We start from the raw sequence: 56,225 nt of genomic DNA, 5'->3' as shown, positions 1-56,225 counted from the left end.
ACCTGCTTTACGCAGCTTGATATGCCGCTTATTAGTCCGCCGCCGCCAACCGGCACGATGATGGTTTCAAGCTCGGCCAAATCATCAAGCATCTCAAGCCCCACCGTCCCCTGCCCAGCCATCACGTACTCGTCGTCAAATGGATGGATAAAGCTCATACCCTGCTGCTTGGCGTACTCTACGGCGTAGGCGTAGGCCTCGTCGAAGTTATCGCCCTTTAAGATGACCTCGGCGCCTAGATCTTTTGTGCCTAGCACCTTTAAAAGCGGTGTGGACTCAGGCATCACGATGGTGGCGGGCGTCTTAAACTCGCGCGCTGAAATAGCCACGCCCTGGGCATGATTGCCAGCACTTGCCGCGACGACGCCTTTTTTACGCTCCTGCGCGCTTAAATTTGCGATTTTATTGTACGCGCCGCGGATCTTGTATGCGCCAGTGCGCTGGAGATTTTCCTCTTTTAGGTATATGAGCGCGCCGCTTGCGAGGCTTAGCTTTGCGCTGTAGGCAAACGGCGTCTTGTACACAAAGCCGCTTATCGTGCGCTTGGCTTGGATTATTTTATTTAGAGAGATCATTTTAGCCTTTCGTTTTTTGTTTAAATTTTACTTTTCATCGCTTTTGCTTGCGCGTTTATTTACCGTATTTTTGCTTACGTTTTCTTTATTTTTTGTCGCGTGCTACCGCGTTTTAATTTTTTATTTGGTTTTTAGAACGCTTTTAAATTTGATCAAATTCTCAAATTTACGCCTTAAAATCGCGCCTTGCCGTCAAATTTGGCCTAATCAAGCCTTTGTAGCTCGATTTTTATACACTTATCCTGCACGAAATTGATCCCGTTTTCGCGAGCGACCGCTCCTGCTTCGTCATTTGCTATACCAAGCTGTAGCCACAGCGTTTTCACGCCTTTTTTGACGGCGTCTTTTACTAGCTCGCTAGCAAACTCGCCCTTTCTAAACATCACGGCGATGTCGATATTTTCATCTATTTGGGTCAAATTTCTATAAATCTTACGCCCTAAAATTTCATCAAATTTTGGATAGACGGGAAATACGTTAAATCCGCGCTCAATGAGAAATTTTGCTACCTCGTTGCTAGGCTTGCTCTCATCTGGACTAAGGCCCACGACCGCGATATTTTTAGCGGTGGATAAAATTCGCCTTAATTCGCTAGGCATTTTTACTCCTTAAAAGCACGCCGCACTCGATATGAGCGGTGTTTGCAAACTGATCAAACACGGCAAATTTGACCGCCTCGTGCGTTAGGGCAAGCTGCGCTAGATCGCGCTTTAGGCTCTGCGGCGAACAGGAGATATAGATGATATTTTCGTAGTTTTTGATGAAATTTATCACGCTCTCATCGAGTCCCGCGCGCGGCGGATCGACCAAAACGTGCGAGAAATCGTAGCTAAAGATATCAAGCTCTCTTAGGCGGTTAAACTCGCGCTCGCGCCTAAACGCACTCATCAGCTCCTCGGCGCTCATTCGCAAAAATTTGATGTTATTTACGCCGTTAAGTTCGCAGTTTTTAAGGGCATTTGCGATCGAGCTTTTGGATATCTCGGTTGCCAAAACGCGCTTAAATTTTTCAGCTAGCGGGACGGTAAAGTTGCCGTGTCCGCAGTAAAGCTCAAGCATATCCGCGCCGTGCTCTACACAGCTCTTCGCCCATGCGATCATCTTTTCGTTTACGGCGGTGTTTGGCTGGATAAAAGCCCCGTCGCCGAATGTAAATTTGTAAATTTTACCGCCGATATTTAGGCTGTCCTCTAAATTTAGTTCATTACTTAGCAGCTTTTGCCCTTTTGCTCTCGCCGCGATCGTCACGCGGTGACCGGCAAACTCACGCGCTAAGCTTTCTATCTCGCTCTGCTCGGCTTGGCATAGACGCTTATGATAGAGCAGCGTCGCCAGTATCCCGCTCGCACACGAGATAAACTCGGCGCCAAAGAGTCTCTCTTTTAAAATTTGATTTTTAGTAAGCGCTTCAAGCAAACGCGGCATCAAATTTGCGATAGGAGCGGCTACTTTTGGGCATTCGTCTATAAAAATGCGCTTAGCTTTAGTACCGTGCATCGTAAATCTAAGCTCCTCGCCGTCGCGCCAGATCCCAAACTCCGCTCTCGTGCGGTAAGCGGCACTCTGCGAGGCGAAAAACTCAAATTCGCCGCTATAAAACGGCTCAAATTCGCGTCTTATAAAATCGGTTTTAAATTTAACCTGTTCCTCATAAGGCATATCAAGGGTGCAGCTACCGCACTCTCCTAAAAATTTGCAAAACTTATCGGGCAAATTTAAACCCTTTGCCCGACGAATCTAACAACCAAAGCCGTCACCAAAAGCCCTAAAGGAAGCACTATCCAGATGCTTAGGCCAAGCGCAGTAGGGAAATATCCCGCAAAAATACTGATCGCGCAAACGGCAAGCGCATAAGGCATCTGAGTCTGGACGTGATCGATGTGGTTACATCCTGCGCCCATAGACGAAAGTATCGTAGTATCCGAGATCGGCGAGCAGTGATCGCCAAATATCGCGCCAGTTAAAACGGCTGAGATATTTACTATCATATAAGCGTGCAAGGCGTCGCCCTCTAGTCCGCTGTGCATGCCCACCGCGCTAGCTAGCGGTATCGCAAGCGGCATCAAAATGCCCATCGTGCCGTAGCTGGTGCCGGTAGAAAAGCTGATAAACGAACCAAGCATAAAAATCGCCGCCGGAAGGACGATCTTTGGCGTAGACTGAGAAAGCAGATCGACTAGGTAGCGAGACGTGCCAAGCTCCTTGATCACCGAGCTAAGCGACCACGCAAGAAGCAGGATGATGATCGTAGTTATCATGGTTTTCCAGCCCTTGCCCCATGTCTCTATCGCCTCGCGAACGGTCAAAATTTTTCTATAAACAGCCATAAATATCGCCACCACCGTAGCTAGTAAAGCCGACTGAAATAGCGCCACGGACGCATCAGCTGCGCCAAAAGTAGCCTGGAAGGTATGGAACGTAAGCGGATGAGCCTTCGCGCTCTCAAGAGCCTCTCCCTCAAGCGCGCCCAGACCGCTAAAGTAAAAGCTAACGAACGCGCCCAAAATAAGCACCAAAAGCGGAATAACGGCGTTTGAGCTTTGTAGTTTTATATTTTCTTTAGGCTCTAGCGTTTTGTCCTCGACGTCCTCTATCGTCGCTCCGCCCCGTCTTGGGTGCAGTTCGCCCGCCCTGGCTCTGCGCTCGGCTTTTAGCATACCGGCAAATTCGCGCCCCATAAATGCGGTGCAGACGATGAAAAAGAGCATGAAAAGATTGTAAAATCTATAAGGCATCGTCTCGACGAAGATGCTAAAAGCGTTTACGTTCGTTATGCCGATGAGCTCGTAGCCTTGTTTGATCAGTGAGATCTCGAGCCCGACCCAAGTCGAAATGACGGCTAGACCTGCGATCGGAGCAGCAGTTGCGTCAATGATAAAGGCTAGCTTTTCGCGGGAGACTTTAAATTTGTCCGTTATCGGGCGCATGATAGGGCCCACGATGAGGGAGTTTGCGTAGTCGTCGAAAAAGACGAAAAGCCCCATCACCCAGGTTGAAATTTGAGCCGAAACACCTGTTTTAGCCTTTTTGCTTAGCCATATCGCCACAGCCTTGGTTCCGCCCATTTTGGTGATGAGCGCGACCACGCCGCCGATACAAAGCACCTGAAGCACGATGCCCGCGTTCCAGCTATCGGCCAGCGAGCCCACGACCCTTTTTACGATGTCGGTAAAACCCTTTACGAAGGTCATCGGGATGCTTGAGTCGATGATGTTTATGAGAAACGTCCCGCTAAAAACGCCGATAAACAGCGACAAAACGACGTCTTTGGTGATAAACGCCAAAACTATCGCCACCACGGGCGGTATGAGCGTCCAAAAGCCGAAAATTTCGGCATTTTTTTTCGCTACTTCGGGATCTACGGCTAGCGCCAAGATCGGCAAAAGCGACAAAAATAAAATCTTTTTCATCAAAAACTCCTTTTTGTTTTTCGTCGGTTTAATCAAATTTTCCGCCCCGCGTGCCATCGGTCGGTATTTAAGGCATAAATTTAGCTAAATGCGGCTTAAATTTTTGTTTTAAATTCGCTTAAAAGTCAAAAATTTTAGCTCTTTATTAAAATTTTATGTTAAAAATAGGGCTTTTGAGGAAAATTCGATCGAAGCGGTGCTCGGCGACAAATTTTAAATTTGCTCGTAATTTAGTTTTTTTATACGGATTTTACGGGGAATTTTAACTTTGATTTGCTAACCGAATTTGTATTTAATATACAATAATACTATTGATATGCTTTTCAATATCAGCAACTTGTTTAGAATCCAAGCTCATTATCGTAAATGTTTTTAACCGCCGCGCTTGCTTCGCTTTTTTACCGATTGTTATTTTTTTTGGGATAAAAGGGCGATCAAATACCGAGCATGAAAAAATATCAATATTTTTAATCAGCGCATCACCAAGTATAAATCTATTTATAATAATCCTATCTTCATAGATTTCAATATAATTAAACAAAATAATTTCAAACATAGGCACGATAAATAATAAAGAAACTAAAAAGCCAAGCGCTAAAAATATGCCCGTCAAATAAGCTATCGCCGATGAAATTATCATTAGAAACAAAAAACCAAAACCTATCAAATCGATCAATACTAAAATCGATTTTCTTTTATCCAGTTTATAAAGCAATTTTGCATTTTCATCGCAATCTTTTTGCATTCGCTTCTCCAAATTTATTCTCCGCTCGCAGCGGCTTTTCACCGCCAAAAATCACCACAGTGCCGCACGGTTTGCTACCAGACCCGACCCGCATAAATCTCATCTCCGTTATGTGCCCGCGTAAAACGCGCGCTGCAAGCACTCAATCGGCAGCTCGCAACCGGGCGCGAAATGAGCCCGATCTCTTTGCTCGAAAGGCTGTATTTGCTCCTATAGCCCTCGGTTCGTCTCATAAAACAAAAAGCGTCTTTTGCGCGTTCATAGATATTTGAAGCGATATTTTACGCTAAGATAAAAGATTTTTCATCCAAATTCGGCGCGCCCCGCCCAAGGATATAAAACAAAATGAAATTTTGCCGAAATTTCGGCTATTTATGCCCAAAAGCCAAAAATAGCCGTCTTTTATCTAAGTTTTTACGGTTTGAGAAATTTACGGGCTATTTTTTGGCGTTTTTACCTTGCTTGCAAAAACGGCGACGAAATTTTAAGAACATCAAATTTAGCGCTAAATTTGACACAGTCTCGACGCTCGAGCTCAACGTCAAATTTAAATAAATTTCAGCACGTTTTGCCATTTCCAGTCAAGAGCGCAAATTTATAAATTCGACTTCAAATTTACACGGGTCAAATGCCGCAAAAAGTAAAATTTAAACGACGCTCCAAAAATAGATAAAAACCGCGCGCCGAATTTTAAACCCGAATTTAAACGGCCAAACTTCAAATTTAAACTCAAATTTACGCGGCAAAAGCGGCCGAATTTAACTCAAAATCCGGCCGACAAAACCCGTAAATTTAAAAACAAAACGCCTACTTTTTCTCGATAAAAAGCCCAGCCCAAGTCTGTTGCGTCGCCATCGCTTCAACGACGTTGATATTGACGCGGTTAGGCATGTTTAGGCAGTTTAGCAAGATCTGCGCGATATCCTCGGCGGTGATGTACTCCACGCCTTCGTAAACCGCATCGGCTTTGGCCTTATCTCCGCCGAAGCGAACCTCGCTAAACTCCGTCTTGCAGATGCCAGGAGCTATCTCGGTCACGCGGATACCGGTGCCGCGGATGTCGTTACGCAGATTTCTACTAAACTGCTTCACAAAAGCCTTGCTGGCACCGTAAACGTGACTGCCAGGATACGGCCATGCGCCCGCGGTCGAGCCTAGATTAAAGATATAGCCGCTCTTTCGCGCGATCATGAGAGGCAAAACGGCCTTGGTCGAGTACAAAAAACCTTTGATGTTGGTATCTACCATCGTCTCAAAGTCCTCGACGCTAGTCTGCGCCACGCCTTCGAGTCCCAGCGCCAGGCCTGCGTTATTTACGAGCACTTCGATATCGCGAAACTCCTGCGGCAAATTTGCCACGGCGTCAAAAACCGCCTTTTTATCGCGGATGTCGGCGATGATGATATGGGTGTTTCCAAGCTCCTTTGCCAGGGTTTCGAGCCTTTCCTTGCGGCGAGCCAGCGCTACGATCTTGTAGCCTTCGCGGCTGAGCGTCCTAGCTATCGCCTCGCCAAAACCCGACGTAGCCCCCGTGATAAAAGCCGTTCCTTTCATATTTTCTCCTTATTCGGTGATCAAATTTGACTCTAGCCCCATCGCCCTTAGGTACTGTGCGTTGATCTCTTTTTTGCCGATGAGGGCGTAGTCTAGGGCGTTTAGTCCGTTATCATCCACTGCCTGCACGTCCGCGCCGTTATCCACCAAAAGCTGCAAAATTTCCACATCTGCCGCCCCCGCCGCGCTCATCAGCACGCTTTTTGACGCCTCGTCAAAGTCGCAGAGCTTTACGAAGCTTGGTAGCTGAGTGCTCAAATTTGCGCTATATGCAAGCTTGGTGCTCATGTCTATTAGCCTTTTGTTTACTAGCGCTCCGTTTCCTAGTAGAAATTTGACTAAATTTATATCGTTTAGCTGTACGGCATTAAAAAGCGGAGTGACGCCGAGCAAATTTGCGTAGTTTACGTCCGCGCCGCTAGCAACTAGAAGCTTTACATTATTTAGGTTTTTGAGTGCGAAAAACAGCGAACTCTCAAATCCGTAGTTTAAATTTACGCCCGCGCGCAAGAATTCCTTTATGATGTCCTCGCTTTTTTCGTAAAGAAGCGCGGCGTTAAATGCGTTTTGTAGCGAGACTTGTGACACGGCTCCAGAATATATCGCCTCATTTATCCCGTATTTTGTAAATGTCGGGTCGCTAACTTTTCTCGCAAACTCGTCCATATCGCCGTTTTGCAGAGTCGCGGCGGCAAATTTTAAAAACTCGTTTGCGACCTTTGAAGCGTAATAAATCGCGCTGCCTTCGTCTATTTTAAAATTTGATTTGTAGTAGTTTACGAGCGGCTCAAGCGCGGCGTTGTAGTCTTTATTAAAGTCCTTAAAAACGGTGAAGTTACTTAAGCTTTGATGTCCCCAGTATCGAAGTCTGGCTCTATTTTGCGATACGAGTTTTTCGTATTCGCCCGGAGTTTCTAGCTCTTTTGCGTAAATTTCGGGCACATAGGAAGCTTTTAGGATCTTAAATTTAAACTCATTTAAATTTTTGGTTGCTAAATTTCCAACGCAAGCAAGGCTCTCAGCGCGGATCTTTTGAGCAGCCGAGAGTAAAATTTGAACCTCTTTTATCCCCAGAATAGAGTCATTGCAGTTTGGCTCAAATTCTCCCGAAAAGGTTAAATTTTGAGAGAAAAATCGCTGCTTCTCAGTCAAAGCATCATCGCAGTTAAAGCCTGCAAAAACAAAAGAGAACGACAAAAATATCGGCAAAATAAATCTCATCGTATGCCTTAATATCTTTTAATTTTGATAATTCTACCAAAAAATAATTTGGTAAAAATAAATTTACCGCTCATTAAAGCAAACATCGGCAAATGCGGCTTTTAGTTTCTCGTAAAGCGGAGTAAATGGAACGCCGTTTACGCGCACCTCGGCGATGGAAGTGATGAAATTTGTATCACCGCTCCAGCGCGGCACTAGATGATAGTGTACGTGCTCTGCGATACCCGCACCCCCTGCTTTGCCTAGATTCATCCCGATATTTACGCCCGCCGCATTTAGCTCGCGTTTTAAAATTTTCACGCCCTCGCGCACGTAGGCGCTCATCTCCGACCACGTCTGCTCGTCTAGGCTTTCGATATTATCGGTATGCACATAAGGTATCACCATAAAGTGCCCGGGCGTATACGGGTAGAGATTCATGATCCCAAAACACCGCTTTGCGCGAAACAAAACGCCACTCTGCGCGTCTTTTTCTGGGTGATTTACGACGTTGCAAAAGACGCAGCCCTGCTCCTTTTTACCGAAATATTCGCTCCTCCACGGTGCGCAAATGTGCTCCATATCAGCCCTCCTTTACGGTTTTTACGGCTTTTGCCAAGTCCTCTTGCCTCATAAAATGCTCGCCTATCAAAAACGCGTCGGCTCCTTGCGCGTGTAGCTCTTTTAGCTGCGAGTGCTCGTATATACCGCTTTCAGCGACTATGACGCTTGCGTTTTTGATTTTAGAAAATAGCTTCTCGCAAAGGCTCATATCCATCTCAAACGTGCTTAAATTTCGGTGATTTACGCCGACTATCTTTGCGCATGCGAAATTTGACTTCTCTACGTCCTCCTCGTCGTGCGTCTCGACCAAGGCCTCAAGCCCCAAAGAGCGCGCGTAATCAAGTAGCCGCTTTAGCTCATCGGCGCCAAGAGCCTTCGCGATAAGTAGGATAAAATCGGCCCCGTAAACGGGCGCTTCTAAAATTTGATACTCGTCTACGATAAAATCCTTGCGAAGTAGCGGCAGCGAGCTTTCGCGCCTGATCGCCGCCAAGTACTCCAAATTTCCTTTAAAAAAATGCGGCTCGGTTAGAACCGAGATAGCGTTTGCGCCGCCTTTTTCATACTCTTTGGCTATCTCTACGGGCGCAAAATTTGGTCTTATCAGCCCCTTGCTAGGGCTTGCCTTTTTGACCTCGGCGATGATGCGATACGGCTCGTCTGCGCTGCTTTTTAGCGCTTTTACCGCGTCTATTATCTTGCGCGGATTTTTCGCCGCGAGCTCTTGAAGCTTTTCAAAAGGCGTTTGCGATTTTCGCAAAGCCAAGTCCTCTTTCGTTCGTTCAATTATCTGATCTAGTATCATTTTTTACCCTTTTTTAAGCACTCTTTGATAGCTTTTATATGCTCTTTGCCTTCGGGCGAATTTATAAATTCCTCGTCATGCAGGACTTGTTGCATTATTTCATCGGCCTTTTTACACTCGCCTAGCTTATAGTATCCCCAAGCTAGCGAATCTATATAAAACACCGAGCCAGGCTCTAGCTCGAGGGCTCTATTTACTAGCTCTATTCCCTTTTTCGCGTCTATATCGTGGTCGATGAGCAGGTAGCCGTAGTAGTTTAGATATAGCGCGTTATTTAGCTTTACGGCCGATTTTTCAAAGTTAGCGATCACTTGCTTGAGGCTATCTTTATCTATTTTTTTGGTTTGTTTATCCGTATCTCTTTCGTATTTATATATCGCCATTTTGGCTTGATATTCGAGATTAAAGCTCTTATCGAAAGCATCCTGTGCCTTTTTATAAGCCTTAGCAAAATCCCCCGTCGCGGCGTAAAGATCCATCAGAGCATCGTCGTTGTAGGAGTATTTTTGCAAAAATTTGATCGCAGCGTCGTAGTTTTTTTGATAGACATAGACGCCAAGCGCCTTTTCGAGATAGATTTTTTCTTTCGTCGCTTCAAAAAGACTCTCGTAAACATCGATCATATCGGAGTAGCGGCCGTCCTGCGCGTAAATATCTACTAGCGCTGTGCAGGTCTCGACCTCGCAGCCATCTATACGGCGCGAGCTCTCTAGGTACCTGATCGCCTCTTTTTTATCGTTCATTTTATTGTATAAAAGATCGACTATTCGCAGTAGATTTTCCACGCTCCTATCTAGCTCGTACGCGCGCTCAAGCTCGCCTAGAGCGGCTTTGTTATCGTTTTGCATCGAGTAGACGGCAGAGAGCATGACATGGTTTTTAGAGACGTCCTCTTTTTTGACGAGCTCTTGCATTATCTTTGCGGCTTCGTCTAGTTTATTTTCGCTCATCAAATTTGCGCCCTGTATGCGAAGCACGTCCACGTCGTCTTTTAGCACCTTTTGGCTGAGCGCTAAAATGCTTTTAAAATTTACGTTTTTAGAAAAAAACGCGAGTCTGAGAGCTTCTTTTAGATAGTCCGTGTTTTTAGTTTTTTCGTAAAGCTGCTCGTAAAGCTCGGTCGCCTCGTCGTGTCTGGCGTTTTCTACCGCTAAAAGCGCCTTGATAATGTATAAATTCTCGTCAAAATCGTCTTTGGCGGTAGCAAAACAAACAAGCAAAGCCGCCAATATAAATTTTAAAATCGCCTTATTCCCGTGCATTCTTTCTCCAATTCATTGATTTTATCCTTAAAATAGTCCCAAAACGGAAAGGTGCGGCACTGGCTCGGGCGAAAGTCGTAAACCGAGCAGTTTTTTGCCGTTTCGTCAAAAAATACGCACGCAAATCCGCCCTCGTAGGGCTTTTCTTTGAGGCTAAATTTATATCCGAATTTATCTAAAAATCGCGATCTAAACTCGTCCTCGTTCATTTTTAAATATTCCGCCAGCGCCGAGATTTCCGCGGAGCTTATCCATATATAGCCGCTCTCGCCCGTACAGCACTTACCGCCGCATAGCTCGCACTTGCTAGCGTCAAATTCATAACCAAAACCGCTTTGTCTTAGCAAATTCACTCCGCAGCGTCCTTGCTTTGCGTGTTTGCCGTAGCGAAAATTTCGGCCGCTTTTTTGCTATAAACGCCGCCTTCAAAAACAAAAATCGGCGGTAAAATTTGAGTCAAGGATTTTGAGCTTTTTTTAGCCTCGATGAGTGCTAAATTTGCCGCGCCGCCCGCCTTTGGATGTACGAAGCAAAGCCTAGTAAGCGTAAATTTAAATTCGCTCAAACAAAGCAAAATTTCAGGTATACGCTTAGCGTCGTAGCAAAAGCTAAAAACTCCGCGCGGCTTTAGGAGCGAATTTGCGCTACCCACAAGCTCACCAAGCGGTAAATTTTCGCTATATCTAGCGGTGCGCAGATGCTCGTTCTCGCTTTTTTTTACGCCGTCGTGGTAAAAGGGCGGGTTTGAGACAATGAGATCATATCTTTTTTCGCTCTTAAATTTAGCAAAATCAGCTGTTATGAACTCGGCTTCAATGCCGTTTTGGCTAGCGTTTGCGGCAGCTAAATTTACGTTAGTTTCTAAAATATCAAGCAAGCTAAGCGAAATTTTAGGAAAATCACGCTTTAAAAGCAGTCCCAAAATACCGCTACCGCAGCCAACCTCTAGCACCTCGCCGCGCACTCCGCCCTCACGGATAAAGTCATACAAAAACATCGTATCGCTGTTGTAGCGGTAGCCGTTTTTGGGCTGAGCGATTATCATCTATATACCTTGATGATAAATCCTTGCTTATCCTGAGACGTTATAATGTCGTTACTATACGATATGCGCGAAAAGTCGCCGAATTCATCTTTTATCATCTCGCCGGCAACCTTGGCGCGCTCCTTGCCGATACCGAAATTTGCGTATGAGTCGATTTTTTCAAGTTCGTCTTGCGGGATCACTTTTGCCGCTTTTGACGTTGCGATAAAGTTACCGCGGCTAACTATCGGCGTGATTTCAAAATAATAATTTGAATTATAATTCTGCAAAAAATCGCTTACTTTATTTTTGCAAACTTGCGTCGGCCTGTCTGAGCCCGCGCTCATATCCGAGCACTCGACCGAGGCGATGAAAACAACTTTTTTAGGAACTTCGGCTCTAAAATTTAGCTGGATTATCTTTTTTAGATTTTCATTTTCGCTCATCAGCTCTTCATTTTTGGTTAGTATCTGTGCCACTTCGCCCTTTGCGATGTTTTTTTGCGTACTTGTTTTGGCTAAATTTTCCTTCGTGTCGCTTAGATCTTTAGCTCCGTCTTGTATCTGTTTTCTTAGAGTCGCGAGCTCTGCGTCTTTTTGCATCAAAAGCTCATTTAGAGCGTCTAGTTGCTCTTTATTTTCCTTGGCTGTTTTGATGTCGTTTTCAACTAAAGTCGTGATTTTGTTATTTAAAATTTTATAGTTTTGGATGTTTTTTTTACCAGCGGCGATCTCGTCCGCTAGCAGTTCTTTTTGGATATTTAGCGACTCGTTTAGCTCTGCAACCTTAGCTTCCGCATTTTGCAGTGAGCTATCTTTTTGCGAAATTTGATTTTCTAACTCATAAATTTTACTCTTTAGTTCCGCCACGTTTTGCTCTGTTTCTTGGCGCTCGTTTTCAATCTGATTTTTTAGCTTTTCAAGCTCGGTTTTATATATAGCCTCGTTTTGTTCAATCTCTTTTTCAAATCCTTGTTTTTCTTTCTCGAGCTTTGCGACTAACTCTTTATTCGTCGCGTTTAGCTCATCATTTATCGCTTTTAGCTTAGCTTTTGACTCGGCTTTTTTATTTGCGTTTTCAAGGCTCGCTTCAAGCTCGCTTATTTTTTTCTTGTCCACGTCTTGTTCTTTTTCTAGGGCGGCGATCTTGCTTTTAGCTGAATTTTGAGCATTTAACACCTGAGCGTTGTATTCGCTCGCGATCCTTTTTATCTCACTGTCTTTTAGGCCCAGCTCGTTTGCGAGCCTAGCATTTTCGCTCTTTAGTTTTGCAGTCTCTTCGTTTGCCGTTCTTAGTTCGCTTTCAAATTTAGCCTTACTAGATAGCGCTTCGCTTTTTAGCTCGTCGTTTTGAGCTTCGAGCCGTTTTAGAGCATTTTGGCTCTCGTTTTGCGTTTTGGCGCTTGATTTGTCAAATTCGCTCTGCTTTTTTTCAAGCTCGGTTTTTAGAGTTTTGATCTCGCTACGAAGAGAAGTCAAATTTTGCTCTAAATTTTTATTTTTCTCATTTTCCTCCTGCGCTTTTGCTAGCTTTTTGTTTAGCTCGTCGATCGCGCTTAAACGCTGTTTGTCATTAGCGCTGGCGGCTTGTTTTCGCCTGGTTTCCAGCTCGGCTTTTTGATCACTTAAGATATTTGAGATTTCTAGATTTTTACTCACTAGATCGACGTTATCGTCATAGAGTAGCTTATTTTGAGCGCGCAGGACGCGGATTTGCTCTTTTAGCTCGTCCTCATCGCCTAAAATAGGCGCATCCGTATAGTTCGCATCCAAATTTTTAGTATACTTTTCCTGCGGCAAAGCTTGACTTATGATAGCCGAATTTGTCTCATTCGTAGTACTTGCGCCCTCATTTTTAGGCGCTTCTTCGACGTTCATTATTTGCACGGCGAGTGCCGTAGACTTTGCGGACGGTTTTGCAAACTCGAAATACAAATAGTATCCGCCCAGCGTGAGCAAACAACCGCAGATAAAAAATAAGACTAAATTTAACGCTCTCAACTCTATTTTTCCTTGATGTCTTGGACTACCTTGTGCGCGTGATTTAGCGCGAGCACGATCGAGCCGCCGTTTTTTAGCACGATGTCGCCGCCGATATATAGCCCGCCGACGCTGCTTTCATAGTGCTCGTTTACGAGCGGATCTTTGTCTGCGTCAAGCTCCACTCCGCATTTTTGTAAAAAATCCACCGGAGTCGAGCCGCCGATAGCGTAGACGACCCTATCGTAGACTCTGATTTTTCCGTTTGAAAAGTGCACCCTCACGCGCCCCGATTCATTTTCGATCTCGGTGATATCGTGATTTAGTCGCACTTTTAGCTTATTTGCTTTTTCTAGCTCCCATAGCGCCGTTACGTTTACGTCATTTACGCGGCTAAATTTATCCTTACGGTAAGCCAGCGTAGTTTTGTTGTATTGGCATAGCTCGATAGCGTACTCTACGGCAGAGTTTCCGCCGCCCACCACGAGCACTTTTTCGCCGCTAGAACAGGAGTTTAGGTTAAAATTTATAACGTTATTTAGCGAAGGCGGGATCTTATAATCAGGCTTATTCGGACGGCCCATTTTACCGATACTTATCATCACGTTTTTGGCTTGATAGTCGCCCTTTGCGGTGTGCACGAAAAACAAACCGTCCTTTTTCTTTACGCTTTCGACCTCGGAGTTAAACACGGCCTCGATCTTTTCCTCATCTAGCAGCTTATCGAAATAATCAAGCGTGCTCTCCTTCGTGCCGTCCTCAAAGGACACGATACCGTGGATGGTGCTATCTTGGCCTTTATACTCCTTATCCACGCGCTTATTGTCTTTGTAAAATTTTCTTATAGTTTGGCTGTGGTTGTCGCCCTTTTCGAGAAGCAAAACTTTTTTTAATCCATTGGCTCTCGCCTCTACGACGGTCGCGATGCCGCAAGGGCCGCCGCCTATCACGATAATGTCGTAAACATCGCTCATTGATTCTCTCCGATTTGATAATTTTTCATTAATGTAGCGAAAATTGTATTAAATTTTAAGAAATTCGCGAAATTTGGGGTAAATTTAATTTAAAAAAGACAAAAGCGGTCAAATTTGAAAGGAAAAAGGCGAGCAGGAGCAAATTTGGCTTGTTTAAATTCGGTAAATTTGAGAGCCAAATTTGAAGCGCGTCAAATTCAAAGGGGCGCAAATTTCATCAAATTTACGCCCGATAAAGCTAAATTTTCTTTAAAAACTCTGCGATTAAAAATGCGAGTTCTAGCGACTGATCGGCGTTTAGGCGCGGATCGCACTGCGTCTCGTATCTGTGCGCCAGATCATCCTCGTTTAACTTAAACGACCCGCCCGTGCACTCGGTCACGTCCTGACCCGTCATCTCTAGGTGCACGCCGCCCGCATGCGTGCCTTCGGCTCTATGTATTTCAAAAAAGCTCTGCACTTCGGCTAGGATTTTGTCAAATTCGCGCGTTTTGTAGCCGTTTGCGGCTTTTATCGTATTGCCGTGCATCGGGTCAATGCTATAGACGATATTTAGGCCTTCACGTTTTACTTCGCGTAGGATTTTCGGTAACCGCTCGCCGATTTTATCCGCGCCCATTCTGATGATTACGTTTAGTCTGCCCGCTTCGTTTTGCGGATTTAGCGCATTTGCGAGCGCGATGACGTCCTGTGCGGTAGCGTTTGGTCCGATCTTGACTCCAAGAGGATTATGAACGCCGCTTAGAAAATGCACGTGAGCGTCGTTTACGCCGCGCGTACGCTCGCCGATCCAGAGCATATGCGCCGAGCAGTCGTACCAGTCGCCGGTGAGGCTATCCTCTCTAGTGAGCGCCTCCTCGTACGGCAACAAAAGCGCCTCGTGCGAGGTGTAGACCTTAGTTTCGCTAAGCGCGGGAGTATTTGAGGCATTTATACCGCAAGCTCCCATAAACGCTAGAGTTTGGCTCAGCTGCCTAGCTAACTCGCCGTATTTAGCGTCAAGCTCGGGCTTTTTGATAAAGCCCAGATTCCAGCGATTTACCTCGTGAAGATCGGCTAGACCGCCGCGAGAAAAGGCGCGAAGCAGGTTCATCGTGGATGCGCTTTGATAATACGCCTCGATCATGCGGTTTGGATCGGGCACGCGAGCCTCGGCATTAAATTCAAAGCCGTTTATGATGTCGCCGCGGTAGCTCGGTAGCTTTACACCGCCTTGCTCCTCGTAGTCCGAGCTTCTAGGCTTAGCAAACTGACCTGCTACGCGCCCTACTTTTACGACGGGGCAGCGTCCTGCAAAGGTTAAAACGATCGCCATTTGTAGCATTACCTTAAACATATCGCGGATATTTACGGCGTTAAAATTTGAAAAACTCTCTGCACAGTCGCCGCCTTGGAGCAAAAACGCCTCGCCGTTACAAACTTTAGCCAAATCTTGTTTTAGGTTTCTAGCCTCGCCGGCAAAAACTAGCGGCGGCATCGTCTTTAGCTTATCCTCGGCCTTTTTTAGCAAGACCTCGTCGGGGTAGCTTGGCTGCTGCAAGATATTAAATTTTCTCCACGAATCTCTACTCCACATCTTTAAACCTTTTTTAAAAATAACGCCGATTTTAACTAAAAGAACTTTTATTACAGATAAAATTTCAAATTTTATCCCCAAATTTGCCCTTGCTGCACCTTTTTGAGCCACATAAGGTTTGATTAACGACAAATAAATATAATTTCGCCAAAAAAAGCGGAAAAATGCAAGACAAAAATCAAACCAAAATCGGCTTCATCTACGGCCTGTCGGTCTTTATGATCTGGGGCGTTTTTCCTATTTATTTTAAACAACTCAGCGCGCTTTCGGCTACCGAGATCGTCGCTCACCGCATCGTCTGGTCGGTGCTGCTTTTGTTTTTGCTACTCAAATTTGGCCGCAAACTAGGCGCTGCGGAGAAAATTTTAAGCGACAAAAAAACTACGTTTTGGCTATTTGTCACAGGACTTCTCATCGCTGCCAATTGGTGGATCTACGTCTACGCCGTAAATATCGGAAAAATCGTGGAAACTAGCCTGGGATACTTCATAAATCCGCTCGTAAATATGCTCCTTGGCGTGCTGATTTTAAAAGAAAAGCTATCGCGCGCGGGCAAATTTGCCATCGCTATCGTCTTTGTCGCTATCGGCGTTCAAATTTACGATGCAGGCGGCCTACCTATCATATCTATCATTTTACCCATCACGTTTGGATTTTATTCGCTTATTAGAAAGCGCCTTAGCGTGCCTTCTTTAGAGGGGCTTTTCGTCGAGACCACGCTCATCGCTCCTATCGCGCTCGTTGCGTTATTTTTTGTCGCAGCTAGCGGGCAAAATCACTTTAGCTTTTCGTGGTTTGGGCTTTTGATCGCTCTTTGCGGGCCTGCGACCGTCGTGCCGCTTTTGCTTTTTAACTCGGCAGCTACTAGGCTAAATTTGAGCACGATCGGCTATTTGCAGTACATCTCGCCTTCGATGCAACTTTTGCTTGCCGTTTTTTACTACGGCGAGCAGGTTAGCGCACTCAAAGCGCTGTCGTTTTTACTCATCTGGAGCGCGCTAGCGGTGGTTAGCTTTAGCGCGATTTATAGTAAAAAAAGCAAAATTTCAGTATAACCGCAAATTTAAATCAAAAAAGGAAAAAACAATGTCATCTATCGCATTTTACGCCGTCATCTGCGTCATAGCCGCACTCGTGCTATATACGCAAATACAAAAAATAACGAGAAAGATCGACGAGAACGGCACTCTAGCAAACAACTCACCCGAGGCCATGCGTCAAATTTCAGTGCAAAAATACAAAGATTTTTGCGAGATAATAAACGGCGAGCTAAGAGAGCTAAAGATGAAAGCGCTCTACGACGACGCCCTAAAAAACGAGGATCTAAAAGAAAAATTTTTAGAAAGTCTAAGCGAAATGAGCAAGAAGCTCACATTTATCGAGACGATGAACACCGCTAGAAACCCCGACAAATGGGAAAGCGAGCTCTTTGAGGTGCTTAGCCGCCTAGACGATCTCGTCACGGAAAATTTCAAAGACGGCGAGCGCGCGGGCGACGAGATCAGACAGCGTCTGGGCGCGGAGTTTAGCAAGCTGCAAAATTAAACCTTAAGTAAAAACGGGGTAATATCGCTTTTTTGATTTAACTCTATCTTTCTAAGGAAAAAACGGATGAGCTATACCAAAAAAGATCTCGTAACCGCTGCAAATTTAACCAAAGACGAAATTTATCATTTCCTAAATTTAGCCAAGGAGTTTAAAGCATTAAACAACTCCGAGACCAAAAAAGCCAAGTCGCTCTACGGCAAAACGACCGTAAACGCCTTTTTCGAAAACTCGACTAGGACGCGAACGAGCTTTGAGATCGCGGCTAAGCGCCTCGGAGCCGACGCGATAAATTTCACCGCCTCAAACTCCAGCACCAAAAAGGGCGAAACGCTCATCGACACCGTCCATAACATCGTCGCGATGAAAACGGACGTCGTAGTAGTGCGCCACTACAGCTCGGGCGCGGCTAAATTTATAGCCGAGAATACGGGCGCTCACGTCGTAAACGCCGGCGACGGCCTAAACGAACACCCTAGCCAAGCGCTGCTTGATCTTTTTACCATACTGGAAAATCGCGGTAGTCTCGAAAATCTCACGGTCGCTATCATTGGCGATATCTTTCACAGCCGCGTGGCGCGCTCAAACATCTACGTCCTAAAAACGCTCGGAGCCAAGGTTAAGCTATTTGGTCCGCCGATGTTTTTAACTGGCATGGAGGCTTTTGGCTGTCAAATTTGCTCCGATATGCGCGAGGCCGTCGAGGACTCGGACGTCATCATCATGCTGCGTATCCAGCTAGAGCGTCAGGATGATGAGATAGCGTTTCCGTCCGTACGCGAATACTCCAAATTTTTCGGCCTAACCGCTAGTAAAATGAAATACGCCAAAGATGGCGTTATGATCCTGCACCCGGGTCCGATAAACCGCGGCGTCGAGATAAACTCCGACGTAGCCGACGATCCGCGCTACTCGCACGTGCTAAATCAGGTCGAAAACGGCGTCGCCGTCAGGATGGCGATCCTAGATACTCTCATCAAAAACAAAGGCGCAAAATGAAAACTCTCATCAAAAACGGCACGATCGTAAACCACGACGGTTCGCAAAAAGCAAACGTCCTCATAGAAGACGACAAGATCGCTCTCATCACGGCTGACGAACCTTCAGCCGATAATATAATAGACGCTAGCGGCAAGCTCGTGATGCCGGGACTTATCGATATGCATGTGCATTTTCGCGACCCGGGCCTTGAGTATAAAGACGATATAAACACAGGCTCTGAAACCGCGGTCGCGGGCGGCGTAACAACCTGCTGCCCGATGGCCAACACAAACCCCGTAAACGACAACGCCGTCGTCACGCGCGATATGGTAGCTAAGGCAAAAGCTCGCGGCCTCATCGACCTGCTTCCTATCGGCGCGATAACTAGCAAGATGGACGGCAAAAAGTGCGTAGAGATGGGCGATATGACCGAGGCGGGCGCAGTGGCGTTTAGCGACGACGGCCTACCCGTAGCTAGCAGCGACGTGATGAGATACGCGCTTGAATACTCAAAGCACTTCGGTAGCTTCGTCATCAACCACTCTCAGGACTGCTCGCTATGCCGCGGCGGCCATATGAACGAGGGCCGCGTCTCGGCGATACTAGGTATCAAAGGCATGCCGCGCGAACAAGAAGAAATCATGGTCTCGCGCGATCTACTGCTAGCCAAGCTAACGGGCGGCCACATCCACATCGCGCACGTTAGCTCCGAGTGGTCGCTAAAGCTCATCGCACAGGCTCGCGCGGCCGGCATAAACGTGACCTGCGAGGCGACCCCGCACCATTTTACTTACACCGAGGACGAGCTGCTAGGCTATGATACGAACTTTAAAATGTCGCCGCCGCTTCGCACGAAATCAGACGTAGAGGCGATCAGAGACGGCCTAAAAAGCGGCCTCATCGACGTCATCGTGACCGACCACGCCCCGCACCATAACGACGAGAAATTTTTAGAATTCGACAAGGCGCCATTTGGAATACTCGGCCTACAAACACTCGTGCCTATGACGCTAGATTTGGTAAACGACGGCGTGATAAGTATCGAGCAGATGGCGGCTCTGACGTCCTATAACGCGGCTAAAATTTTAAAACTAAAGGATAAAGGCGTGATCGCGGAGGGCTACCTCGCCGACATCGCGATAATCGATCCGGGTTTTGAGTATCTCTACGACAAAAACCTAAATAAATCAAAATCCCAAAACTCCCCGCTGCTAGGCAAGATGCTAAAAGGCGCGGCGGTAATCACGATAAAAAGCGGAAAAACGGTGTTTGAGTTTCCAAACGTCGTGGCGTAATGCGCTCAAATTTGACGTAAATTTGAAATTTGACTTTGCGGCGGTCAAGGCTGCCGTATGGTCAAATTTAGCAACGACTAAAAAACAAAATTTGAAACCATAGGACAAGTATTGCAAAATCAACACGCGACCAAAACCGTCAAAAATACAAAAGAGCAGTTTCTTAAAAACATTTTTATCGCTTATTTTGTTGCCTCTTTCGGGATTTTTATCATCCCCGAGGATATATTATCTAGTTGCAAAATTTGCCGCAGTTTCGTAGAAGTTATGAAGCAAATCTTTCCAAATATCCAAATTTTTAGCGACATAAGTCCGTTTAAGCAAGAGATACAATTTTACGCGATGCAACTCGTATCGAGATAACCTTTGATACAAAATTTGAAATATTTGCCGTCATAACGGTTTTTCAACTTTTTTCTCTTTACTTGGACTGTTTTCATCGGCCATCTTGTTGCGAGACTTATTTCTTAAGATTTTTTACCTGGAAAAAGAGAGCAAATAAATTTAAACCAGTTTAAAATTTGCAGTTTTGATATCGGCGAATTCGAGCAAAATCACACTCCGTACTTGACTATACGCAAAAATAAACCCAAATCTGCCAAAGTCGAATTTAACCGACTTTGCGCACATCTTTTGCTTAATTTTTTTTCCTTGTCGTCGCACGGTTTCGACGACTCTATTCAACCCGCCAAATTTACGACCGACTGCCAAGCAAATTTAACCGCCGAATTTATCAAATTTAAAAAGACAAATCCACGCCGCCGCGCCAGCTCAATCGATGATAAAAAACCGATCAAGCCGAGCGCAAGCGACGCAAATTCGTCAAATTTGGTTCAAATTTAGCCTCACGCGTCCTTGCCATTTATCGCGTACGCCGAGCGCAAAAATACGTCCGTACCCGATAGCAGCGCGCTCTCGTCAAAGTCAAACGCGCCGTTGTGATGCCCTGCGGCGAGCTTGGTGCCGATCATCAGATAGCCACTCTTGCCGCCTGCTTTTTGCACGGCGTGCATAAAATGCGCGAAGTCCTCGCAAGCGCCGAAATTTAGATCCCGCACGATGAGCTCGTCCTTGATAAAAGGCGACTGACGCGCGGCGCGCTCGTAGATATCGGTGATCTCCTCGCTACTGTCGCCTCCGCTCGTGCCGCCGGTTAGCTTCACGTCGTACTGCACGCCGTACATCTGCGCGACGCCCGCTACGATATCCATGCATTTTTTAAACATAAATTCATTTAGCTCAGTCGTTTCGCCGCGCGTTTCGCAGGCGATGTACCCGTTTGGCGCGATGACGTTTCGTCCCTCGCCCGCTCGCAAAACGCCCACGTTTATGCGCGTGACGCCGTCAGCATGACGCGTGATACCGTGCATGGCTAGAGCCGCCTGAGCCGCGGCTAGCAGAGCGTTTGCACCTTCTTGCGGAGCGCCTGCCGCGTGAGCCGACTTGCCCGTGAAATTTACGTCAAATTTCGACGTCGCAAGAAGCTTGTTCGTACCGCAGATGATGCCGCCGCTAGTCTTTGCCTGAAAGCCGATATGACCGCCCAGTAGGTAGTCCACGCCCTCTAGCACGCCTGCTTGCTCCATCGGCACGGCACCTCTGGTGCCCTCCTCGGCGGTTTGAAATATAAATCTAAATTTGCCTTTAAAATCGTCCAAATTTTGCGCGATGAGTTTAGCCATCGCAAGGCCGATCGTGATGTGTCCGTCATGCCCGCAGGCGTGTGTGATGCCGTCTATATCGGCTCTAAAGCCCTCTTTAAACGGTCTATGCGCCTCATCCTTACTCTCGGTCACGTCCACGCCGTCGATGTCGAATCTAAACGCAAGCGTCTTGCCCGGCCTACCCGTATCAAGCTCGGCCACCACGCCCGTTAGCCCATCCTCCATCACAGACAAAAACTCGCACTCATCGGCGCTTAGCAGGCCTTTTGCACGTTCTAGGTATCTCTCTTTATCTTTTTCGCTGCCAAGCCCTGCTCTAGCTTCTGGTTTCATTATCTCGCGTCCCATTTTTAGGCTATAGCCGAGTTTTTTTAGCTCGCTAGCGATCTTTGCCGTCGTAAAAAACGTAAAAAATCCAGTCTCGGGATGCGAGTGAAAAAACCGCCTATTTTTCACCATTTCGTCTTTTAGCGCTTCGACTTTTGCTGCTACATTGTCCATTTTTGCTCCTTAAATTTGGAATTTTTATTATTTTACTTAAAGATATATTATACATCAAGATTAATTTTAAAAGCTTAAATTTGAGCCGAACAATGATAAATTTAATGCTGATTTTTCGCAAACCGACTGTTTGGCGTAAATTTGATTTTTTGCCAGTGAATACTTTGGTCGTTTTTTAAACCGCGATTTGCACCAAAGCGGTGCGGGTACTGCGAGGTAAATTTATATTTTGACTGAGCGATTTTTAAGACAAAATTTGGGCGATAAATTTGAGTTCAAATTTAAAATTCGCGCCAAATTTGAACTCAAATTTAAAAAACGAGACAAAGAGGCAAATTTAACTTCAGTCGCCGCGCACACCGACTAGCCGCTAAACAAACTCCGCGCAAAAGCTCAAATTTGCCATACGGTTAGCCTATTTTATGCTATTTTTTAGCTTCATTATCCGCTCGTAGGATTCCTCGATACGCTCTTTTGGTATCTGCTTGGCGCCAACCGCGTCCACGACTAGCTGCGTGACGAGCTCCGCGGTCCTGCGCCCGTCTATCTTGTAGTCGCTAAAGAGCATCACGTCGCCGCCCGCGTTGATAAAGTTTATCACCTTTTCTTGCAGCGTAAAGTCCTTTAGCCCGCCCATGAGCATGTCGTCGCTGATGACTACGCCGTCAAATTTTAGCTCGCCGCGCAGCAAGCCATCGATGATCGCCGGCGAGAGCGAGGCCGGCAACTCGGCGTCGCGCTGCATGAGGTAGATGTGGCCGACCATTATCATTTTAGCTTCGTTTTTGCGAACCGCGTCAAAATACGGCTTAAGCTCGCCGTAGTCGAAATTTTCTATCACGACCTTTGCCGTGTGGCTGTCGGCCTCGACGTTGCCGTGGCCTGGGAAGTGCTTCATCGCAGCTATCACGCCGCGAGCTTGCGAGGCTCTCATAAACTCGCTCGCATACAGCGAAACCTCGTCTATATCGGCGCTAAACGCCCTGCCGCGCGAGCCGATGATGGTGGATTTTGGATTTAGCACGTCGGCAACTGGGGCGAAATTTACATTCACGCCGACGTCTTTTAGCTGCTGCGCCATCTTAGCGTAAAGCTCACCCGCGGCTGCTAGATCGATGGTTTTCGCTACTTTTTGCGCCGAGATAAAGGTCTCAAACCCGCTTTTGTCCTTAAATCTCGTGATCTGTCCGCCCTCCTCGTCGATAGCGATAAAAATGCCTTTTTGCGCCTCTTTAAATGCGCTTGTTAGTGCCGTAAGATTTTTTTTGTCAGAGATATTTTTACCGAGCAACATCACTCCGCCAAAACGCTGATATTTGGCCTCCGAGACGGCTTCTTTGGCGGTTTTGGGATCAGAGCCGTTGAAGCTTACTATTATCATTTGAGCTATCATTTTGCGAAGCGTCGGTTTTTCTTGCGCCTGTGCATCGGTGGCGTTTAGCACGGTCGGCAAACCCGCCAAAAACAGTGCCGAAAAAAACGCTACGATAAATTTTTTCATATTTTTCCTTTTTTGTTTTTGCGGATTTTACACTATTTTGGATAAATTTAAGGACTTTGAGCGGGATTTGGAGCGAGCCAATGCAGAGCAAGTCGGTACTAATTTCGCGTTTCACGTTGCAAATCTCTATTTTGCAATCCATATCATCGTTTGCGGTATCATATGTCTTTGCAAAATTTTTCGCTACAACGTTTGCGAGTAAATTTGAGATATTTTTGGCGATTGACGCTGGGTACTTTTTTGTTTTGCTTTTTGCTTTGTCGGTTAAAATTTTTGAGCCGTCACAAAAAACAACATAAATCATATCGGCAGATAATGGCATTAAAATTAGCGTTTTAAAATTTGACGGATGCAGAAGTCTGCAAATTTCGCATAAATTTGTAACTATTTAAATTTTTAATCTAGTCTCAAAAGGCAAATCGCAGTCTTTAAAACACAATTCACCTTTAGCGCAAAGTACGCACTTTAGCCAAATTTTATTTTTTACTTAGTAGATCTCTCAGGCTTTCTTGCACGTCTTTGCCGCGCAGCATCGCCGCGACCTCATTTACTATCGGTGTATAGATGCCCTTGCCGGCAGCGATCTTTTCTATCGCATAGGAGGTGTCCACGCCCTCAGCGACCTCGCCTAGATCGTTTAGGATTTTATTAAGGCTCTCGTTTTTAGCAAGTCCCAAGCCTACGCGGTAGTTGCGCGAGAGCACCGATGAAGCCGTGAGAAAGAGATCGCCCGCTCCGCTAAGACCTAAAAACGTCTGCTGCTGCGCGCCGAAATACTCGCCAAATCTCGCCATCTCGACAAGTCCGCGCGAAATGAGGCTGGCACGAGCGCTGTTACCAAGCCCGAGTCCGTCGCAGATACCGCCCGCGATAGCGATGACGTTTTTATAGGCACCTGCGATCTCGGCACCGATAACGTCGATGCTAGCGTAGGCTTTGATATTTTGCGGGAAAAGCCCTGAAATTTCGCGCGCAAGGGCTTCGTTTTTGGAATTTATCACGAGCGCGCACGGGAGGTCGTTTTGTATCTCTTTAGCAAAGCTCGGTCCCGATAAAAAGGCCAAATTTGACGTATCTACGTGCTGTTCGTAAATCTCGTCTAAAAAACGAAGGCTGGAGGTTTCGATACCCTTTGAGGCGACTAAAATTTTCTGTCCGAAGTTTTTAAAATGCTCTTTTAGCCAGCCACTAACGGACTGAGAAGGTATGGCAACGACGAGCAGATCGCGCTTTAGCGCCTCCTCTAGGCCGACAAAATGCGCGCCTTCAAGCTGTCTGCGCGAGCTAATGACGCAGTCGTTTTTTTGCGAAAGCGCATGAAAAAGCGCGCTGCCCCACTTCCCCGCTCCGATGATGGCTATTTTCATTTTTTCTCTTTTTTGTGATTTACGTTTATTTTAGCTAAATTTGACCGGCCCGCTCGCAAGCTCAGGCCTTACTTTTGCGAAAATTAAACAACTTAAATTTGACCGCGCTGGCCATCTCTATAAAACAAAAAAATGGCGCTATAAATTTAATTTCTAGGCCAAATTTGACCCGAAAACACGCGTCGCCAAATAACGCTAAAAGGCGACGCAAGTCAAATTTATCCTAGTTTTTCTTTTAAAAGCTCATTTACTTTTGCGGGATTAAACGCGCCCTTGCCCTCTTTCATCGTTTGTCCGACGAAAAATCCGAAAAGCTTGTCCTTGCCGCTTTTATACTCGGCGACCTTGTCGGCGTTCGCGCTTAAAATTTGATCTATTATCGCTATGATGGCCGAGTCGTCGCTGACCTGTTTTAATCCCAATTTTTCGATGACGGCGTCCACGCTACCCTCATTTTCCATAAGATAGTCAAGCACCTCTTTTGCCGCCTTAGCGCTTATCGTACCGTCTTCTATGCGGCGTAAGAGCTCTATCATCTTAGCCGAATCTACGGGCGATGTCTCGATCGTAGCGCCGTTTTTTAGGCGTCCCAAAAGCTCGACTATGAGCCATGTAACGGCAAGTTTTGGCGATATTTTAGCCTCTACAAGCTCCTCGAAATACTTCGCCGTCTCCACGCTGCTAGTTAAAATCAGCGCGTCATCCTCTTTGACGCCCAGCTCACGCTCGTATCTAGCGACCTTTTGTTCGGCAAGCTCCGGGATCTTGATTGCTTCGTTATACATCTCCTCGGGTATCTCGACGGGCAGCAAGTCAGGATCGGGGAAATATCTATACTCCGCGCTATCTTCTTTGCCTCGCATAGAGCGCGTGACTAAATTTACGGTATCAAAAAGGCGTGTTTCTTGATAAACTTCTTCATCGTATTTGCCGTCTTCCCATGCCGCGCTTTGGCGCTCGACCTCGTAGTCGATCGCTTTTTGGATAAATCTAAATGAGTTTAAATTTTTAATCTCGACGCGCGTGTAGAGTTTACTATCGCCTTTTGGACGGATGGAGACGTTGGCGTCGCAGCGGAAGCTTCCTTCCTGCATATTAGCGTCGCTGATGTTTAAAAATCGCAAAATCGAGTGCAGTTTTTTTAGATACGCGACCGCCTCGTCGGAGCTACGCAGATCAGGCTCGCTCACGATCTCAAGTAGCGGCGTGCCAGCGCGGTTTAGATCGACTAGGCTTTGTCCGCTCTCGTGGATGTTTTTGCCAGCATCCTCCTCAAGGTGCGCGCGAGTGATGCCGATGCGTTTTTTTTCGCCGTTTACATCGATAAAAAGCTCGCCTTTTTCCACTATCGGTATCTCAAACTGCGAAATTTGATAGGCTTTTGGAAGGTCTGGATAAAAGTAATTTTTACGGTTAAAAACAGAGCGTTTATTTATAGTCGCATTTACCGCTGCGCCGAAGCTTATCGCCTTTCTCACGGCTTCTTTGTTTAGCACCGGCAAAGATCCAGGTAGCGCCAGGCAGGTCGGACAAACGTGCGTATTTGCCTCGTCGCCGAAGCTCGTAGAGCAAGAGCAGAAAATTTTAGTTTTTGTATTAAGCTGGGTGTGAACCTCAAGCCCGATAACGACTTCAAACATAATTTGCCTTTTATTTAAAATTTAGGGCTTATTTTAGCAGGATTTTTATTTAAGTTAGATAAAAAGAAGGGGTTGCGCCCGCCGATTTTTAGCGTATTTTAGCTGGCGGACGCGTAAATTTAAATTTTAGTGCTCGTCGTGGCTGATTAAAATCGCGCCGGCAAGATACACGTAAGTAAGAATCATAAAGATAAATGTTTGCAAGCACGCCATAAACGTAAGCAAAACAAACGCCGGGAGCGCAGCGTAAGACGCAAGAGCAAGTACGACCAAAAGGAACAAATCATCGCCCTTGATGTTACCGAAAAGTCGGAAAGAAAGCGATACGACGCGAGATAAATGCGAAACAATCTCGACGATAAACATTATCGGAGCTAGCCATTTATTTGGTCCCATGAAGTGCGCAAAATACTTGACGACGCCGTTTACACGGATACCTTCGTAGTGGTAAAACACGAAAACAACGAGCGCTAAAGTAAGGGTCAAATTTAAGCTCGAGGTCGGAGCTTCAAATCCAGGTATTATGCCTATTATGTTACTTACAAATACGATCAAACCGATGGTGGCGACTAGCGGTAGGTATTTTCTAGATAGCGCTTCGCTGCCTAGCACGTCCTTGCCCATGGATACGACGCCCTCCAGATACGCTTCTAGGATATTTTGCGTTCCGCGAGGTACGAGTTGCAAATTTTTAGTTGCAAATTTTGCCACGATGAGCACGATAATCGCGACTAAAACGAGATGTCCCGCGTAATTTACCGCATGGATAACGTGCTCGTTGTCGGTAAACAAAGAAGCGATCCAACCTGTAAACAAAAACAAATTTTCTTGCATGGATTAACCTTAGATTTATGAAATTTAACGGCAATTTTATCCAAATAAACGTTAAAAGTTTTTTAAGCTTACCTCAAATTTCGCCCGAATTTTAGCTTTTTTGTCAAATTTAGCTCAAATTTCGACGTCGTTTCTTAAAATCAGCGCTTACGCGAAAAATCTATCGTAAACAAGCTTTAGTATCGTCGCGCCCACGACGGCCAAAAACACGACTCTAACAAATTTAACGTCCTTTTTCATGACCATATTTGAGCCAAAATACGCGCCTAAAACCTGCCCGACGCCCATCAAAAGCCCGACCGCCCAAAGTATTTGTCCGCCCGCGATAAAAACGGCTAGAGAGACGATGTTGCTGGTAAAATTTAGGATTTTCGTATGCGCGACGGCTTTTTTCATATTTAGCCCGATGAGCGCAACCATCGCAAACGTCCAAAAACTGCCGGCTCCCGGCCCGAAAAATCCGTCGTAAAAGCCTAAAATTAGGCCAAATATCACATAAAAGGCTCGCGCGCTCATGCGGGCGGCTCTGTCCTCGTCGCCGACTTTTGGCATCAAAAGCGTATAGATGAAAATCGCTATCAAACAAAACGGGATAATAACACGCAAAAACTCGGCACTCAAAAACAAAATAAACACCGTGCCGACGCACGCGCCGATAAAGGTAAAAACGATGCCGATAAACACTTCGCGGAAATTTATCATGCCTTTTCGGGCGAAATTTAACGCCGCTGTGAAGCTACCGAAAGTGCCTTGGAGCTTGTTCGTCGCTAGCGCCATGTGAGGCGGCACGCCCATAGCCATGATTGTCGGTAGCGCAATCAGTCCGCCGCCGCCCGCGATCGCATCTATAAACCCCGCCGCAAACGCCGCTGCAAAAAATATAAAATACGCCGTAACGCCGAAGTCAAAGTCCATTTTCCACCCCTTCAAAAAACAAAATCATACTACGAAAAAATTAAAAATTTATAAAATTCGGCTTTTTGTTTTACTATGGTTAAAATTTAATGAAACTGCGAGTAAAATTTGCCTAGCAGGTTTAAATTTAGCAGTTTGGGTTGCGGCGTATTTCGTAAAATTTGCCGGTGCAGTCGGCGATTTTATTTTAAAATTTTGGAATAAATTTCATAAATTTAGATACCGAAATTTGAGTCAAATTTGATAAGGGTAAATTTGGCATCGTTTTTAAAATTTCATTAGTAAAACACGCTGATAAAATTTATATTTAAAAAGTGTAGGTTTAAAAAGCAGGCTATCAAATTTAACGTCCAAAACGCCTCTAGGGCAAATTTAAATGGCATCAAATTTGAGTAAAAAAAGAAAAATCCGCCGACCGCCGAGAGCGGCAAATCGGCGAATTTGGGATTATTTTATAACGCCGCAAACCATTCTAGCGCCGCCGCCGCCAAGAGGCTTTGGATGGTCGCTGTGGTTATCGCCGCCGACGTGAATCATTAGCGAGTGGCCTTTTAGTTCGTCGATTGTTTTGATTTTTGGAGCTAGCACAGGATAAACCGCGTTACCCTCTGCATCAACGAAAAGCGCAGGCAAATCGCCCTTGTGGCCGCTGTCGTCCCAAGCAAAAGAGTGTTTTTTAGTCTCGGCCGGATCCCAGTGACCGCCCGCTTTCATACCAAGACCCTTCTCGTTAGCGCCGCAGTCAGCGTTTTGATGCACGTGAAATCCGTGCGCGCCGCCCTCAAGGCCTTTAAGATTTGGGAACAACGCCACGCCGTAGTTAGTCTCGATCGCTACGACCTCGCCCACGACGGTGTTGCCTTTTTCGCTTAGTTGCTCCATAGTTACGACTAGGTGTTTGCCAGCCTTTGGATCAAAGACTTTTTCCTCGTGCGCAAGGGCACTAGTAGCGAGTAGGCAGCCTAGAGCCGCGCTAGCTAAAACGATTTTTTTCATTTTTTCTCCTTAAAATGTAATTGCAGTGTAACTATAGCCTAAATTTGATTAATTTACGCTTTAAATTTTACTTAAATTTAATGCGCCGCGATGCCTCAAATTTGCCTCCGTTTCGCACAAAGCAAAACTCGTCAAATTTACTTTATCTCGCTTAAAATTTGCGCCAGTTCGCCGCTTTGACCGATGCGATAGAGCGCGAAGTCGTATTTGATCGGGTCGGCGGGATCAAATACGCAAAGCTTGTCCGTTAGCTCGCGCACGGCCTTAAAATCATAGCTTTTGCGTGCGATGAGACCCAAATTTAACGAAACTCGGTGCGTGTGCACGTCAAGAGGCATGAGTAGCTTGCTTTTTGGCAGGTTTTTAAATAGCCCAAGGTCGATGTCGCTATCTCGCACCATCCAGCGCAGGAACATATTGTAGCGTTTATACGGGCTTTGCGGCGCTTTTTCGTATGGCTTGCCGAAAAAAAACTCATACCCCTCCGAGCGGTAAGGATTGAGCGAATAGATAAATTTAATAAGCTCGTTTATGCCGTCCACCATCGAGCCGCTTTTTTCAAAACCGGCTTTTACCGCACTCTCGATATCGCCGTATTTCTTTAGGCGCGAAACGGTGATAAAAATCTGCCGCACGTCCTCGCAGCTTTGAAAGCGGTATTTGTGCCGCGTCAAATTTAAAATGATTTCATCCTCGCTTTTATCTAGCAGCGAGAAGTCGAGAGAATTTAAAAAATTTACGATGAGTTTTGCGTTACCATATGCAAAAAGCGCGCAGATGAGCGAAATCTCGGGCGTTTTAAATTTGCTAGCGACTTGCAGCGGATCGGCTGCGGCAAACAAGTCCGCATGGGTATTTTTAGAGATTACGTTTTGATCTAGGAGGTTTTTTAAGTCCATTTTTAGCCTTTTTGGCCGAGATTTTAAACCAAAAAGGCTAAAAGAAATTTAAATTTATTGCTTTAGCGTGAGCAAGGTATCGAGCATCTTTTCTACGGTCGTGATGATTTTAGCCGCCGCGCCGTAACTGCTTTGAAAGCGTATGAGGTTTGTCAGCTCTTCGTTTAAATTTACGCCGCTAACTGACTGGTACTCAGACATAGCAACTTTATGGATAGCTGTATTTGCGTCGTTTAGATCGTTATTTGCCTGAGTTTGGCTAGCTAAATCGGTGGTGATATAGCGGTAGTAGCCCTCGACGCTCTCTTCTTTGTCCGCATGCTTGTCGGAGTAAAATATGATTTTTTTATACTGCATTTGCACCATATCGTTTGCGACTTCATTGTTGCCCGGAGTCGGATTTGAGTAGGCTTTTAGCTTGTGCGGATTTTCCATCAGCTCGCTTTTTACGCTCATATTTTTCGCATTTCCGCCCTCAAAAACTCTATTTACCCCGATAATACCTGGGAAATTGGTACCGCGATCTACAAAAGCGACGCTGTATTCGCCGGCATTTCTTTTAGCTGTTACGCCAAACGTGCCTTTACCCGTCGCCGCGTCGTATTGGTAGTTTGCCTGAAAATAATCGTCCACGTCGTTTAGCGAATTGTTATCGCCGTTGTCATCAGTATCGGAGTTAAAGTCCCGCACGATAGAGTTGCCGCGAGTATTGTCATTTATAGTAGTAGAGGCATTTATATTTATCGTTTTGCGAGCAACCTCTTGACCTTGGTTGTTATAAACTACGACGTCAAAGCTACCGTGCTTGATATCGTCGTTAAAATTCATCAGCGTCCTAGAGTCGCTTAGACCGTCTAGCTCGTCGGTTACGGCGTTTTCTACGGCCGATCTTGCGTAGATATTGTTTGTCTCATTTATGATACCTTTGGCAAAGGTATTTAGGTTGTCAATGTATTTTTGTATGGTTCCGTCTTGAAATTCGCCGTTATCATCCACTCTTCGTCCGCGTAGATCCAGCGCGGCACCTAGTTTACCGCCCGAGATTCGTCCGTTTAGATCGACTTTCTTGCTATCGTCTCTTTCGAAAAATACACCTTTAAAATCGCTCTTGTCGCTTATCCTATCGACTGTTAGCGGATGATACGTAGTGCCATCTACGATATTAAATCCTGAAATATTTATCTGATGCTTGGTACCCATATCGGTTACGGTCGGATCGATATTGTTGCTTTGTAGTTGCCCCTTAAATACGCTTATACCGGCAAATTTCGACATCGCTAGTTCGAGCTGATCGCGTTTGTCGCGTAGGTCGTTTGCTCTAGTAGTGCCGACCGACTCGACACGCACGATCTCTTTATTTATCTGCGCGATTTGCTTGGCGTATTTGTTTATTTCATTTACGGCAACTTCTATCTGCGAGTCCACGTCCTTTTGGATCTTAGTTAGCATATCGTGAGCTTTGCTTATGCTATTTGATAGCGTCGCGGCCGAATTTAGTAGATTTACCTTCTGAGAACCCTCGGTCGGGTTAGAAGCGAGGTTGTTCCATGCATTAAAATAATTTTGCAAATCCCTGCCTATGCCTACACTTTGTAGATCAGGGAAGCGTTGCGAAATCTCCTCTAAAATTTGCTTTTTGTATTCGCTTGATTCTAAATTTATATTTGAAGTACGGAGCCTAGCAAAAGTAAACTCATCATGCACGCGTACGACCGTATCGACCTTGGTGCCAGTACCGATGTCGCCCGGCATATCGTGAAAAGGCTCTCTAGCAGACTGCACGACGCGCTGTCTAGTGTAGTGCTCGCTATCGGCGTTTGTGATATTGTGTCCGGTTGTAGTGATCTGCGTCTGCGCGGCATCTAGTCCGCTAACTCCGATATGTAAAGACGAAAAAATATTAGCCATTTTTTAAACCCTTGTTTTAAATAAACTTTCAGGCGTCAAGCCTTCTTTGTCGTAGTTGCCGGGCTCGCTTTTAAACATATTTTTTAGCAAGCTATCAAAAAATTCTTTCACTCCGACGACGTATTTTGCGTATTCTTTGTTTTTTGAGTAGAGCTCTTCAAGCTTTGAGCGCATAAGTGCGAGAGATGATTTTACCTCATCATCTAGGATCGAGCTTAAATTTGCCCCGCCGTTTTCCTTTGAGACTCTTAAAAGCTCTTTATCTAGCAGCGATTTTATAGATTCGAATTTTTTAACCAGCTCGTTTTTGCGTCTAACGCTATCATCGACCTTAGTGTGATCGGCTAGTTTTATCTTTTCTATATCTTCCGTAGTTTGAGCGATGAGCTCGTCTAGCACCCCCATCGCCTCATCCAAATATCTTTTAAGCATTTTTGTCCTTTCTTTTTACGCAAGGACAAAAAATCTTATAAAAGCGTATCGGCAACGGCTTTTGCAGTCTTGGACATATCTAGTTTATATGTTCCGTTTGCGATCTGCTCGGCTATCTTTGCGACCTTGCTTTCTTCTTTGCCTTGTGTTTTTTCCATATTTTCGCTCTTTTTTACGTCGTTTGAGCGAGTGATTTGCTGCGGGCTCATGCCCAGTTTAGCTCCCAAAGTTCCTATCATTTTAAAGCCTTTTTTAGATTTGTTAGAAACTAAATCGGCAAATTTTGAAATTTCTTAAGCCCTTTCTTTCAAATAATTGAATAAAAGTTCGCTAAAGCCTAAATTTCCGCTCAGAGCCTTACTCATCGTGTCGTTATACATCGAGTGATATATCTCGTCTCCGGCATCTTTGCCGAATAACGGATTTTCGTCTTTTAGCGCGATATCTAGCACGCTTTTAACCAAAAACGCCTCAAAAGCGTCGGTTTGCTCTTTTAAAAGCGCGTCTTGTTCGCTTTGAGGCTTATCCGTGCGTCTATTTTCGATAGAGCTCGTGGCAAATTTATTATAAGAGCTTAAAGCCGCCGAAGTATCTATGTTTAACATTATATTATCTCCAAATTTACGTGTATAGCGCCTACGCGTTTTAGATTTTCCATTATCGCTATGATATCGCTAGGCGTCGCGCCCATCTTGCTTAGCGCCCTTGCGACGCTAGCTACGGTAGTTTTTTCGCCGCTGATTTTTAGCATATTAGTTAGCGGATCTACCGCTGCGCCGTCTTGCAAGTCGATTGTTTGCTGATTTGCCGCCATATCGTCGTACGAGCTAGGCTCTATCTTTATCGTGATGTCGCCGTGCGTGATGACGACTGGATCAACGGTGATATTTATACCGCTTACTATCGTGCCGGTGCGCTCGTCGATTACGATCTTATCTAGCGCTTTATAATCCACATCCAAATTTAACACCCTAGCTACGAAATCAACCATATTTGCCCCGTTTGGCTTAGCAATCCTGATCGTTCGAGAGTCCACGGCTACCGCACTATCGCCGCCTACATTTAAATTTACCGCTCTTTGGATGTTTGAAGCGGTATCGAAATTTGACTCTTTAAGGCTTAAAAATATCGCTTCTTGATTGTAGATATCGTACGCTATCTCGCGCTCCACGATAGCGCCGCTTGGGATCGTACCTGCGGTTACGTGGTTGCCGCCTTTACTTCCGCCTCCGCGAGATGCGGTTTTACCACCTATAGTTAGCGAGCCCTGAGCTAGAGCGTAAATGTCGCCATCCACACCCTTAAGCGGAGTCATCAAAAGCGTTCCGCCCTGAAGGCTCTTTGCATCGCCGATAGATGAGATCACGACATCAAGCTTATCGCCTTGCCTAGCAAACGGAGGTAGCTTTGCGATAACCATTACCGCGGCGGTGTTTTTTGATTTGATGTCGTCTGGCTTGATTTTTACGTTCACGCTTTGAAGCATATTTGAAAGAGACTGGATCGTAAACTCCGAGCTACTGCCGTCGCCAGAGCCGTTTAGACCGACGACCAGGCCGTATCCGATCAGCTGATTTTCCCTCACGCCCACGACGTTTGCGATGTCTTTTATCTGCGCCGCAAAAGCCGATATGGCAAGGGTTAGCAAGCATGCCGCTAGTTTCATTTTTGTCCTTAAATTTGTATTTTCAAGGACTAAAAGCAATTAGTATTCCAAATTTGACACAAGAATTTAAGAATAGTAGCTAAGCGAGGTATTTCCAAATTTTTTAGATTTTAAAAGCGTAAACGCGCCGATGTTTTCAGGTAAATTTAGGTGGCTGGAATGCTCAAAAGCGATCAGATAAATTTTATCTTTTGGCAAATTTCTCGCCAAATTTACGCACTTTTCATAAACGTCCACAAAGCCGTCTCTGATATCAAAAGGCGGATCAAGATACAAGACAACGGGCAAATTTTGCCTCGCGACGATAGCTGGCGTCATCTCAAAAGTATCGCCGTTTACGACCTCAAGCTCATCGCCGATAAGCTTGGCGTTTTGCAGTGCGATCTTATAGGCGTTTTTGTCGATTTCTACCGCGTACGCCTTTTGTGCGCCGTTGCTTAGCGCTTCTGCGGCCATCAGCGCGCTACCGCCGAAAGCCTCGATAAAAACCTTACCCGCTAGCTCGTAGCGAAACGAGTCGAAAAACGAACCCTTGACGATGCTTTTGGTGCTTCTTGTTGTTTGAAGCGATGGCAAAAGCAGCTTTTTGCCTTTAAATTTACCGCTTGAAATCGTGGCGTAGAGATTTTTCAACGAGTTTTCCTTAAAAGCGCGAGCAGCTCTTCTTTAAATTTATCTATCAAATTTGAAACTTCAAGCTCCAAATTTGAACTGTTTTGCGGTGCGGCTTCTTCTTTTATAACAAATGCGGGCGCGTTCGTGCGAGAAGGCGCAATGGGCTCTGAAAACTGAATCGCCGAGTAAAACTCCTCAAGCGCGGAGATAAGAGCCTCTTTGCTAAAAGGGATTTTTAGATGCGGCGAATGCTCGGCGATCACGAAAACGGGCTTTTTGGCCTCTATCTTTTTGTCTGCCACGATAAAGTCACAATCTTTTCTAGGCGAGGTAAAATCCCTCAAAAATAGCCTTAGCGACTCCCCTAGCAAAATACAGTCGCATTCAAACGAAATTTTCACGAATTCTCCTTTTTCTCGCCTTAATTTAGGCTGGATTTTAACAAATTTATGCGAAAATTTAAATTAAGCAAAAATTTTCCCGAACGGGGCTAAAAAAATTTGCAAATTTGACGATATAGAAGCTAGCAAATATTTAAAGGAGAAAATATGGAAATTTTCAAAGTAGCAAGCCAGCCAATGGCAAGCGCGGCTACAAGCTCGCATGCACAAAGCTCTACGCAAACCAGAGAGGTCGAAAGGACGCAGATCCAGCAAGATACGACACGCAATCTAACTGAGCAAAACAACGAAACGCTAAGCAAAGAAGTAAAAGAAGCCACCGAAAAACTAAATAAACAAATGGAAGATCTAGGCACTAGCATACGCTTTGGTTATAATGATAAGATAGGCGCGATGTACGTAAATGTCATGGAGATGAAAACCGGCGAAGTAATCCGCAAAATCCCGACCGAACAGGCAATGAAGCTAAGCGAATATTTTAGAGAGGCGGTCGGAGTTTTATTTGACAAGGAGAGCTAAAAATGGCACTAGGTAAAGTTTCTTCACTTGGCTTTGGAAGCCAAGTTCTAACGCAAGACGTTATAGATAAGCTAAAAGCTGCTGACGAAGCGGGTCAGATAAAACCCGTAACTGCTAAAATCACGGCAAATGCGACAAAGCAAAAAGATCTGACGGCTCTAAAAACGCTAATAGGCACTTTTCGCTCCTCGGTTTCAACCCTAGCAGACGACAGCTCGTATCAAAAAAGAACCACTAGCTCGGACGGTAAAAGCGCCGATATAAGCGTGAGTGCGGGCGTCGCGGTACAAGATATCGAGATAGACGTTAAACAACTAGCTAAAAAAGACGTTTATCAAAGCACCAAATTTGGCACCTCAAGCTCGTTTATCGGCAAAAACGGAACCTTTGGTATAAAAGTCGGAGACCAAACCTATAAAATCGAGGTTAAAAACTCCACTACGCTAGAAGAGCTAGCCGATAAGATCAACGAGGTCACAAACGGCGCCGTCTCGGCAAAAGCGATGAAGGTTGGCGGCGAAGATCCGTATCAGCTTATATTGCAGTCCAAAGAAACTGGCGCGGAAAACAAGATCGAAATCACAGACGTAGATAGCGATGGATCGGCCCTAAGCGGCGCATCGGACGTCTTGCAAAAGCTCGGCTGGGATAGCGCAAATATCGCTAACAATAAAATCTCAACCGCGCAAGACGCCGAGTTTGTGTATAACGGTATCACGATAAAGCGAAGCGGCAACGAGGTAAAAGATCTAAATTTAGGAATGACGATAAAACTAAAAGATACCGGCAAGACGACTTTTAGCGTCAAAGAGGACACGAGCGCGATAAAAGAGAGCATGCAAAGCATGGTAACGGCGTATAATAATCTCGTAAACAACCTAAAAGTCGCTACCGATTATGATTCGGATACTAAAAAATCGGGCACTTTCCAAGGCGTGAGCGAGATAAATACGATAAAATCGACGCTAAATAAAATTTTATTCGGCAATCAGACCTACACGAAAGATAACGTAACAAAGACGGCAAATTTAGCCGACTACGGTCTAAGCCTAAATAAAGAAGGCCTGCTAGAGCTAGATAGCTCAAAACTCGGCAAAAAACTAGATGAGGATTTGCAAAGCGTCCAAAAGATATTTGCCGGCGGCACCACTTACGGCACGGCTCAGGTTCTTAGCTCAAAACCTATAGATAGCGGCGCACTCACTATCGGCGGCGATGATCTAGTGATAAACGGAAAAAAGATAAATTTAGCCGCTACGCCTGCGTCAAATTCAGCAAAAGAAAACGCGCTAGCGCTACTAAAAGCTATAAACGATGCCGGGATATCGGGCATACAAGCGACTCTAACCGCAAACGAAGACGGCATATCGCTAAAAACTACAAACGGTACGGCGATAAGCATAAAGGGTTCTGGAGCGGCGCTAAACGCCGTGGGCTTTAGCGAATCAACCGTAACGCCGAAAAACACGACCGTAAACGGCATCTTTTCCTCGGCGAAAAAGACTATAGACGGGCTAATCAACTCAAAAAACGGCTCTTTAACCAAATACGGACAAAGCCTGATCGAGGAGAAAAAGTCGCTAGACTCGGAAAAAGAAAAGACGCAAAAGTCGCTCGATGCAAAATACGCCACGATGGAAGAGCGATTTTTAGCATACGATAAGATCATCAGCAAGCTAAATAGCGAATTTTCGTCGCTAAAATCGATGATCGAAGCCGAATATAACAAGAAATAAAAGGTAAATTTATGCAATACAACACTGCACACGCGGCGTATTCGCAAAATACGGTAGGCGGCATTGAGTCGCCTACCAAGCTTATCGAGATGCTTTACGAGGGCGTTTTAAGATTTATTTTTAGAGCTAGAAAAGCAATGCAAGATAACGACGTAGAGAAAAAAGTATATTTCATAAATCGCACGAACGCTATCTTTATCGAGCTTTTAAACTCGCTAGACTACAACCAAGGTAGCGTCGCGCACTATCTAAGCGGCCTTTATACCAGACAGATCCAGCTACTAGCCATGGCAAATATAAACAACGACGAACAGAGCCTAAACGAGGTCGTGAGCGTAACCAAACAGCTGCTTGAAGCATGGAAAGAGACGACAAACGCAGGACAAGCCGATGTGGCTGGATGAGCTCAAAATAGCCGTAGCTAACGATGACGCGGAGGCTATCGCGGCGCTAGCGGGCGAGACTCCTAGTAAATTTGACAGCCTAGAGGACGCCCTACAAGCTCAGGAGCTTCTGGGTGCAGCGATAAATTTGATACAAAAAAACAGAACCGAGCTCGGCAAAGAGCTAGAAAAACTAAAAAACGTAAAAAAATATATAGCGTCGTAAATAACTTCTCAAATTTACGGCGCTTTTTATCTCAAATTTCCCTTCTAAATTTTATCCCGCAAAGGCAAAGATATGACAAAAAACGCTATAAAGGACGCTTTAAAAAATAGACTCGGCGCGGAGATAGCGGGCGACTTTAGAGTGCTAAAGGAGCATGAAATAGCCAAATTTAACAATGAAACGAAATTTGTTTTTGAAGGCGAGAGCGAGATACTGCGAGAGTTTTATATCTTTGCAGATACTGGCGTAGGCGATCTTTGGCTAGTCTGTCTAGATGACGGCAAGGTTGCTTTTTACGATCATGACGCGGGTTATCTTTGCGCGTCAAATTTGGTTAAATTTAATCTGGATATAGAAGGCTGGCTTGAAGTCGCCGAGCTGTTTGGAAAATTTGAGACCATAGACGAACCGAGCGACGAACAAAAATCCAAATTAAAACTAGCCATTAGTGCCCTATGTCCGCAAATTTTAGAAATTTGGGATATTTAAAATCAAATAAAACGCGCCTTGCGCCGTTTCAAATTTAAACCCTATTAGCGACCGTCAAATTTAACCCGACGTAGCCTAGTCAAATTTGATCAAATTTTACTTCGCCGCCTGATCGCGGCAAACCTCAGCTTAAATTTGCCAAAATCTCGCAAAACGCGCTGTCAAGATAGCGGTTTATCGCAACCAAACCCACGAATTTAAAAAATCTAAGCTAGCTAAATTTGATGAAATAAAAGTAGTAAAAGGCATGGCGATAAGCCGAGTTCTGTCGTGAGTGATTATTTATCTACTCCAAATTTTACAATTTGGCTCTAGCGAAGGGTTTGACATAAGACTCAAAACCATCCCTTCTTGCTGCGAGTTGGGTTTATATAGCCGCCGCGCTTGCACGCCGCGCTGGTGGGCTCTTACCCCGCCGTTTCACCTTTACCGCCGAAGCGGCAGTTTGCTTTCTGTTACACTGTCCCTTGGGTCGCCCCAGCCATCCGTTAGATGGAACTCCGTCTTATTGCAGCTCGGACTTTCCTCTTTTGCCTACGCAAAAGCAATCACTTGCCATACCTTGGGCGCGATTATAACTTTTTCGGGTTTAAGGATAGCTTTTTAACGCACGCTATAATGCCCTAAAGTATTTATTTGAATCATATTAAACTCGGGATATAAAATCACCTCATGATCATATTTTATCGGCTGTCCCCACGGTATATGATCCTCTTTGTGCCATATCTGTCTTTTATCGTTCATTAACACGGTTAGGTTTAAATTTTCAGTCGAACCATAAATCAAATACTCCCGACTGCCGGCATAGTGATAAAACGGGGCCGCCCACGATAATTTCAATTCATGTAAATTTTTAGTTTGCGCTACACAGTCAGACTTGGGAACAAGCTCATAGCCATCCAGCGTCATCTCTTGTTGCGTTGTAGTAAAAAGCTTATCCGCTTTTATAAAATGCGTATAACAGATACAAGTCTGCCACTTATTAAAACAAACACCATCAGGAACTTTCTTGCGATATATCAGTAGAGTTTTGCCTTCTAAGCCCGTCAATGCTTTAAATTTAATCAAATCTCGATCTTTTACGTACGGAAATTTAAAAAACGGCGAAATTTGAATAGCTAAATACACTATCAATAAGAAAAACAGTACAACAACTATAAAAAACGCCGCAATCTTAACAACTCTGCTTAATATTTTTAATATATACATATCCGTCTTTAATAAACGACTTGCACGCCGCCAGCGCATAATCACCGCGCAAATTTAAACTAAGTCTTCTTTAAAAACTCCGTCTTTAGCACGATGACGCCCATTTTATCGATTCTGCCTTCAATCTCTTTGTCGTCGTCCGTGAGCTTAATGTTTTTTACCATAGTTCCGCGCTTTAGCGTAGCGCCCGCGCCTTTTACTTTTAGGTCTTTGATTAGAGTTACGTTATCTCCGGTGTTTAGTTCGGTACCGTTTGCATCTTTTGGCATATTTTCTCCTTTAAATTTAGCGCTCATTTTACTAAAAAATAAGCAAAAAGCAAAATCTAAGCCGCTAAATTTAAAAAACGAGTTATAGGCGTCAAATTTGTCGCCGCCAAATAAGCTCAAATTTGACGAAACCAAGTCCGCCAAAATTCGCCGTAAACGCGACGAAACCAAAGACTGCACCAATAAAATTCGGCTTAAAAACTATTCCTCTGCGCAGTCTTTTGTTTTAGATGGCTTTACTGGCCCATCTGCTGAAGTCCGGTGCAGCCGATATTATCTCCACCGTCGCACGCCTTTTTATATAAAGCGCGCGCCCTTTCTTCGTCTTTGCGGTCATAAGAATCGTTTTGATATATCATCGCTAGATCCCTGCAAGCTCGCGGGAGCGTCTGACACGCTTGATCTAGTATCTCCGTCGCGGCACCTAGGTTGCCCATATCTCTAGCCATGACGCCTATTCGTGCGCACGCGGATACGTTATTGGCATTACAAGCTTTTAAGAAAAAACTGAGCGGCAGTACCGTGGTCCTGCTGGACGCCGTGACCTCTCACGTATGCCAGACCCGCCTCTTCGCAAAGCACGGCACTGCCCAGTTCGCAACCCTTCGACGATGCTTTAAATTTCTCGCTATGGCGGTCTTCTTGATAAAGACCAAAAGCCTTTTCGCACTGCTCGGCGCTACCCTCCTGGCACTCTTTTGCGGCAGTTACCAGCTCTTCGCTATCCTTTGGTCTTTCGGGCGCTTTTAGCACCCTTCTAGGCTTTGCCTCTCTGCCCACAGCCGAACAACAGTCGCTTCTGGATGAGTCTAGGTCGCAGCACTTATTATAAGCTTCATTGGCCAAAGTTGTATTTTTACTCACTTGCGAGCCGCGACTGCTCTCGTAGATTTTACCCAGCTCCTTGCAAGCCGAATCATTGCCGCCCTCGTAGCAAGCAGATTTAAAAAGCGCCGCCGCGCTTGCATAATTGTCTTGCGCTTTAGCTTTTAGCGCTTCGCCGTAGTCTGCAGACGGATTTGCCTGAACAAAAACAGCCAAAATGCTGACTGTCGCAGCACTCAAAAGTAGCTTTTTCATAGTGCTTCCCTTAAATAGATTTATAATGAAATTATAGCACGAAAGGATACAGGAGTATTGAAAATTAGTAGTTTGATTTTTAAATTTTATGGTGAAATTTGTAGCTAAATTTGGACTAAATTTAGCTACAAAACAAGGCTTTAAATTTTAAAATTATAAGGCAAAAGAGCCAAATTTGACCCCTTTGCCGTTAAATTTAAACAAGCTTTTTGATGACGTCTAGCACGAGATTGCACTTCGGTACGACGGAGTCAACTTCCATGTATTCGTTTTTGGTGTGCATATTTCCGCCGGTTGGCCCCAGTCCGTCGATCGTCGGGCAGCCAGCCGAGGCCGTGATGTTGCCGTCGCTTAGACCGCCGGCGTCCACCCAGCTCACCTTCGCGTCCGTTTCTTTGGCGACCTCGTCAAATATCGCTTTGATCCTCGGCAAATTTTGCTCGTCTATCATCGGCGCCTCTTCGTTGATTAATGTCTTTTTGTGCGTTACGCCGTTTATGAACGGTTTGCTTAGGATTTCATCTAGCTTTTTATTGAAAAACTCGACCGAGGAGGCAAATTTATACCGCATCTCGCAGGTCACGCTGACAAACTCGGGCACTACGTTGTGCGCAGTGCCGCCATTTGTGATGATAGAGTTAAAAGTATGTCCCGCCGCAAAATCGGTCAGTTTTGATAGCTCGACTACAAAATTTGCCGCCTCGACGAGTGCTGAGCGGCCAAGCTCTGGGTGATTGCCCGCATGCGCGCCCACGCCGTAAAACTCAATCACGTAGGTCATCACGCCTTTTCTAGTCGCTACCATCGAGCCGTCCTCGCGAGCGGGCTCCATCACGAGGCAAAATTTGGACTTTCTCGCATATTCGCGGATCTTTTCTTTGGCAAAATTCGACCCCGTCTCCTCGTGCGAGTTTAGAAACAAAGCGACGTTGATTTTGCTAAGATCAAGCTCCTTGATGACGTAGAGCGACAGTAGCGCGCCGCCCTTGTCGTCGATGACGCCTAGCGCGTTTACCCTATTCTCACTCTGGGTAAACGGGGTATTTTGCACCGAGCCTACGGGGAAAACCGTATCCATGTGCGCGACGAAAAGCACGTCAAATTTCGCCGCGTTCGGGTTGTTTGAGATGAGCAGGCAGTCAGCGACCTTATCGGTGCCCAGCGCTACCGTTTCGTGTTTTAGACCGAGCTTATCAGCTTTGTTCATAAACCACTTTGCGACGCCATTTACGCCCTCTATGCTAGCCGTCGGACTCTCGATATCGGTTAGCTCCTTTAGCTCGGCTAGGTATTGCTTTAGCTCCTCTTGTTTCATGGACTATCCTTTATACGATGAGGCTCATCACAAACATCGCTAGATAGGCGTTTAGGATACATATACCAAATAGCACCAAGTAGTGCTTGCCCGGAATTCCCAGCACGCCCAGTACGCGCCCCATATACTGCACCGTAGAGCCCACTAGCGCCATGCCAGGGATCAGTACTGCGATATCTGGAGCCATTAGAGTACCGCCCTGAACTAGCGCCACTAGCACGCCGGCAGATCCGCCCCAGCTAAGAAATGCCGCCATTATGACCGCTATCGACTCGCCGGGAAGCCCTAGCGGCAACATGACGAAGCCAAGATACTTGCCTATGATATCAAGCGCGCCAGAGACCTTTAGGATGTGTATGATAACAAAAGCCATAAGGACGTTTGGGATAGTGTTGTGAACGGCGATATCCCAGCCCTTCCTAGCGCCTTCTACGAAAACGTCGGTTAATAATTTATTATTAGCTTGCTCGCTCATACTTCAGCCTCCCCGTCTTTTACGAATTTTTTAACGTAAAGTCTCATCAAATTTGCGCCAAATACCTTAAACACCAAGATAATCCCTAAGCCCGCCGCGATAGATATAGGCGCTAGGGCTCCATTTTTATCGGCTACCGTGAGCAACGGAGCGAAAGACGCTAGGAAATTCGTGATCATCGCGCCTGCGCTAAACTGAAATGCGGCAAATATTAAAAGCTCTTTGTGAGTGATCTTGCCGTCTTGGCGTAAAAATTTAGCCGTAGAGCTACCTGCGTCGGTGCTTTGTGTACTAGCTATGAGCGAGATCGAGCAGCAGCCTGGGATGCCTATGAGAGGCTTTAGCACGGGAGTTAGCCAGCGTGAAGCCGCGTAAAGCGCGTAATATCTCTCAAATATCGCGACGAATCCAAGAGCTAGCATGATCGCTGGAGCCAAGCTAAGCGCAAATATAAAACCGCCCTTTGCGCTTGTGCCGCCTGCGGTCTTAAACCACTCCGGGAACTGACCGGTTAACTTACCGAAATCAAAAATACCGCCCGCGACATCCTTTAAGAAACCGCCGAAAAAGACGATAGCTAGGATCAAGGCAACGGTGCCGATCGCTAGCTTTTTGCCGTCGTTTGCCTCTTGCATAAAGCCTCCTTAAAAATAAAGTAAATACATAAGTAATATACAGTCGCGAAGCTTAGGAATGAGTAAAAAGGAGATTAAGATAATGAACAATATTTAGTTCTTTTAGTTAATGTTACTTTTAGATACTTTGATTTTAAAACGATCAAATTTAATAAAAATAATCATAAATTTGTAGCTTTAATAATACGAGCGCGAGGCATGAGGCAAGCTGGCGATAGAGTTGAAATTTGACAAAACCAAGGCAAGCGCTCATCTAGTCAAATTTAACGCTCTACTGTAGTCGCCAAAATTTAAAGTAGAAATTTGCAAATTTAACCGAATATAACGCCAAATTTGAACATAGAAAGTTAGGGCGAAGTATCTTGAGACGGTTCTTGGGGTTGTGCAGCTAAAATTTTGCGTAAACTAGACTTCTGCTAGAAGTCGCTAGCAAAGCGAAGCAAAAATAGTCTGCCGAGCGAAATTTTAGCAAACCACACAAAAGCACTCCAAAATACAAGCCGTTTTGTTCTAGATTATTCAAAAATATTTTTGTGTAAAATTTCCTCCAGCACCACCGTCGCGTAGCTGCCTTTTTGTAGCGTGAAATTTATCGTAAAATGCGCCTTTTCCTCGTTGTATTTGTAACCGGCATCCTCCAAATAACACCACGCAAAGCGCCTTGAGCCCGTCATCTTGGCTTTATATTCATTTGCCTGCGCGAAAATTTGATCCTCTACTACCTTCGCCGCGCCCTGCGCCTCGTACGCCTTTGCGCCTGCGATCAGCCCGCAGCTAGTGATATCTCTCGCGTCAAAGCGCGCGCCTTCCGCATCCAAATCCTCGCACAAAAAGCATTTACCGTGCGGGTAATGCCCCAAAACTTCGCCCTCAATAAGCTTAAAAAATCTCTTTTGCGATTTTAAATTTTTCAAAATCGCGCCGTCAAGATACGGGTAAATTTGAGCTAGCTCAGAGAGGCTAAAATCCTGCGCAAACCTCGAAATCTCCACGCGTTTGCTAAGCCAGCGGTTAAAAAGATCGCTTTGATATGCCGAGATCAAAAAATCGTTTAGCTTTGGATTTTTGCTCTTTTTGCCGTTTACGGTGCCTGATTTTAGCAGCTCCAGCCCGCTTTGCGCGTTATCGCCGTATTTGCCGAAACGCTGATAGCCAAAGTAGTTTGGATAGCCCGTCTCGTCAATGTTTCGCACGGCTTGCTCAAGCTTGGCGGCCTCGCTAGGCATCACTTTTTTTAGGCGGATGAAAAAGCTATTGCCCTTTAAATGCCCGATGCGAAGCTTATTGTCATGCGCGGCGATGCTTAAAATTTTCATCTTTTCGTGGCTAAAATTTGCAAGAGTCGCCTCAAATTTACGCGGCATCGAGATAAACTGCGTCGTCATGCCTTGCTTGTCTTTTAGCCCCGCGTAGCCAAAATCTCGCATCTTTACGCCGCTAACCTCGCTTAGAGCGTGCAAGGCTTCTTGCGTCGTCATATCTTTTTTGCAGATTTCAACGATGAGGTGCTCGCCCTGCCCGCTAAATGTGTAAAGCGGGATCTCGCGCACAACAAAATCGTCCGAGTTTTTACTAAAATACGCGTTGATGGGCGCGTGAGTGAGCGCGTAAAGAGGCTTAAAAATGGTGGTTTCTTGCATTGCTTTTAAATTTTCCTTTCGTGATTTTAGCAAAGATCGTGATTTTAGTGCGACTTTTGTGAGCGAGGCTGAGGATTTTGGCGCGATTTTTCGGACTAAATGTAAATAAAATCTCGTACTCCTCACCGCTATTTAGTTCGTGTTTGCTTAGCCGCTTGATAAATTTAGCACCACACCGACTCTGCGCGCAAAGCTTGGCTAGATCGGTGCAAAGCCCGTCTGAGAGGTCCATAGCAGCGTTTATCTTATCCGCTGCGGCGTAGAAAAATTTATCTTTTAAAACAGGCCTTTTAAAGCGCGAATTTGACGCGACCCGTCCGCCGTTTAAAAGCGTCCTAAGCCCTTTTAGACTCTGCCCGAGCTCGCCCGTAAAAGCAACCAAGTCGCCTTTTTTCGCGCCGCTTCGTAAGATCGCCTTGCCTCGAACGTGCGAGATAACCGTAACGCTAAGTAAAATTTTATCGCTACCGATCGTGTCGCCGCCGATGATAGTGACGCCGTACTCGTCGCAAACGTCGGAAAATCCTTTATGTAGCGCCGATATCTGCGCCGCACTTGTTTTTTTGGGTAGCCCAAGTCCAAGAAGCGCAAATTTAGGCTCGGCGTTCATCGCGACGGCATCGGAGAGATTTACCAGCATCGCCTTGCGCGCGATCTCCTCCATACTGAGCCATCCTGCTAGGAAGTGCGTCCCCTCGCAAAAAAGATCCTTACTATACACCCATTTGCCGCGCTCATGCGCCACTACAGCGCCGTCGTCGCCGATGAAGGAGTTGCTAAATTTATCGATTATTAGGCGTTCTTTATCCATTTTGCGATTTTATAAAATTCGGGCTAAAAAGGTGCTTGAAAAATGAATTTATTTAAGCGGCTCGGCAAATTTAACATCTCAAATTTGCCTAGTTTAAATCTATCCGAAAATCTCAAATTTACTAAACAGCTCGGGTTCGTCTTTTACTATGCCACACTTAACCAGATCCGCTACCACGTCTCGGTCGCAGTCGGTTTGCAGCGGCCAGCCGCGCGTATAGCCCTCGGCCTCGCCTTTTGCAGTGGCGTCGATGCAGACCGCACCCTCACGCACGTAGATATCGCGCAATGCGTCGATATTATTTGTCACGCGCCAAAGCATCATATATGGATTTTCCAGGCGGTTTTCAGAGCCGACGAAAACGAGTAGCTTAAAGTGCTCTTTAAATTTCAAAAGCTCTTCAAAAACCTCTTTTACAAGGCGGTTTTTGTCAAATTTGACGACACAAATCGGCGTTTTTGTATTTGTTTTAAACTGCGCTAGCTGCGTTAAATTTGGCTCTACTTCTTTAAATTTAGCCAGCAGCGCGGCATCATCCAAAAGCACCGGCGCAGGCGTAGAAAAGTCCTGCGTAGCGTCGACGCCCAGCTTACCGCCAAAGCAAGAGTTCGGGCTCGCGTGATCGAGCTGATCGCACACGCCCTCGCTGATTAGCAGGCTTTTATCACCAAAGCGGTTTAAAATATGCTCCGTAAGCGCGTCATAATCGCTCAAATTTGGCGCATCATCGCCCACAAAAACAGCGTGCTTTACAAAGCTCATCTGCCCCACACCCCAAAAAGCGTGCATCGCCTGCTTTGCGTGCGCGGGATAAAGGGCGTTGATTTTAGCCAAAATCAGGTTGTGAAAGACGCCGTTTTCAGGCATGTTGTAGTCTAAAAGCTCCGGTACAGTCGTGCGCAAAAGCGGCAAGAAAATGCGCTCGGTCGCCCAGCCCATATACTTATCTTCAAGCGGCGGCTTGCCAACCACGGTCGCGTGAAATACGGGCTCACGCTTGCTAGTTATCGCCGTAACCTCCATCACCGGAAACGGCCCCACTGGCGTATAAAAGCCGGTGTGATCGCCAAAAGGCCCCTCAAGCTCAAATTTATCCGTATCCACAAAGCCCTCGATCACGTAGTCCGCGTCGTGCGGGACGTAAATTTCATTCGTCAGCGACTTTACGAGTTTGGCCGGCTCTTTGCGGATAAAGCCGTAAAGCAGCAGCTCAAACACGCCTTTTGGTAGCGGCGCCTGGCCGCACCAGATATAGAGCGGATCGCCGCCGATAGCTACCGAAACTGGCATTTTTTTGCCCGCGCGCTTGTATTCGTTAAAGAAATTCGCGCCGTCTTTGTGGATCTGCCAGTGCATGCCGAGGCGATTTTTACCGTAAATTTGCAATCGGTACATGCCGACGTTTTGCAGTTCGCCGCCCAGGCTCTGCGTGTAAACCTGCCCCATCGTGATAAAGGCCCCGCCGTCAAGCGGCCATGTTTTTAGCGCTGGAAGCGAGAGCAGATCGACCTCATCGCCCGTAAATTTAACCTGCTGACACTCACCCTCGCCTTTTAATCTTTTCGTGAAAATTTTTCTCATCTCAAACAAATACGAGGCAAAATTTAGCTTTTCGCCAAAGCTTTTAGGTTTTTTAGGCTTTAAAAGCCGCTCGATCTCGCTTGCGATCTCGTCAGGCTCGCGTCCGAAAATCAGCTCTAAAGCGCGCTTTGAGCCGTAGATATTGGCTAGCACGGGAGCAAATTTACGTCCCGTTTTTTTGCAGATAGGGTTTGTAAAAAGCAGCGCCTGCGAGTTTTCGCGCTTGACCTCGATGTAGCTTGCGTGCGCGATCTCCAGATCGATATCCGCAGGCTCGTCAATGACGCACAGTAGGCCATTGTCTTTTAGAAGCTTGATGTAGTCCATATGTCGCCTTTTGATTTTTGGGCGATTTTAGCCAAAAATAGCTGAAAAAGGCGAAGCGAAGCGGAAAGTCGTTATTTATCGCGTGCGCCGATAGCTCTTGCAGGATATCGATCGCCATCTCGGCCGCCACGTCGTTCGTGATCTTGCCAGCGTCGTTAAAATAGTAAAAGTTCATCACCCTAGCACTAAATTTACGCCCAGTAGCCGCCACACCCGCAAAGTCATGCTCATGCGTACCAGTGCAAAGCCAATACACCGCCACGCAGCGCTCGTCCGCCACCATGTCTTGCATCGCCCACTGCACCTCGGGGAAGCTATCTCGCATCATCTTTACCACCGCAAAGTACCCCTCTCCGCCGTAAAGCGGCTCCGGTGAAGCAGGCGTAAGAAAAGGCGCTTTTGGATCCACCAGCTCTTTTAGAGCCGCCGCGTCTGCGCTGTTTATAGCTATTTCAAACCGTTTCATCGCGGCTTTATTTTGCGATATTTTATCTACGTTTTGGCTTGTGGCATTTAGCGCGCTAGGTAGCGCCGCAACTCCCGAAACGGCGGCAAATTTTATAAAATTTCGTCTTTTCATATTCACTCCTTGCGGTTTGTCAAATTTAGATGATATTTGAAATTTAGCAAATTTGGGCTAAATTTGTCGTTTTATTGCGATAATTAAGAAATTTTATAGAGAGAAATATGGAAAATTTACCAAAAATAGGCGATCACATCTTCGTAGATAGAAGTGTGTTTGGCGTAAAGCTTTACGAACATCACGGCATTTACGTCGGAGACGATATGGTCGTGCATTATAACGGCTTGGCGCGCGGGATCGTGCTTGAAAAGAGCTGTTTTGAGGAGATCTTAAGTAACGTCGTGCCGCTAGATAAACGCAACGTGGCAAAAGTGGAGATGACTAGCCTCGAGGAGTTTGCAAGCGGTGATACTTGGCATATAAAAAAGCACGCAAATTCGCCTTTTAGCGGCCAAGATATAGCCCTTTGCGCCAAGTCGCGCGTAGGCGAGCAAAAATACAACCTACTCATCAACAACTGCGAGCATTTTTGCAACGAATGCGTATTTGGCGAGCATGTGAGCGAACAGGTGCAAAACGTAAAGCAAAACTCGGCGCTATTTAACGAGATAGAGCCGTTTTTACAGCAGATCATAAGTGGGCTTTTCGGTGCACAAACCAAGAACGAGATCAAAGAAACTTTCGTCAAATCGTTCGCTGCGCTTGCGCAGCACACCAAAGATAGCGCAGAGCAAAAAGCTCGCGAGATGATAAAAGAAAACGGAGACAAGATAAACTCGCAAATGGAAAAATTTATGAGCAAAAATGCCGATATAAACGCTATGTTTAAAAATATCGGCGAGGATTTAAAAATAAAGATCGCAAAGGATTTTAATATCAAATTTTAGTAGTTTTTAGATCAACAAGCTTTTTTATATGGTGTTTTCCAGTCTAAAAGAGCTCAAATTCCATCGGCGTTTTTAACGTTAGTTCAACTGCATTTTAGCAGCTCGCCAAATATCTCTTTACAGTATATTTCATAAAGCGTTCATTTAGCCGCACGCCTTCTATATTGGCGCTGATGACGCTATCCTCCACTTCAAAAACTATGGTTTTATCGGTGATGGTTACGCATTTGCAAGCGTTGTAGCAAACGTCGCCGTTACACTCCGCGTATAGGCCGTTTATATCGGCGTTCTCGTCGTCATCTTTTTTGAGCTTGATCGGTCTTTGAAAAATTATGTAGTTTTTGTAGTCGTATTTATCATCTGCAAGACCGATCATATAGTAGTTGTCTTTGCTGTTTTTGGTAGCGGTTACGGCTTTTGCTTTAAAATTTAGCTCAAACACGCTCCTATGCCATCTCCTCGGCACGTTTTAGCAGCTCTTTTGCGCCCTTGCCGATAAATATCCGTCCAAGCTCGGCGCCCACGCTTTTCCACTGGCTTTTTTGCGCGACGATATTTTCGCGTATACTTTCGCTACCGTCTGGCAGTCCCACGACGGCGCGTATCTCGATCTTATCGCCGTTTAAATTTGCATTTACGCCGATAGGCACTTGGCAGCCGCCCTCTAGCATCGCGACGAAATCGCGCTCCACGGTCGTTTCTATGACGGCTTTTTCATCTTTTAAAAACTCTATCAAATTTAAAATTTCAGCGTCCTCTCTAGCCTCGATACCCAGCGCCCCCTGCCCCATCGCAGGTATCATTTGATCTAGCTCAAACGGCACGATATGCGCGACTTCGGAGCGTAAATTTAAGCGGTTCACGCCTGCCATCGCTAGGATAATCGCGTCAAATTCGCCCTCTTTTAGCTTGCGCAAACGAGTTTGGACGTTGCCTCGCAGTGAGATTATCTCAAGATCGGGGCGCATCGCTAAAAGCTGCATCTTACGGCGTAGGCTCGTCGTGCCAACGCGTGCACCTTGCGGCAGATCCTCAAATTTAGCGTATTTTTCGCTCAGCATCGCATCTCTCACGTCCTCGCGCGAGCAGATCGCGGCTAACACTAGCCCATCTGGAAAGACAACCGGCACGTCTTTTAGGCTATGCACGGCGATATGCGTTTCGCCGCTTAGCATGCTGTCTTCCAGCTCTTTTGTAAATAGCCCCTTACCGCCGATCTTAGCTAGCGGCGTATCGAGTATCACATCGCCTTTGGTTTTCATACCCGTTAGCTCGACTGCAAGCTCCGGGTGGCGCGATAAAATTTTATCCCTTATATGCTCGCTTTGCCACATCGCGAGCACGCTTTTTCTCGTTGCGATTTTTAGTTTTTCCATATTTGCCTCTTTTCTTCTACGACTTCGACGTCGATGATCTCGCCGTCATCGCGCGGTTTGTCACGTCCGCTCTCAAATTTTTCGTAATAATATTCGCTCCCGCCTTTGCGCTCGCCGCCGTTTTTCAAATTTGCAAAAAACGCGACCGCTACGATCGCCGCACCCAAAACGTCGGTGATAAGCCCCGGGATAAACATAAAAAATCCCCCGATCGCCATACCTACGCTACTAAAGACGTCCGCGGGCTTAAAAAACGTGATATTGCTAGTTAGCTGAAAAAATCCGACGCGAAACATAAAAAATAGCCCCAAAATGGCCGATGCGATAACCTCTAGGACCAAATTTAAAAATCCGTACGCGTGGATAAAAAAATACGCCGCCACGATCTCCAAAATGACGTAGGGCGTAAAAAAATGCTTTATCATAGGCTCTTTAGGCGTGCTAAAATTTCGCTCGCTTTGACGGTTTCTTTAACTAGGCCGCCCCGCGTAACGAGCTCTACCGTGCCTTCTGCTAGCCCCTTGCCCACGATCACGGCATAAGGAAATCCCATCAGCTCAAATTCGCTCATTTTAACGCCAAAGCGCTCGTTTCTATCGTCAAGTAGCACCGAAACGCCCACCTCGCGCAAGCTCTCGTAAAGCCCCTGCGCAAATTTAACGCCCTCTTCGTCCTTTAAATTTGAGATGATGATTTCAAATTTAAACGGAGCTAGGGTTTCGTTCCAGATTATGCCCTTTTCGTCGTGGCTAGCCTCGACGGCGACGGCGACCAGACGGCTAACGCCGATACCGTAGCAGCCCATGATAAATGGTTTTGCCTTGCCGTTTTCGTCCAAAAACGTCGCACCCATCGGCTCTGAGTACTTGGTGCCGAGCTTAAATATATGTCCGACCTCGATGCCTTTACTAACGCTTAAATTTCCGCCGCAGCAAGGGCATTTATCGCCCGCTTTTACGGCGGTTAGGTCCTTGAAGCGCTCAGCGTTAAAGCTGCTAACGCTAACGCCGACGAAGTGATAATCTCGCTCGTTTGCGCCGCAGATCATCTGCGACTCGCCCTCAAGCTCCTTATCGATGTAAAACTCCACGCCCTTTAGCCCGACCGGCCCGCAAAATCCTCCCACTAACCCGGCCGCCGCGATCTCGGCTTCGGTCGCGTCCGCTAGCTCGAGCGCCCCGCACGCGTTTTGAGCTTTGACCTCTTGTAGCTCATCCTCGCCGCGCACGAAAAATACTACGATTTTCTCGCTCTTTTCGCCTTTGGCGTCAATGAAAATCGCCTTTTTTATCACCGCTTTTATGCAGTAAAACTCATCAACTCTAAAAAACTCCGCCACGTCTTTGATGGTTTTGGCATTAGGCGTTAAAAATTTAGCCGCGTCAGCCTCCGGTCTTTCGGCCTGCGTCGTTCGTTTTGCGCGGGTTGCGGCCTCTATGTTTGCGGCGTAGTCGCAGTTTTCGCATACGATGATGTCGTCCTCGCCGCTATTTGCCAGCACCATAAACTCTTTGCTTCCGCTGCCGCCTATCGCGCCGCTATCGGCTCTAACCGCACGGAAATTTAACCCGAGGCGAGTAAAAATTTTGCTATAAGTTTTCTCCATCAAGTCAAATTCGCGGTCCAAATCCTCGGCATTTGCGTGAAAGCTATATCCGTCCTTCATCAAAAACTCGCGCCCTCTAAGCAGCCCGAATCTCGGCCTTGCTTCATCTCTAAATTTGGTATTCATCTGATACAAATTTAGCGGCAGTTGCTTATAGGACGTCACTTTGCCCCTCACGAGCGCGACGACGCTCTCTTCGTTTGTCGGGCTTAAAACGAAGTCGTTTTCCTTGCGATCTTTAAAGCGCAAAAGCTCCTTGCCGTAGACGTCAAAGCGTCCGCTCTCGCGCCAAAGATCGGCGGAGGTAACAAAGCTCATCGAGATCTCCTGCGCGCCCGCCTCGTCAAGCTCCTCTTTGACGATATTTTTTATATTTTCAAGCACTCGTTTGCCAAGCGGCAAAAAGTTGTAAAGCCCGCTACCTACCTGCTCGGCATAGCCCGCTCGGAGCAAAAATTTATGACTTGCCAGACTCGCGTCTTTTGGCGCTTCTTTTGCCGTCGGCGCGTAAAGTTTGCTAAATTTCATTCGTTCTCCCATTCAAATTCGTTATTTTCTTCTTGCGGCGTTTGCTCCGCGATGTTAAAGATTTCCCCGACGGCTCTTAGTTGCGCTTCACTTCCCGCAGCTCCAGCGAGGTTTTTTAAATTTATCGTCGGCGCGTGCAAAAACGCCCTAAAAACCTGATGTATGAGGCGGTACGCTTCATCTTTGTCGCTATGTTTTAGATAGCCCTTTTTTAGGGCTTTTGCGAGTTCTCTCTCGGCGCACTCTTTAGCCTGCTCTCTTATACCTTTTATTAGCGGCGTAACTGCTAGTTCGCGCAGCATTTGGAAAAATGCCGCCGTATTTCGCCCGACGATGCCGTATGCGATCTGAGCTTGCTCCTCGCGTAGGGCGAGGTTTTTATTTACGATCTCCTGCAGGTCGTCCACGGCGTAAATTTTGATATTTTCGCTCTCCGTGATAGCGATATCGCGCGGTACGGCGATGTCGAAAAAATAACGTTTAAACTCCTTTGGCTCTACCATAGAGTCGATCAAGACGGGATGCGGCGCGGCGGTCGCAGAAAATATGATTTGATATTTATTTATGTACTGCGCTACGTTTGAAAGCGCGTCGTATTCGTTATTATCCCCCAGCGTCAGGGCCAAATTTTTAGCTCGTTCTTTATTTCTGCTGACGATTATCGTTCGCGCGCCGCTTGCGATTAGGTGCTTTGCGGCTAGCTCCGCCATCTCGCCAGCACCCACGATCACGGCTACCATACCGTTTAGCGTGCCAAAAATCTCCTTTGCCTTCGCCACCGCGACGCTTGAGACCGAGATCGGGTTTTTGGAGATCTCGGTTTTGTTTCGCACCTCCGCCGCGCACTTAAAGGCAAACTCCATCGCTCTACCGAGCTTTGCGCCGCATTTGCCGTTAGCTCGGGCAAATTTATACGCCTCTTTTAGCTGCCCCGCGATCTGCGTTTCACCGATAACAAGGCTATCTAGCGAACTAGCAACGGCAAAGAGATGATGCACGGCGCCGTTATCCTCGTAGATGTCGGCTCTGCTTTGCAGTTCTTCAAAAGGGATGCCGCAGATGAGCGACATGCAGGCGATGATGTGCTTGCTAGCGCCTTCGACCGTCTTTACGCTAGCGATGATCTCGACGCGGTTGCAGGTGCTTAGCACCATACATTCGTTGATGTTTTGGCTGGAGCTAATGAGGCGTAAAATTTCGTTTTTGCGCTCGATGTTAGAAAAAGAGAGCTTTTCGCGCACGGATATATCGGTGTTTTTGTGCGTAAAGCTCACGCTTGCGTAATGCATTAAAATTCCCTATCTATCATTGATTTTACGATACTTTCTAAGCCGTCTATATTAAATTTCTCTACCGATTTTATCGCCTGCTCGCCTAAATTTTTAGCCACTTCTATGCTTTTTTTTATCGCACCCGTTTCGTTCATCTTCGCCCTCACCCAGCCCTGCTCGGACTCGCTAAGATCCTTTTTAAATAGGCTTTTTAGTTTATCTTTGTCCGCTTCGTTTAAGCTTTCGTAAAGATAAATGTAAGGCAGCGTCGTTTTACCCTCTTTAAAGTCGCTAAAATTCGGCTTTCCAAGCGTCGCGGCATCTTGCGTGACGTCTAGGATATCGTCGATTATCTGAAATGCTAGGCCTAGGTTTTTACCGTAAATTTTAAAATTAGACGCGTCAAGTCCGGCCAGCATCGCTCCGACCGCGGCGGCAGCCTCGATTAAGACGGCGGTTTTGTAGTAGATCATCGTTTCGTACGCGGATTTGTCTTCGTTAAATTTAGCCGAGAGATCCACGTCCATCATCTCGCCCACGCTTAGCTTGCTAACCGCGCCCGATATCTCGCCCGCGATCTCGTGCGGAAATTTAGATAGTTCGTAAAAGCCCTTCGAATAGAGGATATCGCCTAGCATAACAGCGTTTTTAGTGCCGAAGCTCGCGTTTATACTAGGGCTTCCGCGCCTGGTGTCGGCGTCGTCGATCACGTCGTCGTGAAGCAAACTGGCTAGGTGAATAAGCTCGATAATCGCGCAAATTTTGAGACTCTGTTCGCTCTCGCCCGCTATCTTTAAAAGCAGCTTAGAGCGCAGCTTTTTGCCCGAATTTATCCGAGCAAACATCGCATTTGCAGGCTCGTAACCAAGCTCAGCGATAAAATTTTTCATTATCAGATCGATTTTTTCCATTTATGCTCACTTAAATTTTGCTTTTATCTGGCGTTTTGCGCGCTATTTTGAGCGCCGCTCTGCTTTCTTGGCGGGTCCAAAAACTCAACATCTACGCGCTGTTCGTCGTCGTTTATCCGCACGCGAAACTTCGCTACGCCTTGCTTAAAATCCTCAAAAACAAGGTAAAGCGCGACGCGGTCGCTAGGCGGAAACTTAAGGTCCGGTATCAAAGTCTGCTTATAGGTCTCAAGGCCGCGCCTTAGCGACATAACAAGCTGGCGAGGATAGTTTCGGTAGCGCGAATGCACGATGATGTTCGTGTTATCAAAAAGCGTCCAACGAAAATCAAAGCTCTCGCGCTCGTCCGTGCCCTTTTTGGTTACGAAAACCCGCGCCCACTCGTCTTTTTTGAGCTCAAAAAGGTGCTCTTCCTCGAAATTTACCGCGCCGAAAGCCAGCGATAAAAACAACGAAAATATAACGGCTATTTTACTCATTTTGACTTAAAATATCCCCACTAAGCCCGATATAAATGTCGTTTAGCCGCTCATTTACAAGGGTCTGATTTTGAGAAATAAACGAATTTTGCGCCGTTTCGTCAAAGCCGTTTTTTTCACAAAATTCGCTCATCGCGATAAATTTTTCAAAGGTTTTTTCAAGTTCATTTTCGACTAAATTTTTGTTCGCGTTAAATAAAATTTCAAAGAATTTTTCTCTCGGACTTTGAGAAAATATATCATAATCCATAAATTTTAAAACCTTTCGCAAATCTTAAAATACATACTATTTTTTGTAAAATCTTACCTAAAATCATACGTACTATAATACGCTAAATTTTTATAACTTCTCGATGTATAGGGCTGCTTCAGCCACCGTAAAGATATTGTCGCAGCTCGGGCTTTTGCTACCGAAACCCCAACAAACGTTTATATATTTCATACCTGCATTGCGTGCGGCAAGCTCGTCTTTTTTACTATCTCCGACAAATATCGCTTTATCAAATTCGCCTGATTTTAGTATCAAATTTAACATCGCCGGATCTGGTTTTTGAGGTACGTTTTCATCCACTCCTACTATGAGATCGAAAAATTTAAATATCCCGCTTCTTTGTAAAATTTCATCCAAGGTGTATCGCGGCGCATTGCTAGCTAGAGCGACGAAGTGCCCGGCCTCTTTTAGTCCGGCTAGCAGCCCATCGACGCCCTCGTATGCCGCGGCGTATTCGCGGTAGTTTTTCTTAAATTTAGCTTCAAAGTTATCCCGCAGTTTCATATCAGGCTTATCGATACCGTAAAAGTCAAGCCCCAAATTTCGCCCAGGCTCGTTTATGGCCTTTACGATAAACTCGGCCGCCAGATCGCCCTCAAGCCCCAGCTCGCGCCGCACCTCGTTTACCGTCTCGCAGATCGCTTTTGCGCTATCTATGAGCGTGCCGTCCATGTCAAATATCACGCATTTCACTCTTCGTCCTTATATTTTTTTCTATGTTTTTCTTTTTTATACGTTTTTTGGTTTTTTAGCTTTTCTAGCGCGTTGGCGCAGGCCACCAGTTCGCCTCTCTCGCCGCCTTTTACGACTAAATTTACGAAATTTTCAAGAGACTTCGAGTAGGCGTTAT

65 protein-coding genes and 1 other RNA gene (2 of these 66 cut by a window edge) are annotated in these 56,225 nt (G+C 45.9%); 13 read left to right on the top strand and 53 right to left on the bottom strand.

From position 1 onward, the window contains the following. The 15 genes from ilvA to EE116_RS07180 all read right to left on the bottom strand — a co-directional run. Positions 1–575 carry the 5' portion of a threonine ammonia-lyase gene (gene ilvA, locus EE116_RS07260; protein ID WP_002951266.1) on the bottom strand. It extends 637 nt beyond the left edge of the window, so only the first 575 of its 1,212 coding nucleotides appear in the window; it begins with the start codon at positions 573–575; its stop codon lies off the left edge, out of view. Between the two features lie 203 nt (positions 576–778). Continuing rightward, a complete protein-coding gene (locus EE116_RS07250) occupies positions 779–1,174 on the bottom strand; it encodes a CoA-binding protein (protein ID WP_122873836.1) in 396 nt (131 codons plus the stop codon). Next, a complete protein-coding gene (gene trmA, locus EE116_RS07245) occupies positions 1,167–2,288 on the bottom strand; it encodes a tRNA (uridine(54)-C5)-methyltransferase TrmA (protein WP_122873835.1) in 1,122 nt (373 codons plus the stop codon). The genes EE116_RS07250 and trmA overlap by 8 nt, the downstream gene beginning before the upstream one ends. Positions 2,289–2,290: 2 nt before the next feature. Further along, positions 2,291–3,985 carry a Na+/H+ antiporter NhaC family protein gene (locus EE116_RS07240; RefSeq protein ID WP_206159245.1) on the bottom strand — a complete coding sequence of 565 codons (1,695 nt, stop codon included), beginning with the start codon at positions 3,983–3,985 and terminating at the stop codon, positions 2,291–2,293. 292 nt (positions 3,986–4,277) lie between these two features. Beyond that, positions 4,278–4,730, bottom strand: a complete 453-nt coding sequence (locus EE116_RS07235) for a hypothetical protein (RefSeq protein ID WP_241091657.1) — start codon at positions 4,728–4,730, stop codon at positions 4,278–4,280. Positions 4,731–5,537: 807 nt separating this feature from the next. Continuing rightward, positions 5,538–6,284, bottom strand: a complete 747-nt coding sequence (locus EE116_RS07225; RefSeq protein WP_122873832.1) for an SDR family NAD(P)-dependent oxidoreductase — start codon at positions 6,282–6,284, stop codon at positions 5,538–5,540. A 9-nt stretch (positions 6,285–6,293) separates the two neighbouring features. Further along, positions 6,294–7,505 carry an ankyrin repeat domain-containing protein gene (locus EE116_RS07220; RefSeq protein ID WP_122873831.1) on the bottom strand — a complete coding sequence of 404 codons (1,212 nt, stop codon included), beginning with the start codon at positions 7,503–7,505 and terminating at the stop codon, positions 6,294–6,296. A 63-nt stretch (positions 7,506–7,568) separates the two neighbouring features. Continuing rightward, positions 7,569–8,066 (bottom strand): HIT family protein, encoded by a 498-nt coding sequence (locus EE116_RS07215; protein WP_122873830.1) that lies wholly within the window; start codon positions 8,064–8,066, stop codon positions 7,569–7,571. Position 8,067: 1 nt separating this feature from the next. After that, on the bottom strand, positions 8,068–8,853 hold the full coding sequence (gene trpC, locus EE116_RS07210; protein WP_122873829.1) for an indole-3-glycerol phosphate synthase TrpC: 786 nt from the start codon (positions 8,851–8,853) through the stop codon (positions 8,068–8,070). Next, positions 8,850–10,115, bottom strand: coding sequence for a tetratricopeptide repeat protein (locus EE116_RS07205; RefSeq protein ID WP_122873828.1), 1,266 nt, complete (start codon positions 10,113–10,115; stop codon positions 8,850–8,852). Before EE116_RS07205 ends, trpC begins: the two co-directional genes overlap by 4 nt. After that, positions 10,091–10,468: a YkgJ family cysteine cluster protein gene (locus EE116_RS07200; RefSeq protein ID WP_122874456.1), complete on the bottom strand. Its 378-nt coding sequence runs from the start codon at positions 10,466–10,468 to the stop codon at positions 10,091–10,093. Before EE116_RS07200 ends, EE116_RS07205 begins: the two co-directional genes overlap by 25 nt. Continuing rightward, a complete protein-coding gene (locus EE116_RS07195; protein ID WP_122873827.1) occupies positions 10,465–11,160 on the bottom strand; it encodes a tRNA1(Val) (adenine(37)-N6)-methyltransferase in 696 nt (231 codons plus the stop codon). Before EE116_RS07195 ends, EE116_RS07200 begins: the two co-directional genes overlap by 4 nt. Beyond that, the gene (locus tag EE116_RS07190) at positions 11,157–13,139 is read right to left on the bottom strand and encodes a coiled-coil domain-containing protein (RefSeq protein WP_122873826.1); all 1,983 of its coding nucleotides are present in this window, start codon (positions 13,137–13,139) and stop codon (positions 11,157–11,159) included. The genes EE116_RS07195 and EE116_RS07190 overlap by 4 nt, the downstream gene beginning before the upstream one ends. Before the next feature lie 2 nt (positions 13,140–13,141). Beyond that, complete coding sequence (locus EE116_RS07185; RefSeq protein WP_122873825.1) at positions 13,142–14,092, bottom strand: NAD(P)-binding domain-containing protein; 951 nt, start codon at positions 14,090–14,092, stop codon at positions 13,142–13,144. A 238-nt stretch (positions 14,093–14,330) separates the two neighbouring features. Beyond that, positions 14,331–15,668 carry a class II 3-deoxy-7-phosphoheptulonate synthase gene (locus EE116_RS07180; RefSeq protein WP_163028043.1) on the bottom strand — a complete coding sequence of 446 codons (1,338 nt, stop codon included), beginning with the start codon at positions 15,666–15,668 and terminating at the stop codon, positions 14,331–14,333. Between the two features lie 164 nt (positions 15,669–15,832). Here EE116_RS07180 and rarD point away from each other — a divergent pair, with 164 nt between their 5' ends. The 6 genes from rarD to EE116_RS07150 all read left to right on the top strand — a co-directional run bounded on the left by rarD (position 15,833) and on the right by EE116_RS07150 (position 20,332). Next, positions 15,833–16,723, top strand: a complete 891-nt coding sequence (gene rarD / locus EE116_RS07175) for an EamA family transporter RarD (protein ID WP_122873823.1) — start codon at positions 15,833–15,835, stop codon at positions 16,721–16,723. A 31-nt stretch (positions 16,724–16,754) separates the two neighbouring features. Continuing rightward, on the top strand, positions 16,755–17,213 hold the full coding sequence (locus EE116_RS07170; protein WP_122873822.1) for a thioester dehydrase: 459 nt from the start codon (positions 16,755–16,757) through the stop codon (positions 17,211–17,213). Positions 17,214–17,279: 66 nt separating this feature from the next. Continuing rightward, entirely contained in the window at positions 17,280–18,212 is a 933-nt protein-coding gene (locus EE116_RS07165) for an aspartate carbamoyltransferase catalytic subunit (RefSeq protein ID WP_122873821.1), read from the top strand. Next, on the top strand, positions 18,209–19,489 hold the full coding sequence (locus EE116_RS07160; protein WP_122873820.1) for a dihydroorotase: 1,281 nt from the start codon (positions 18,209–18,211) through the stop codon (positions 19,487–19,489). The genes EE116_RS07165 and EE116_RS07160 overlap by 4 nt, the downstream gene beginning before the upstream one ends. Before the next feature lie 111 nt (positions 19,490–19,600). Next, entirely contained in the window at positions 19,601–19,852 is a 252-nt protein-coding gene (locus EE116_RS07155; protein ID WP_122873819.1) for a hypothetical protein, read from the top strand. Positions 19,853–20,122: 270 nt separating this feature from the next. Further along, positions 20,123–20,332, top strand: a complete 210-nt coding sequence (locus tag EE116_RS07150) for a hypothetical protein (RefSeq protein WP_163028042.1) — start codon at positions 20,123–20,125, stop codon at positions 20,330–20,332. 2 nt (positions 20,333–20,334) lie between these two features. On the opposite strand, the gene EE116_RS07145 is transcribed toward EE116_RS07150, so the two are convergent. Then, entirely contained in the window at positions 20,335–21,654 is a 1,320-nt protein-coding gene (locus EE116_RS07145; RefSeq protein ID WP_122873817.1) for an amidohydrolase, read from the bottom strand. A 229-nt stretch (positions 21,655–21,883) separates the two neighbouring features. On the opposite strand from EE116_RS07145, the gene EE116_RS12465 reads away from it, so the two are divergent. Continuing rightward, positions 21,884–22,021: a hypothetical protein gene (locus tag EE116_RS12465; protein ID WP_163028041.1), complete on the top strand. Its 138-nt coding sequence runs from the start codon at positions 21,884–21,886 to the stop codon at positions 22,019–22,021. A 48-nt stretch (positions 22,022–22,069) separates the two neighbouring features. On the opposite strand, the gene EE116_RS07140 is transcribed toward EE116_RS12465, so the two are convergent. The 15 genes from EE116_RS07140 to EE116_RS07070 form a co-directional block, all read right to left on the bottom strand. Beyond that, entirely contained in the window at positions 22,070–23,155 is a 1,086-nt protein-coding gene (locus EE116_RS07140) for a glycoside hydrolase family 3 N-terminal domain-containing protein (RefSeq protein WP_122873816.1), read from the bottom strand. 476 nt (positions 23,156–23,631) lie between these two features. After that, complete coding sequence (locus tag EE116_RS07130; protein WP_122873814.1) at positions 23,632–24,522, bottom strand: NAD(P)H-dependent glycerol-3-phosphate dehydrogenase; 891 nt, start codon at positions 24,520–24,522, stop codon at positions 23,632–23,634. Positions 24,523–24,740: 218 nt separating this feature from the next. Continuing rightward, positions 24,741–26,162 carry an Asp-tRNA(Asn)/Glu-tRNA(Gln) amidotransferase subunit GatB gene (gene gatB / locus EE116_RS07125; RefSeq protein WP_122873813.1) on the bottom strand — a complete coding sequence of 474 codons (1,422 nt, stop codon included), beginning with the start codon at positions 26,160–26,162 and terminating at the stop codon, positions 24,741–24,743. A gap of 126 nt (positions 26,163–26,288) precedes the next feature. Then, positions 26,289–26,996, bottom strand: coding sequence for a F0F1 ATP synthase subunit A (locus EE116_RS07120; RefSeq protein ID WP_002953298.1), 708 nt, complete (start codon positions 26,994–26,996; stop codon positions 26,289–26,291). Positions 26,997–27,143: 147 nt separating this feature from the next. Then, positions 27,144–27,911, bottom strand: coding sequence for a TSUP family transporter (locus EE116_RS07115; protein WP_122873812.1), 768 nt, complete (start codon positions 27,909–27,911; stop codon positions 27,144–27,146). 278 nt (positions 27,912–28,189) lie between these two features. Beyond that, positions 28,190–28,342, bottom strand: coding sequence for a hypothetical protein (locus EE116_RS12460; RefSeq protein WP_163028040.1), 153 nt, complete (start codon positions 28,340–28,342; stop codon positions 28,190–28,192). A 16-nt stretch (positions 28,343–28,358) separates the two neighbouring features. Next, positions 28,359–28,907, bottom strand: a complete 549-nt coding sequence (locus EE116_RS07110; protein WP_122873811.1) for a superoxide dismutase family protein — start codon at positions 28,905–28,907, stop codon at positions 28,359–28,361. A gap of 137 nt (positions 28,908–29,044) precedes the next feature. Next, positions 29,045–29,806 (bottom strand): TIGR02757 family protein, encoded by a 762-nt coding sequence (locus EE116_RS07105; RefSeq protein WP_122873810.1) that lies wholly within the window; start codon positions 29,804–29,806, stop codon positions 29,045–29,047. 54 nt (positions 29,807–29,860) lie between these two features. Then, entirely contained in the window at positions 29,861–31,714 is a 1,854-nt protein-coding gene (flgK, locus tag EE116_RS07100) for a flagellar hook-associated protein FlgK (protein WP_122873809.1), read from the bottom strand. 3 nt (positions 31,715–31,717) lie between these two features. Further along, positions 31,718–32,146: a flagellar export chaperone FlgN gene (gene flgN, locus EE116_RS07095; RefSeq protein ID WP_122873808.1), complete on the bottom strand. Its 429-nt coding sequence runs from the start codon at positions 32,144–32,146 to the stop codon at positions 31,718–31,720. Between the two features lie 35 nt (positions 32,147–32,181). Further along, positions 32,182–32,385 (bottom strand): flagellar biosynthesis anti-sigma factor FlgM, encoded by a 204-nt coding sequence (locus tag EE116_RS07090; RefSeq protein ID WP_122873807.1) that lies wholly within the window; start codon positions 32,383–32,385, stop codon positions 32,182–32,184. Between the two features lie 54 nt (positions 32,386–32,439). Beyond that, positions 32,440–32,751 carry a rod-binding protein gene (locus EE116_RS07085; RefSeq protein ID WP_122873806.1) on the bottom strand — a complete coding sequence of 104 codons (312 nt, stop codon included), beginning with the start codon at positions 32,749–32,751 and terminating at the stop codon, positions 32,440–32,442. Further along, positions 32,751–33,812, bottom strand: coding sequence for a flagellar basal body P-ring protein FlgI (locus tag EE116_RS07080; protein WP_009495996.1), 1,062 nt, complete (start codon positions 33,810–33,812; stop codon positions 32,751–32,753). The genes EE116_RS07085 and EE116_RS07080 overlap by 1 nt, the downstream gene beginning before the upstream one ends. A 66-nt stretch (positions 33,813–33,878) precedes the next feature. Continuing rightward, entirely contained in the window at positions 33,879–34,445 is a 567-nt protein-coding gene (rsmD, locus tag EE116_RS07075; RefSeq protein ID WP_122873805.1) for a 16S rRNA (guanine(966)-N(2))-methyltransferase RsmD, read from the bottom strand. Then, a complete protein-coding gene (locus tag EE116_RS07070) occupies positions 34,442–34,828 on the bottom strand; it encodes an ornithine carbamoyltransferase (protein ID WP_122873804.1) in 387 nt (128 codons plus the stop codon). Before EE116_RS07070 ends, rsmD begins: the two co-directional genes overlap by 4 nt. A gap of 147 nt (positions 34,829–34,975) precedes the next feature. Between EE116_RS07070 and EE116_RS07065 the strand changes: the two genes are divergently transcribed. The 5 genes from EE116_RS07065 (at position 34,976) to EE116_RS07045 (ending at position 38,181) form a co-directional block, all read left to right on the top strand. Next, a complete protein-coding gene (locus tag EE116_RS07065) occupies positions 34,976–35,347 on the top strand; it encodes a FlaG family protein (protein WP_122873803.1) in 372 nt (123 codons plus the stop codon). 2 nt (positions 35,348–35,349) lie between these two features. Continuing rightward, positions 35,350–37,083: a flagellar filament capping protein FliD gene (fliD, locus tag EE116_RS07060; protein ID WP_122873802.1), complete on the top strand. Its 1,734-nt coding sequence runs from the start codon at positions 35,350–35,352 to the stop codon at positions 37,081–37,083. Between the two features lie 11 nt (positions 37,084–37,094). Continuing rightward, complete coding sequence (fliS, locus tag EE116_RS07055) at positions 37,095–37,487, top strand: flagellar export chaperone FliS (RefSeq protein WP_122873801.1); 393 nt, start codon at positions 37,095–37,097, stop codon at positions 37,485–37,487. After that, positions 37,474–37,692 (top strand): hypothetical protein, encoded by a 219-nt coding sequence (locus tag EE116_RS07050; protein WP_122871223.1) that lies wholly within the window; start codon positions 37,474–37,476, stop codon positions 37,690–37,692. The genes fliS and EE116_RS07050 overlap by 14 nt, the downstream gene beginning before the upstream one ends. Positions 37,693–37,764: 72 nt before the next feature. Beyond that, complete coding sequence (locus EE116_RS07045) at positions 37,765–38,181, top strand: hypothetical protein (protein WP_122873800.1); 417 nt, start codon at positions 37,765–37,767, stop codon at positions 38,179–38,181. 238 nt (positions 38,182–38,419) lie between these two features. Here the strand turns inward: EE116_RS07045 and rnpB are convergent. From rnpB to EE116_RS06985, 12 genes are all read right to left on the bottom strand, one after another. Further along, positions 38,420–38,745: RNase P RNA component class A (gene rnpB, locus EE116_RS07040), an RNA gene on the bottom strand. A 39-nt stretch (positions 38,746–38,784) separates the two neighbouring features. Then, positions 38,785–39,390, bottom strand: coding sequence for a hypothetical protein (locus EE116_RS07035; RefSeq protein WP_206159244.1), 606 nt, complete (start codon positions 39,388–39,390; stop codon positions 38,785–38,787). A 59-nt stretch (positions 39,391–39,449) separates the two neighbouring features. Then, a complete protein-coding gene (locus EE116_RS07030; protein ID WP_122874454.1) occupies positions 39,450–39,659 on the bottom strand; it encodes an alkylphosphonate utilization protein in 210 nt (69 codons plus the stop codon). A gap of 236 nt (positions 39,660–39,895) precedes the next feature. Continuing rightward, positions 39,896–40,108 (bottom strand): SEL1-like repeat protein, encoded by a 213-nt coding sequence (locus EE116_RS07025; RefSeq protein WP_122873799.1) that lies wholly within the window; start codon positions 40,106–40,108, stop codon positions 39,896–39,898. 37 nt (positions 40,109–40,145) lie between these two features. Further along, positions 40,146–40,739 (bottom strand): SEL1-like repeat protein, encoded by a 594-nt coding sequence (locus EE116_RS07020; protein ID WP_122873798.1) that lies wholly within the window; start codon positions 40,737–40,739, stop codon positions 40,146–40,148. 196 nt (positions 40,740–40,935) lie between these two features. Then, positions 40,936–42,054, bottom strand: a complete 1,119-nt coding sequence (locus tag EE116_RS07015) for a M20/M25/M40 family metallo-hydrolase (RefSeq protein WP_122873797.1) — start codon at positions 42,052–42,054, stop codon at positions 40,936–40,938. Between the two features lie 10 nt (positions 42,055–42,064). Then, complete coding sequence (locus EE116_RS07010; protein WP_122873796.1) at positions 42,065–42,529, bottom strand: YjiG family protein; 465 nt, start codon at positions 42,527–42,529, stop codon at positions 42,065–42,067. Beyond that, positions 42,526–43,164 (bottom strand): nucleoside recognition domain-containing protein, encoded by a 639-nt coding sequence (locus EE116_RS07005; RefSeq protein ID WP_122873795.1) that lies wholly within the window; start codon positions 43,162–43,164, stop codon positions 42,526–42,528. Before EE116_RS07005 ends, EE116_RS07010 begins: the two co-directional genes overlap by 4 nt. A 515-nt stretch (positions 43,165–43,679) precedes the next feature. Continuing rightward, a complete protein-coding gene (gene truD / locus EE116_RS07000; protein WP_122873794.1) occupies positions 43,680–44,804 on the bottom strand; it encodes a tRNA pseudouridine(13) synthase TruD in 1,125 nt (374 codons plus the stop codon). Next, positions 44,782–45,615: a thiamine-phosphate kinase gene (locus EE116_RS06995; RefSeq protein ID WP_122873793.1), complete on the bottom strand. Its 834-nt coding sequence runs from the start codon at positions 45,613–45,615 to the stop codon at positions 44,782–44,784. Before EE116_RS06995 ends, truD begins: the two co-directional genes overlap by 23 nt. Positions 45,616–45,714: 99 nt before the next feature. Further along, positions 45,715–47,523 (bottom strand): menaquinone biosynthesis decarboxylase, encoded by a 1,809-nt coding sequence (locus EE116_RS06990; protein ID WP_122873792.1) that lies wholly within the window; start codon positions 47,521–47,523, stop codon positions 45,715–45,717. Continuing rightward, on the bottom strand, positions 47,474–48,103 hold the full coding sequence (locus EE116_RS06985) for an ester cyclase (RefSeq protein ID WP_206159243.1): 630 nt from the start codon (positions 48,101–48,103) through the stop codon (positions 47,474–47,476). Before EE116_RS06985 ends, EE116_RS06990 begins: the two co-directional genes overlap by 50 nt. A gap of 107 nt (positions 48,104–48,210) precedes the next feature. Between EE116_RS06985 and EE116_RS06975 the strand changes: the two genes are divergently transcribed. Further along, positions 48,211–48,933 carry a lecithin retinol acyltransferase family protein gene (locus EE116_RS06975; RefSeq protein ID WP_122873791.1) on the top strand — a complete coding sequence of 241 codons (723 nt, stop codon included), beginning with the start codon at positions 48,211–48,213 and terminating at the stop codon, positions 48,931–48,933. Between the two features lie 94 nt (positions 48,934–49,027). Here the strand turns inward: EE116_RS06975 and EE116_RS06970 are convergent, their stop codons facing one another. The 10 genes from EE116_RS06970 to EE116_RS06925 all read right to left on the bottom strand — a co-directional run. Then, a complete protein-coding gene (locus tag EE116_RS06970) occupies positions 49,028–49,375 on the bottom strand; it encodes an Imm10 family immunity protein (RefSeq protein WP_122873790.1) in 348 nt (115 codons plus the stop codon). Between the two features lie 4 nt (positions 49,376–49,379). Then, positions 49,380–50,309 (bottom strand): hydroxymethylbilane synthase, encoded by a 930-nt coding sequence (gene hemC / locus EE116_RS06965; protein WP_122873789.1) that lies wholly within the window; start codon positions 50,307–50,309, stop codon positions 49,380–49,382. Then, positions 50,297–50,734: an FxsA family protein gene (locus EE116_RS06960; RefSeq protein ID WP_122873788.1), complete on the bottom strand. Its 438-nt coding sequence runs from the start codon at positions 50,732–50,734 to the stop codon at positions 50,297–50,299. Before EE116_RS06960 ends, hemC begins: the two co-directional genes overlap by 13 nt. Beyond that, a complete protein-coding gene (locus EE116_RS06955) occupies positions 50,731–52,443 on the bottom strand; it encodes a proline--tRNA ligase (RefSeq protein WP_122873787.1) in 1,713 nt (570 codons plus the stop codon). Before EE116_RS06955 ends, EE116_RS06960 begins: the two co-directional genes overlap by 4 nt. Continuing rightward, the gene (gene hemA / locus EE116_RS06950; RefSeq protein ID WP_122873786.1) at positions 52,440–53,732 is read right to left on the bottom strand and encodes a glutamyl-tRNA reductase; all 1,293 of its coding nucleotides are present in this window, start codon (positions 53,730–53,732) and stop codon (positions 52,440–52,442) included. Before hemA ends, EE116_RS06955 begins: the two co-directional genes overlap by 4 nt. After that, positions 53,732–54,625, bottom strand: a complete 894-nt coding sequence (locus tag EE116_RS06945) for a polyprenyl synthetase family protein (RefSeq protein ID WP_122873785.1) — start codon at positions 54,623–54,625, stop codon at positions 53,732–53,734. Before EE116_RS06945 ends, hemA begins: the two co-directional genes overlap by 1 nt. Before the next feature lie 23 nt (positions 54,626–54,648). Further along, the gene (locus tag EE116_RS06940; protein WP_122873784.1) at positions 54,649–55,104 is read right to left on the bottom strand and encodes a hypothetical protein; all 456 of its coding nucleotides are present in this window, start codon (positions 55,102–55,104) and stop codon (positions 54,649–54,651) included. Further along, positions 55,097–55,354, bottom strand: a complete 258-nt coding sequence (locus EE116_RS06935; protein ID WP_002950971.1) for a DUF2018 family protein — start codon at positions 55,352–55,354, stop codon at positions 55,097–55,099. The genes EE116_RS06940 and EE116_RS06935 overlap by 8 nt, the downstream gene beginning before the upstream one ends. Positions 55,355–55,444: 90 nt before the next feature. Then, a complete protein-coding gene (locus EE116_RS06930; RefSeq protein WP_122873783.1) occupies positions 55,445–56,068 on the bottom strand; it encodes an HAD family hydrolase in 624 nt (207 codons plus the stop codon). Beyond that, a protein-coding gene (locus EE116_RS06925; protein WP_122873782.1) for a hypothetical protein crosses the window boundary here: on the bottom strand, positions 56,065–56,225 show its end. 172 nt of this gene lie beyond the right edge of the window; the window shows 161 of its 333 coding nt (coding positions 173–333); the start codon falls outside the window, past its right edge; the stop codon is at positions 56,065–56,067. Before EE116_RS06925 ends, EE116_RS06930 begins: the two co-directional genes overlap by 4 nt.

The organism is Campylobacter showae, assembly GCF_900573985.1.
GTDB classification, from domain to species: domain Bacteria; phylum Campylobacterota; class Campylobacteria; order Campylobacterales; family Campylobacteraceae; genus Campylobacter_A; species Campylobacter_A showae_E.
The sequence above is the reverse complement of the archived record's forward strand: the minus strand, read 5'-3'. Positions and strand labels throughout refer to the sequence as shown.

Coding starts and splice junctions, on each gene's coding strand:
- EE116_RS07250 (WP_122873836.1), bottom strand. CDS start 1,174: ATGCCTAGCGAATTAAGGCGAATTTTATCCACCGCTAAAAATATCGCG.
- EE116_RS07240 (WP_206159245.1), bottom strand. CDS start 3,985: ATGAAAAAGATTTTATTTTTGTCGCTTTTGCCGATCTTGGCGCTAGCC.
- EE116_RS07235 (WP_241091657.1), bottom strand. CDS start 4,730: ATGCAAAAAGATTGCGATGAAAATGCAAAATTGCTTTATAAACTGGAT.
- EE116_RS07225 (WP_122873832.1), bottom strand. CDS start 6,284: ATGAAAGGAACGGCTTTTATCACGGGGGCTACGTCGGGTTTTGGCGAG.
- EE116_RS07220 (WP_122873831.1), bottom strand. CDS start 7,505: ATGAGATTTATTTTGCCGATATTTTTGTCGTTCTCTTTTGTTTTTGCA.
- EE116_RS07215 (WP_122873830.1), bottom strand. CDS start 8,066: ATGGAGCACATTTGCGCACCGTGGAGGAGCGAATATTTCGGTAAAAAG.
- trpC (WP_122873829.1), bottom strand. CDS start 8,853: ATGATACTAGATCAGATAATTGAACGAACGAAAGAGGACTTGGCTTTG.
- EE116_RS07205 (WP_122873828.1), bottom strand. CDS start 10,115: ATGCACGGGAATAAGGCGATTTTAAAATTTATATTGGCGGCTTTGCTT.
- EE116_RS07195 (WP_122873827.1), bottom strand. CDS start 11,160: ATGATAATCGCTCAGCCCAAAAACGGCTACCGCTACAACAGCGATACG.
- EE116_RS07185 (WP_122873825.1), bottom strand. CDS start 14,092: ATGAGCGATGTTTACGACATTATCGTGATAGGCGGCGGCCCTTGCGGC.
- EE116_RS07180 (WP_163028043.1), bottom strand. CDS start 15,668: ATGTGGAGTAGAGATTCGTGGAGAAAATTTAATATCTTGCAGCAGCCA.
- rarD (WP_122873823.1), top strand. CDS start 15,833: ATGCAAGACAAAAATCAAACCAAAATCGGCTTCATCTACGGCCTGTCG.
- EE116_RS07170 (WP_122873822.1), top strand. CDS start 16,755: ATGTCATCTATCGCATTTTACGCCGTCATCTGCGTCATAGCCGCACTC.
- EE116_RS07165 (WP_122873821.1), top strand. CDS start 17,280: ATGAGCTATACCAAAAAAGATCTCGTAACCGCTGCAAATTTAACCAAA.
- EE116_RS07160 (WP_122873820.1), top strand. CDS start 18,209: ATGAAAACTCTCATCAAAAACGGCACGATCGTAAACCACGACGGTTCG.
- EE116_RS07145 (WP_122873817.1), bottom strand. CDS start 21,654: ATGGACAATGTAGCAGCAAAAGTCGAAGCGCTAAAAGACGAAATGGTG.
- EE116_RS07140 (WP_122873816.1), bottom strand. CDS start 23,155: ATGAAAAAATTTATCGTAGCGTTTTTTTCGGCACTGTTTTTGGCGGGT.
- EE116_RS07130 (WP_122873814.1), bottom strand. CDS start 24,522: ATGAAAATAGCCATCATCGGAGCGGGGAAGTGGGGCAGCGCGCTTTTT.
- gatB (WP_122873813.1), bottom strand. CDS start 26,162: ATGTTTGAAGTCGTTATCGGGCTTGAGGTTCACACCCAGCTTAATACA.
- EE116_RS07120 (WP_002953298.1), bottom strand. CDS start 26,996: ATGCAAGAAAATTTGTTTTTGTTTACAGGTTGGATCGCTTCTTTGTTT.
- EE116_RS07115 (WP_122873812.1), bottom strand. CDS start 27,911: ATGGACTTTGACTTCGGCGTTACGGCGTATTTTATATTTTTTGCAGCG.
- EE116_RS07110 (WP_122873811.1), bottom strand. CDS start 28,907: ATGAAAAAAATCGTTTTAGCTAGCGCGGCTCTAGGCTGCCTACTCGCT.
- EE116_RS07105 (WP_122873810.1), bottom strand. CDS start 29,806: ATGGACTTAAAAAACCTCCTAGATCAAAACGTAATCTCTAAAAATACC.
- flgK (WP_122873809.1), bottom strand. CDS start 31,714: ATGGCTAATATTTTTTCGTCTTTACATATCGGAGTTAGCGGACTAGAT.
- flgN (WP_122873808.1), bottom strand. CDS start 32,146: ATGCTTAAAAGATATTTGGATGAGGCGATGGGGGTGCTAGACGAGCTC.
- EE116_RS07090 (WP_122873807.1), bottom strand. CDS start 32,385: ATGATAGGAACTTTGGGAGCTAAACTGGGCATGAGCCCGCAGCAAATC.
- EE116_RS07085 (WP_122873806.1), bottom strand. CDS start 32,751: ATGTTAAACATAGATACTTCGGCGGCTTTAAGCTCTTATAATAAATTT.
- EE116_RS07080 (WP_009495996.1), bottom strand. CDS start 33,812: ATGAAACTAGCGGCATGCTTGCTAACCCTTGCCATATCGGCTTTTGCG.
- EE116_RS07065 (WP_122873803.1), top strand. CDS start 34,976: ATGGAAATTTTCAAAGTAGCAAGCCAGCCAATGGCAAGCGCGGCTACA.
- fliD (WP_122873802.1), top strand. CDS start 35,350: ATGGCACTAGGTAAAGTTTCTTCACTTGGCTTTGGAAGCCAAGTTCTA.
- fliS (WP_122873801.1), top strand. CDS start 37,095: ATGCAATACAACACTGCACACGCGGCGTATTCGCAAAATACGGTAGGC.
- EE116_RS07050 (WP_122871223.1), top strand. CDS start 37,474: ATGTGGCTGGATGAGCTCAAAATAGCCGTAGCTAACGATGACGCGGAG.
- EE116_RS07045 (WP_122873800.1), top strand. CDS start 37,765: ATGACAAAAAACGCTATAAAGGACGCTTTAAAAAATAGACTCGGCGCG.
- EE116_RS07035 (WP_206159244.1), bottom strand. CDS start 39,390: ATGTATATATTAAAAATATTAAGCAGAGTTGTTAAGATTGCGGCGTTT.
- EE116_RS07030 (WP_122874454.1), bottom strand. CDS start 39,659: ATGCCAAAAGATGCAAACGGTACCGAACTAAACACCGGAGATAACGTA.
- EE116_RS07025 (WP_122873799.1), bottom strand. CDS start 40,108: ATGGCTAGAGATATGGGCAACCTAGGTGCCGCGACGGAGATACTAGAT.
- EE116_RS07020 (WP_122873798.1), bottom strand. CDS start 40,739: ATGAAAAAGCTACTTTTGAGTGCTGCGACAGTCAGCATTTTGGCTGTT.
- EE116_RS07015 (WP_122873797.1), bottom strand. CDS start 42,054: ATGAAACAAGAGGAGCTAAAGCAATACCTAGCCGAGCTAAAGGAGCTA.
- EE116_RS07010 (WP_122873796.1), bottom strand. CDS start 42,529: ATGAGCGAGCAAGCTAATAATAAATTATTAACCGACGTTTTCGTAGAA.
- EE116_RS07005 (WP_122873795.1), bottom strand. CDS start 43,164: ATGCAAGAGGCAAACGACGGCAAAAAGCTAGCGATCGGCACCGTTGCC.
- truD (WP_122873794.1), bottom strand. CDS start 44,804: ATGCAAGAAACCACCATTTTTAAGCCTCTTTACGCGCTCACTCACGCG.
- EE116_RS06995 (WP_122873793.1), bottom strand. CDS start 45,615: ATGGATAAAGAACGCCTAATAATCGATAAATTTAGCAACTCCTTCATC.
- EE116_RS06990 (WP_122873792.1), bottom strand. CDS start 47,523: ATGGACTACATCAAGCTTCTAAAAGACAATGGCCTACTGTGCGTCATT.
- EE116_RS06985 (WP_206159243.1), bottom strand. CDS start 48,103: ATGAAAAGACGAAATTTTATAAAATTTGCCGCCGTTTCGGGAGTTGCG.
- EE116_RS06975 (WP_122873791.1), top strand. CDS start 48,211: ATGGAAAATTTACCAAAAATAGGCGATCACATCTTCGTAGATAGAAGT.
- hemC (WP_122873789.1), bottom strand. CDS start 50,309: ATGGAAAAACTAAAAATCGCAACGAGAAAAAGCGTGCTCGCGATGTGG.
- EE116_RS06960 (WP_122873788.1), bottom strand. CDS start 50,734: ATGATAAAGCATTTTTTTACGCCCTACGTCATTTTGGAGATCGTGGCG.
- EE116_RS06955 (WP_122873787.1), bottom strand. CDS start 52,443: ATGAAATTTAGCAAACTTTACGCGCCGACGGCAAAAGAAGCGCCAAAA.
- hemA (WP_122873786.1), bottom strand. CDS start 53,732: ATGCATTACGCAAGCGTGAGCTTTACGCACAAAAACACCGATATATCC.
- EE116_RS06945 (WP_122873785.1), bottom strand. CDS start 54,625: ATGGAAAAAATCGATCTGATAATGAAAAATTTTATCGCTGAGCTTGGT.
- EE116_RS06940 (WP_122873784.1), bottom strand. CDS start 55,104: ATGAGTAAAATAGCCGTTATATTTTCGTTGTTTTTATCGCTGGCTTTC.
- EE116_RS06935 (WP_002950971.1), bottom strand. CDS start 55,354: ATGGATTATGATATATTTTCTCAAAGTCCGAGAGAAAAATTCTTTGAA.